We start from the raw sequence: 57,671 nt of genomic DNA, 5'->3' as shown, positions 1-57,671 counted from the left end.
GAACCAGTCGTTGATGCCGATGGGCTCGTATGCAACGAAGCGGGAGTCTCCGCCCTCCCAGGTAAACTCCGCCGAGCCTCCCAACCCGCGGGAAAGGTCGTCCTTCACGGTGTTGGACGCTTCGGAGCGCGCGTACTCGCCATCGAGCAGGCTCGTGTTCGAATCGGCGTTTACGCCGCTCGACTTGAACAGAACGGTGCCGCTCGAATCGATGATGTCGATATGGCCGTGTCCCTCGAACAGGCTCGCGTCGATCGCATTCGAAAACGCTTCGACCGACATCGTGCCGATAAGCGCGCCGATGGGCGCACCTCCATCGTGCTTGATATCGTAGACGGGCACGGCGAATACGACGCCTTCGCCGAGCGCCCAGGCGTCGGAAGCGGGCCCCGTCACGCAGTCTTCGCCTCGGAGCGCACTTTGCACGTAGCTTCGGTCCGCGTAATCCTGCTCCGGGAGCGCGCCGAGCTCGCTGTCGTAGCCGAAGCCCCTGCCGTCGGTGGTCACGATTCCCACGCGCATGAACGCACCGGAATCGACCATTTCGCGAAACTGTTCCAGCAGCATGTCGGTATCGTTGATGTTGTCTGCCACGACGAACGCCGACGCGCCGTGCAATACGCTGAACTTATCTTCGATGACGGCGTTGACGTTTGCGCTTTCGACCGCAGCTATCTCTTTCATGAAGAGGCCGAGGGAGGATTTGAGTTCGTGCGAGATGACATTCAGGCATCCGACGAGAACGATTGCGATGATCACGAGGCCGACCGCGAAGGCGGCGATCGTTGTAGCCGCGCTCTTGCGCGGCATCGCCGTGTCGGCTGTATTCCGTGCGGTCATGATCTGCGGAACCTCCGAATGGGTATTCGCGTTGCGTAAATCGAACGTTTGGATTGTAACAGACCTGCGCGAATATATGCGGAAACTGCTCCTCAATGGAGATTTTGGTCAGGGAGGAAAATTGATATGCGGGGGCTGTGAGAGTACTGATACTAAAAATATGCCATTTGCCAGCGGCGTTGCGATTTCGTCATAAGGAAATTTCAGTAAGATATTCTTAAACTATCCGATTCGTAACCTTTTTCCTCTTGCCTAAAAGCATTTGCCAAGCTACCATATATCCACGTCCGAGGGGATGAAGAACACAACATATTGTGGAAAAAACGCTCATTGTTTGTGGAAATCTCTCGGAAAATTGGAAAGCTCGTGGAAAACTTCTTGACAAGGCCGAAGGCGCACCTCGATCGGCCTGGGTGGTATGCCACTTTCAAGCACCACGTCGTGCGGTTTGGCGACGCGGATTTTTTTGTGCCGCATAACGGAACCAGAGATCAGACAAGGGAGCGACATGGTTACAACAATCATCAAACGCGACGGCCGCACCGCAGAGTTCAGACCCGAGAAGATTGCCGAGGCGATCGAGCGGGCGTTCGAAGCGTGCGGGGCCATGCAGGACCGTACGGTGGCCGAGGAGATCGCTGCGAAGGTTGTTGATAAGATCGAGAGCGGCGCCATCGAGGGTTCTCCCACCGTCGAAGGCGTGCAGGACCTCGTCGAGGAATCGCTCATCGAGGCCGGTTTCGTGCAGACTGCGAAATCCTACATTCTCTACCGTGCCGAGCGCAATCGCGTGCGCGACGTGAACAGCCGTCTGATCAAAACCCTCAAAGACATCACGTTCTCGAAGGCCTCCGATTCCGATATGAAGCGCGAGAACGCCAACATCGACGCCGATACCGCCATGGGCACCATGCTCAAGTACGGTTCGGAATCGGCCAAGCAGTTCTACGAGATGTGCGTCATCGACCCTAAGTTCGCCCGCGCCCATCGCGAGGGCGATATCCACATCCACGACATGGACTTCTACACGCTTACCACGACGTGCTGCCAGATCGAGCTCAAGAAGCTCTTCAAGGGCGGCTTCTCCACCGGCCACGGCGTGCTGCGCGAGCCCAACGATATCGCGAGCTACGCGGCGCTTGCCTGCATAGCCATCCAATCGAACCAGAACGATCAGCACGGCGGCCAGTCCGTCTGCGATTTCGACTACGGTTTGGCCGTCGGCGTCGGGAAAACCTATCGTCGCCTCTACAAGAAGCACCTGGCCGAGGCACTCGACCTGCTCTCCGACATCGAAGACGTGAAGGCGTATACCGAAGAGATGCTCGGCCGCGTCGAAGGCGAAACGAAAACCGTCGCAACGCTGGTCATGAACGCCACGTTCTCCTCCGCCGTGCGCGCCGAGCTTGTGGGTGCCGGCGTTTCCGAGGCGGTAGCCGATAAAGCCATGGCGTACGCCGAGAAAAACGCGTTCGCCGACGCCGACCGCACGACGTTCCAGGCGATGGAAGCGCTCGTGCACAACCTCAACACCATGCATTCGCGTGCGGGCGCCCAGACCCCGTTCTCGTCGGTGAACTACGGCATGGACACGTCGGCGGAGGGTCGCATGGTCATCAAGAACATGCTGCTCGCCACTGAGCAGGGCTTGGGATCGGGCGAAACCCCCATCTTCCCCGTGCAGATCTTCCGTGTGAAAGAAGGCGTGAACTACAATCCGGGCGATCCGAACTACGATTTGTTCAAGCTTGCCATGCGCTGCTCCGCGAAGCGGCTGTTCCCCAACTTCAGCTTCCTCGACGCGCCGTTCAACGCGCCGTATTACAAGGGAACCCCCGAAACCGAAATCGCCTACATGGGCTGCCGTACCCGCGTCATGGGCAACGTGCACGATCCCGAGCGCGAGGTTACGCCGGGCCGCGGCAACCTGAGCTTCACTTCGGTCAACCTGCCGAGGCTCGCCATCCGCTCCAAGGGCGATATCGATCTGTTCTTCGACCTTTTGGACGCCAAGCTCGCCCTTGCGGTCGGACAGCTCGATGAGCGTTTCCAGATCCAGGCGCGCAAGAGGGTCTACAACGCGCCGTTTCTCATGGGCCAGGGCGTGTGGATCGATTCGGAGAAGCTCAAACCCACTGACGAACTGCGCGAAGTTCTCAAGCACGGTACGCTTTCGGTGGGCTTCATCGGCCTTGCCGAAACGCTCAAGGCGCTGACGGGCAAGCACCATGGCGAATCACCCGAAGCGCAGCGCCTCGGGCTCGAAATCGTCGGGCACATGCGCTCCTACCTAGACGTCATCTCCCGCGAACGTCAGATGAACTACACGCTCATCGCCACGCCCGCCGAAGGGCTTTCGGGCCGTTTCGTGCGGATGGACCGTGCGCGCTACGGTGTGATCGAGGGCGTGACGGATCGCGATTATTACACCAACGGGTTCCATGTGCCGGTGTACTGCGAGATCAACGCGTTCGATAAGATCTCGATCGAGGCGCCCTACCATGCGCTCACCAACGCGGGCCATATCAGCTACGTCGAGCTCGACGGCGATCCGACCGAGAACCTCGAGGCGTTCGAGGCGGTCATACGCCATATGAAGGATAGCGGTATCGGCTATGGCTCGGTCAACCATCCCGTCGACCGCGATCCGGTGTGCGGCTACAACGGTATCATCGGCGATCGTTGCCCGAAGTGCGGGCGCACCGAAGAGGAGCACGGCGTACCCTTCGAGCGCATCCGCCGCATCACGGGATACCTGGTGGGAACGCTCGACCGGTTCAACGACGCCAAGCGCGCCGAGGAATCCGACCGCGTGAAGCACCAGGTCGATAAAATGTAAAGGCCTTTCCGACAGCTTGACGCCGCAAGGCCCCCGTATCCGATGCCGTCTCGCGCTTGCTCCTGCGTACAAAGTACGTTCGGCTGTGCGGAAGACGCTTTGGAGGCGAGGGCCTTTTAACTGACCCACCTGCCAATCCGCGAGCCTGCAAGGGAGCCCTCGATGTCCGAACCGACCACCATTCGCCTGTACGGTACCGCTGCCGATTCCATCGTCGACGGACCGGGGCTGCGCTATGCGGTGTTCGTGCAGGGGTGCACCCATGAATGTCCCGGATGCCACAATCCCGAGAGCCAGCCCGCGTGCGGGGGCACGGTGCGCGCCATCGACGATATCGTCGACGAGATCGAGGCGAACGGGCTCGTGGGCGGCGTGACCCTTTCGGGAGGCGAGCCGTTCGAGCAATGCGCGGCATGCTTGGTGCTCGCCCGCAAGCTTAAGGCGCAGGGCTTGGGCTTGTGGATATATTCGGGCTACCTCTACGAGGACCTGCTTGCAGGAAGGCCCGATCCGCTCGCTCCCGAGCTTTTGGCCTGCTGCGACGTGCTCGTCGACGGGCCGTTCGTGCAGGCGCTCAACTCCTATGACCTCGCGTGGAAGGGGTCGTCGAACCAGCGGGTCATCGACCTTGCGGCAAGCCGTGAGGCGGGCGCGGTTGTATTGTGGCAAACGAGTGACAGTTTTCCCGAAGTTCCCGCTTCTTGGTAGCATAGGAGTATGGAAGAGGATTTCGACAAATTGGAATCGTTCGTGCGCAGTGAATGGTTCATCACGGCCGCATCGGTTGTGGTGATCCTCGGCATTACGGCGCTCGTTTCCTGGTTCGTCACCAAATTCCTGCGGAAGCTGTTGCAGCAGGATAATTCGCTTCTGCCCTCGAGTTCCATTTTCATCAACATCGCGCGTGCGGCGGTTTGGATCCTCGGGTTCTGCGTCATGCTCGCCACCTGCTTCAACGTAAACGTGAGTGCCGCCATCGCCGCCCTCGGCGTCGGCGGCATCGCCATATCGCTCGGTTTCCAGGATACGATCTCGAACCTTATCGGCGGCTTGCAGGTCAGCCTCATGAAGATAATCTCTCCGGGCGATAACATCGAGGTCAACAACGAGACCGGCGTGGTGAAAGACGTCACCTGGCGCCATACGACCATCGTGAACCCCCAGAACGAGACGGTGATCATTCCCAATTCGATCATCGGCAAGAACGCGCTCACGAAGCTACCCCCGACCACGCTCGTTACGATCAGGTTCGTCGTGCGCGGCGATGGGGGAGACCTCGATACCGTGGCGGCCGCCATCGAGGCGGCGTGCTCGAAGGCGGCGGGCTCCATCACAAAGGTAACCCAAAAGCCCAAGGCGATATTCATCGAGATCACCGAGTTCGGTTATTCTGGGAAGGTCACGTTCAAGGTTTCGAGCGCATCGAAGGCGGGGGAGGCGAGCGATGCGGCCGTGCGGGCCATCGCACCCATCACGCGCCCCGACGGCGATCGCGGCAGTAACTAGTCCTACGACGAAGGAGGCAGCCCATGCAGGAGCACCGCATCGAAACGGTCGGACCGCTTCATCGCGCAGACGGATCGCTCGCCGAGCCGGGGTACGCAACATCCCTGCTGCTCAACTACAACCGCTTCAAGGTGCGTGCGCCCAAGCACCGCATCAAGGAATGGGACTACTATCTCGTGAACGACGACGAGTACGCCGTCGCATTGACGGTAGGCGATCTCGGTTACATGGGCCTCATCTCGGCCTCGGTCATCGACTTGGTGGAGTGCTGGTACAAGACCTCAAGCGTCATCACACCGCTGCCGATGGGTCGTTTCGCCCTGCCCGAACGCTCGACGGAAGGCGTTACCGAGTTCAAGAACAACCGCGTTCACCTGCGGTTCGAAGTGAAGGACGGCACCCGCACGCTCCGCGCTCGGTTCGACCGGTTCGATGGGGACGAGCCGCTCCACATCGATGCGGTGCTCGATGAGGAGCCGCGCGATTCGATGGTCATCGCCACCCCGTGGGCCGAGGATCCGAAGGCGTTCTACTATAACCAGAAGATCGTCGGCATGCGCGCCCAGGGCAGCTTCAGGAAAGGCCTTACCGTGCACGGATTTCGACCCGACGATTCGTTCGGTCTGCTCGATTGGGGCCGCGGCGTGTGGACGCGCGACAACACGTGGTTCTGGGCGGTCGCCCAGGGCTGGCAGGACGGCAAGGGAAACCGCACGGCCGGATCGCATCGGTTCGGTCTGAACCTCGGCTACGGGTTCGGCGATACGTCGGCTGCTTCGGAGAACATGGCGTTCGTCGACGGCGTAGCCCATAAGCTCGGGCGCGTCGACTTCGGGATAACCGATCGCGCGGGTGCAGCGGAGAAGAACGTCGAGCGAAGGTTCGACCTTATGGCCCCTTGGCACATGACCGATGACGAGGGGAGGCTCGATCTCGTGTTCACCCCGTCGGTCGACCGGAAGGACTACATCAACCTGGCGCTCGTGATCACCGATCAGCACCAGGTATTCGGCACGCTGTCGGGCAAAGTGGTGCTCGATGACGGCAGCGAGTTCGTCGTCGAGGGCCTGCACGGCTCCGCCGAGGTCGTGAGAAACAAGTACTGAGGGCGGCCCGCCGAAGCCGCCGCTTGCGTTCGACGGCTTCGGCTGATACGGAAAGGGTGCCGGCATTTGCGCGGCACCCTTTTTCGTTTGTGCGAAATTGTTGAACTACGTGCGAGGCATCTGCCGCGGCGTTCTTACAGACCTTCGGCTGCGAATCGCGCCTCGAGCGCTTCTTGGTGAATGCCGTATTGCAGTGCCATTCCCTTGTCCACAATGCCCTGTTTTACCAAATCAAACAGGCTCTGATCCATCGTGCGCATGCCCTCGGCGCCGCCTGCGGCGATCACGCTGTCGATTTGATGGGTCTTCTCTTCGCGAATGAGATTCCTGATGGCGGTGTTCGTGATCATGATCTCGAACGCGGGAACTTCGGTGCCGTCGAGCGTGGGAACGAGTTGCTGGCTCACAATAGCTTGCAGCACCATGGAAAGCTGGATGCGAATTTGACGCTGCTGGGTTGGGGGGAACGCATCGACTATACGGTCGACCGTACCCGCGGCGCCGGTGGTATGCAGGGTGGAGAACAAAAGCTGTGCCATTTCTGCGGCGGTCACGGCGGTGCCGATGGTCTCGTAGTCGCGCATTTCGCCGAGCAGGATGATGTCGGGCGACTCGCGCATGGCCGAGCGCAGCGCCTCGCCGTACGTGGCGATGTCGGTGGGCACTTCGCGCTGGGTTACGATGCAGCTGCCGTGTTTATGGATGTACTCGATGGGGTCTTCCATCGTAATGATGTGGCCCGACCGCTCGCGATTGAGGCGGTCGATGATGCAGGCGAGCGTGGTGGATTTGCCTGCGCCTGCGGGTCCGGTAACGAGTACGAGCCCCTTCTGGAACTTGGCGAGGCGCAGCACCTCTTCGGGGATATGATACTCGGACGGGTCGGGCAAGCCGAAGGGGATCACGCGAATGACCGCGCCGAACGAACCTCGTTGGCGAAACGCGTTCGCGCGGAAGCGTCCGATACCTGGAAGGGCGAACGAAAAATCGTCGTCGTGGTTGCTGTTGTTGACGAAGTGGTCCATACTGCGGCCGGACGCTTCGTATATGCCGCGCACGAACGCTTCGGTTTCGGCGGGAGTGAAAGGATCGATGTCGAGGCGCACTTGGCGTCCGCTCGTCTCGTATGTCAACGGAAGGCCCGCAATGACAAACACGTCGGAAGCCTTGGCATCCACCATCTCCTGCAAGAGCGTTTTCAAGTCCATCGGTTCTCCTAACCTGTTATGCGGACGGCGACCATAGGGTTTCACCGTCGCCTTCTTCGTTCCATTGGGTCGTGGCTTTCCATTGCGTGATAGCGTAGGTGTAACCGTCGCGCAGCGTGATCTCTATCTCGAGACAGCGCCCGCTTTTTGCGGTAAACGTTGCGCGTACAACGCCGTTTTCCATGCTGGCTTCCGCTGACGTATCGTCATTCGATATGCTGGCCGCAAGCTCCGGAAGAGCGCCTTCGATTGCCGAGGGCAATAGCGCTCCGCTCGTTTTTTCGAGGCGCGCTTCAGCGAGGATTCCGTCGATATCGGCGACGAAACGCTGCGCCGCGACCTCGTTTTTATACGTGTCGTCAGTGAAGTCCGCTTGACGCTCGGTTGCCGCAAATGTTGCCTGTGCGGTTGAAACCGAGAGCACGGCCATGGTTGCTAAGCACAGCACGATGACCAAGGTAAGCAGGCTTACCGGCCCTATCCTCACCGAACCTCGCCCGTTGCTCATCGGATTGCCTCGCTTACGTACTTTGCTGTTTGAAGGCCGTACAGCTCGTCTTCGCCCATCGAAACCACGATATCCGCGCGGTACAACGTCCCGCCGCCGGTCTCTTCAGCGGTGACGGTGCAGGTGACCTGAAAGCCGTCTTCGGTTTCCGTCTCGTCCGTCACGCCCGTCGGCTCGACTGCAAATCGTTCGGCGCTGTTCGAGGCGAGCACGATGGCGTGTGCGAGATTCTCGTTTTCTGCNACCGCCGCCGGTCTCTTCAGCGGTGACGGTGCAGGTGACCTGAAAGCCGTCTTCGGTTTCCGTCTCGTCCGTCACGCCCGTCGGCTCGACTGCAAATCGTTCGGCGCTGTTCGAGGCGAGCACGATGGCGTGTGCGAGATTCTCGTTTTCTGCGCCTTTCGACGACGCGTTCGCGAAAAGCTGCATGAACAGCGCGACAGACCCCACCAGGAATGCGAGCAGAACGATCGCTTCGATGATGAAGGCGGTGCCGTGCCACGACGAGCGAGGTTTCTGATTGGCGGCGCGCAGGCGCCGAGCGGCGGGATCCACGTCACGCACCTCCCTTGATGCTGCGTAGCGCGATGTCGATGCTTCCTTGGTCGGTTGTAACGGTGAGAAGGCCGTTTTCGTAGGTGAAATCGAACCGGTCTGAAGCCACGATTCTCGTAGCCTTCCTTGGCGTATACGCCGCATCGGCAAGAGCGTATTCCTCGACGATGGAGCCCTCGTACCGGTAGATCCTTGTCTCATACGTGCCGCTTTCGAGGCGCTCTACCAGCACGAGAGACCGCCCCTCGGGGCCCGATCCGACCGCCACGGCATCGACCGCATCGTTTGCGCGTACGTTGTTCGCGATCAGATTGAGGCCGAGACGCGTTTCGTTCGTTTCGGATCTAACGCCGTAAAGCGATTTGTATACGTCCGTGCCGACCAAAACAGCCAGCAAGAGCGTAACGACGAAAAGGGCGAGCAGGAGCGCCGTGAAGACGCGGCCGAACGCACGCGTCTTCGGCCGCATGCCCGTCGTGAAGGCTCCTGCGTCGAATGCGTCCATAACGGAGTCGACACGATCGGTCATCGCGGCACCACCGTTACGCTCGGGGCTATGTTCGCCGCATAGGCTTCGTATGTGACGATGTAGTCTTCATGGTTGATTGTGAGTCCGTATTCGGCTTCGAGGTGCTTGAGCGAGATAGGGTAGGATCCCTCGATGGCGCAGCATTGCATCGACGCGTCGAGTATTGCAGTACGAATGGAGGCTGCTCCTTGCTCGCGAAGGTTTTGGCTTATCGCCGTATACGCGAACCAGCAGAGAACGATAAGCGCAGCCGCTATGATCGCTGCGATGAGCCGGCGTCTGCGTGACCGTTCGAGACTCTGCTTTGTTTGCTCGTGATGCATTGGCTCTCCGCCTTCTACCCGATCGAGCCCATGATGCCGATAAGCGGAAGCATGACGGAGATGAGCGTTGCCCCGACGGCAATTGTGAGAAACGCGGCAAGTGCCGGCTCGATGGAATCGACTACGCTGTCGATCCGTACGATGGCATCATCGAAGAACGTTGTCGAGAGGCGGTTAAGGACATGGTCGATGCCGCCGGAACGCGAGCCGATCGAAAGCATACGAGCATAGAGGGGCTCGAATACGTTGCTGTCGCGAATTGCCTGCGGCAGGCTTTTCGCCGTCGACGGGTCGATCATGGATTGGTAGGCGGATTCGAGTTTCACCTTGAGGGCTTGGTGGTCAACCATGGTAAGCGTGTCTTTGAGCGCGGTGTCGGTATCGATGCCGGAGGCGATGTAGGTGGAGAGGGCCGAGGTGAAACGGCTCAACGCGAGTTGGTACATTGCCGACTTAGTGAACGGCAGCCGTTCGAACGCCCGCAGAACCGAAATTCGCCCCGAAGCCGACCGACATAGGAAGAAACCGGCAAGCGCGATGACGGCGCAGACGAGCGTGACGATGAGCGCAGCCCATCCGATGATGATCGAGACGTTCACGGCGGCGAACGATCCGGAGGTCAGGTTGCCCGAGAGGCTTTCGAACGCGTTGATGAACACGGGCAGAATAGTGATGACGGTGAATGCGAGTACGACGCTCATGACGCACAGCAACGCGGCGGGATACCCCACATTGGAGCGGATTTTATCGAAAAGACGCGCTTCTTCGTCGTAGTACACCGCAAGGCTCCTGAGCGCGTTTTCCAGTCGCCCCGATTGCTCGCCTGCTGCAACCATGTCTACGGCGTAGCTCGGAAACGCCTGCGAATCGTCCATGGATGCGGCAAGCGGTTTTCCGGCGATAAGGCCTGCGTACACTTTGTCGCAGATGCTTTTGAACTCCGTATCGTCGAGGTTTTCTCCCAGCATGTGGACTGCCTCGTCGGTCTGGATGCCGGCTGAGAGCATGATGGCTACGCTTTCGCAATACACGCTGAGCGCGCTGCTTTTGAGCGGGGGTCTTGCCATGGTGCTGCTCCTCACTTCTGGCTTCTGGTGCCAACTCACGGCATGCGAGAGCCGGTCTGTTCTAATAGGTATACCGTTCGGTGTAAGCAGTTCCATCTCCCACGTACTCTTGGGAGGCGCCTGCTGCGGCGAACGTTAAGTCGATTATAGTCCAAGTTTGCGACTCAACGTTTACTTCGACGCTAATCCAACTGCCGTCAAGATATACTACATTCCACGCGTGGTAAATACCATCGGGGGATACATATCCTGTGATTATTTTGCATGGAATGCCCAAACTGCGCAGCATCGCAGCTCCAAGCGATGCGTAGTCAAAGCAGATGCCCGAACCTTCGGCAAGCGTTTCGTCGGGGTCGGGAACGTATCCTGTGGCATCGGCAAGTGCTGCGGCCTTATCGGTATCGTAGCGGATGTTTTCGGTTATCCATTCGTAGACGGCTTTAAGCACATCGCCTTGGTTCTCGGCATTGGCTGCGAGCTGTTGGGCTTTCGCAACGCATTGGCTGTCTGCGTCGTAGTCGCAAAACACGTTTGGTCTGATAAACGGTTCGAACTCCGAGTCGAGGGTCACATCGGCGGCAGCCGATGTGATTTCTACGTAGTTGCTGCCGCTCGTGTTTTGCATGATGCCGAACGTGTACGGGCCATCTCCCATGTTCAAGGGGAAAATGAGAGGGGTCCCGTCGTTCGGGAGATCGTAGTTGTAGGTCATGTCCCCCTTGGCGACCTGGAACTTAAGCCTGCTTTCATTCGTTGCCGAAGCGGCGACGAACCCCTCGGATACCGAGGAGACATCAATCATGCCCCCGTTTTCGGATAGGGCTGTGCCTTCGTCGAAAGAGGCTTCAGCGACGGCGGGCATCTTGTAGGCGGGACCGCTCGTTCCAGACCCGCCTCCTGCACCGATTGGACCGTTGGCGCCGTCGCAGCTTGCGAGCAGTAAGCACGCGAGAGCCGCTGAAAGCAGCGTTGGGATATGCAGACGGCGTTTCACCGGGGTTCGTTTCCGTTCTGTGCAGGCGTCGATCGGTGGTGCAGACGCTTTGAAGATACCTCTCTGTGGCATTATAGTCATTCATTCGTTGGTTGAAGCAACGACTGAACAAGACGTACATTATCCGACTAAATCCATAACAATTAAGCTCTGACCAGAGGTTACGGATTTATGTTTATAAATAGCACTAAATTAATAATATATAAGTTAAAAAGTGGTAAAATAAACAAGGGTTTGCTCTCGTGCGAAAACACGAGAAACAGCCTACCACATCAGAGTATTTTTACAGCATGCGAGACAACGTACAAGCGAATCGAAACAACGTGACGCACCCGTTTTCGAACGAGTAAACCAAGTGCATCGATAGCTGAGGATTCGGTGGTACGTATGGATATGCTGGAAAAATTATATGATATGAAGAATTCGCTCGAGGGCAAGATTCTCGCTGTCTTCATGTCGGTCGTGTTGGTGTTTACATTCACCAATTTCTCGGCTTATGCTGCGGATGGATCGGCTGAAGGCGCTGCTGCCGATTCTGCCCAAACGGAGCAAGCCGATACCCGGGAGCCGAGTGGCGAAGATGCTGCCGTATCAGAGGAGCAGCAGAATACGACGAGCGAACAACCTGAAGCGTCGGGCGATTTTTCCGCGGTTGCGAATCAAAGTGAGCCTGAAACGGGCGAAGACGAGTCGGCTGCCGACTCCGATGTTGCTACTGTCAAGCTCGATCTCCAAAATGCATACCTTGTATTTCTCGATCAAACGATAGCGGCCCCCGCCAAAACATTCGATGTTCCCGCCCACAAAGAACTCGATTTGCAAGTTTACGCCGACGAGAGCCACGAAATCGCATCCGTAAAGGCCGTTGTTGACGGCAAGGAAACGATTGTTGAGGAAAACGGGGGGGGGCGTTATGTTCTTGATGCCGCTCTGGTAACGAGTGCGCTCACTATCGCTGTCGAAACCACCGAAGCGAGTTCCGAGGGCAACGCTGCCGGCAACGCTGCCGATCCCATCACGTCGGACACCGTGATAATCGCAGGCAACGAAGGACAGGTGCAAGGCGGGCAGTCCGAAGCCACCGAGTCGGCTGAACCCGTCGAAGTGACAGCCGATGTAAACAGCCCTGTTTTCGAGGGATACGCGTACGTTGACGACGTCGTCGTCAAAGTGACCGCAGGCGAAGGCGTTCTGCCCGAAGGCACCACGGTCCAGGCATCGAAAGTCGAGCGTACCGAAGTAATCGAAGCTGTGTCCGAGACCGTCGAGAATCAGGGCAAGGTGCTCCAAGATGCCGTGGCCATCGACGTCACGTTGCTCAGCAAAGACGGCAGCGTCATCCAGCCCGAGGCTCCTGTGAACGTGTGCTTCTTCGATGCGAACCTCGAAGGCGACGAGGTGAGCGTGTACCGCGTATCCGATGACGCCTCGCAGGTTGAGGCGATCGGCGCACGTCAAGCGGACCGTGAGGTTCAAAGCTTCGATGTGGACCATTTTACCATCTACGTGGCAAGCGGCGCGAGCTATAAAGCGACGGGAATAGACCTCGACAGCTACAGCTTCGAGGTGGGGCAGACCGTTAAGGCAAAAGGGAATTGGAATGCTTCCTGGAAGGCCTTCTCCTGGAAGAGCTCGGATGAGCGTGTTGCCAAGGTCTCTTCAGTGAGCGGCCATCCCGACTGGGCAAACATAGTGGCCGTTGGCGAGGGGGTTGCGGAAATCACCTACAGCTACAAGTACCAGTCATCCGCCGGTTGGAAGGTCCGGACCGAGACGGCTGAAATCACTGTCGTGCCTGCCTCGGAAAAGCATACCGTTACCTGGTATGTGAACGGCAAGGTTTCGAAGCAGACGACCGTGAGCGACGGGGCGCGGCCTTCCTACGAAGGAACCCCTTCGCGCGGCATTGACTCCAAATACGTCACCTTCGCCGGATGGGCGAGCGCCCCTAACTCCAAATCGTACGCGAGCGCAGACGAACTTCCCGCTGTGACCGAAGACACGTCCTACTACGCATCGTTTACTGCCAAGGCGTATTTCTATTTCGTGCTTGAGGGCAAATCGAATACGAGCCTTATTGCTAAAGACTATATGTATGCCGGGGCGGGAACCATACTCGTGCCCGACGATTTCAAAAGCGGTAACCGTTGGTACGATGGAAGTAATTTCAGCATCTACGACTACATTGTCTCTACGCCGAGCGATGCTGCCATAAGGCAAGGTATTGAAAAAGTGTACGGCGCAGATTATCAGCCCGAGTGGGAGTACAGCGTGGATTGGACGACTCTCAACATTGCGAAGCAATCCGTCGGGTACAACTATAATGTTATAGATTCCGGTGCATCCTTCCATACCGATGGTGCCATCCAGATAGACAGGGAAACGACAGCCGGTGTTACCTATAACGTCAGATACCCTGATGGCAAGGTGGTGACAAATTCGACGACGCACAACAAGAACGCCGAGTTCGGGCTCAACAGCACCGTTAAGCTGGGCGAAACCTCCTTTGTGACCGACGGCTACGAATATGATTCGCATCGGATCCATGAAGGTGCGAGCTACAAGTTCGATGGTTGGTATACCGATCAAAGCTATACGACCAAGGCTCCCGACACTGTTACGCTCAAGAGCCCGACGACCTACTACGCTCGCTATTTAGCCAATACGAAAACGTTGACGTACGACGTGAACGGAGGCGTTTTTGCCGACGGCACAACGGATTCGAAGTCGAGCGTGCAGCAGGTTGGCAGCCGGGTTACCTTCATCGGGGAACCGACGAAAGAAGGTAAGGTGTTCGCCGGGTGGTTGGATGAGGCCGATGGGACCCTCTATCCGGCAGGTACGTCGGGCATGACCATGCCCGATCGCAACGTAACCCTCGTCGCACAATGGACTGTATATAAGGCTGCAATTACCGTATGGTTCCATGACACCAGCGAAAACAGCAAGGCGTACGTCGTGACAGACGAAGGCGCATTGTCTCAGGAGAGGGATCTCGACAAGCATGCTCTGAGCATCGACTCTGGCAATGTGCGGTGGTACTCCGCTTCGGATATCGAGCGATTCGCTGAAGAAGCGTATGAGCTGACCCCCGAAGTCGATCGGTACGAAGGGTACTCGGTTACGGTTCTGCGCGACGGCAAGTGGATGGAGATAGAGGACCTCGATGCCTACGTCATCCAGGATAACGATGACATCAGGTACCATGTCGCGGCAGAGGCAGCTCATGAAGTCACGTATACCTCTGGCGACCACGGTAGCGGCGAGCCCTTTTCGGGTGGACAATTCTACCTTGGCGACGAAGTGACGGTAAAGAGCTTTGAGGATACGGGCTTTGATGCCGATGCGGGTTATGTGTTCGATCATTGGAAGCTCGTTTCCGACGACGAGTCCTACGGTTCCGACGATTTATACACTATGGGCGGCAGCAGCGTCGAATTCGAGGCTGTGTATAGTGCCGATGCGACGCAGACCTATACGGTAAGTTACGTCTCGGACGGCAACGGTACCGTGAGTGTGCCTGCCAACGAAAGCATCCAAGTGCTGGGTACCGAGGGCGTTACCGGCTCGACCGCTACGGCCGAGCCTGGTTACAAATTCGAGGGATGGTACGTTGACGGTGTCGGGATCGACGGTGCTGAAGTTGTTTTGACTGCCGAAACAGCTGCTGAAAATATCGAGAAGAACTCTGACGGAACCTATGCGGACACGACCTTTACCGCTCGGTTCGTTCCTGACTTTGACCTGAAGGCGATTGGATTCGGGGTTGTTTACGACGGCGACGTACATCGCGTGCGGATAGACGGAACCGTTTTGGCGACCGATACCGTAGAGTACTGGATCGATGATTCGAAACTCGAATCCAATGCTTTCGTAAACGTTTCCGATTCGGCTATGGTCACGGTCAAAGTCACTCGTGGCGATGAAACCTGGACGAGCGATCCGGTGAGTGCTCTCATCGACCCCGCGCCGCTCTCCGTCACGACCGTCGGCAAGACCAGGGCCTACGACGGCACGCCGCTCACCGAGGCGGGCAACTCCGTGGAGGGCCTCGTCGCCGGGGAGACGCTCGGCGTGACGAACACCGGCTCCATCACCGAGGTGGGCTCGACGCCCAACACCTACGAGCTCGAGTGGGCCGGCGGCGAAAACGGCTACACCGCCGAGGAGTCCAACTACGCCCTCGGCCAGCCGACGCTGGGCACGCTCGCGGTGAAACCCGCTGAAGCTGTTATTAATGTGGCGAGCGCCTCCAAGTACTACGGTGATGACGATCCGACGTTTGTCGGCACGGTATCCGGCCTCGTTGGCGAGGATTCGCTCGGAAACATCGCATACAGCCGCATCAACAGCGAAGAGTCGGTCGGGTCCTACGAAAACGTGTTGACGGCGGCGGTCGAAGAAGCCAATCCGAATTACGTCTATGATGTTGTGAACGGCGATTTCGCCATCGAGCCTGCTGAGGGCAATATCGTCCGTATCAATGCAGACGGCCTGACGAAAACGTACGATGGTCAACCTGTCTCCATTGCAGCCGAAGCGGAGATGCCCGGTTCAACGCTCCTGTATTCCACCGATAAGACGAGCTGGTCAACGAATAATCCATCGTTCACCGATGCGGGGATCTACACCGTATACGCCATGGCCACCCATGGTAGCTATCAGGATACCGCTATTGTGAGTGCCGCTATCGTCGTCAACCCCGCACCGCTTGAGGTTGCCGCCGATGATTTCAGCAAGGTCGTCGGAACCGATGATCCAGCGTTCACCTACGGCTTTACCGGCGAGGTGAATGGCGAGGTTCCCGGATTTACGGGTGGGCTTGCACGCGTTGCGGGCGAGGATGTTGGGACGTATCCCATCAACCAGGGTACCCTTGCTCTCGCTGACAACGGTGCGTTTAAGTCGGCCAATTATGCGTTGCGGTTCGTTGGGGGTGTCTTGGATGTTACTGCGGCGACTCCTATTCCGCTGCCGACGCCTACACCGACCGACACGCCGACGCCTGCCGCTACGCCGACGCCGGGCGTTTTGCCTGCCGGCGATCCGGTTGCGCCGGTAGCCGACACCTTGCAGGGGATCGTCGAAGCGGTGATCGGCGAAAACGAAACCCCGTTGGCGCAGCCGTCGGAAGAGCGCATTGACGATGAGAAAACTCCGCTCAGCACGTTCGACTACGTGCATTGTTGGGTTCACTACTACTTGATCCTCGGCATCCTTCTTACCCTGCTCTACGGCGCAGGAGTGCTCGTTCGTCGTATTCGCTTTGCGCATAAGTTGAAAGCATACGAGGATGAACTGCTCGGTGTTGCGGACGAAGAGGCCGCGTTGTCCGGTGCCGCCCCGGCGACCGCGGGTGCAAAGGGGGCGTAGCCGTGAAGAGAAGCAACTGGATTATTCTGGCAGTACTTGTTGCGGCATGCGGGTTTTTCCTGTGGCTGTGGTACTACCTGGGCTTTAATCTTGTCGACAACCCGCTCGACTTGCTGTTGGCCGTTGTTTGGTGGGTTGCGGTTATCGGGATCGTGCTTGGCATTCGAGCTGCCGAGAAAAGACGGCAGAAACGCATTCGCACTATGTACGTGGCCGACAGCATGCTGTTCAACAGCGAAGCGGGATTGCTGAACTTTGTGGGAAGCGATCAGCTCGTTGCGGTTATGAACCGGGTTTTGCGCGACCTTGACTACGATTTCACCACGCAGGAGCTTCCGGAGCGCGAGGAGTTCAAGCCCGGGCTTCTCGTTAAGACCGAAAAGTACGGCAACGATAACTGGACGGGTGAAGTGGTTGTTATCGAGTCTCAGGAGCAGCAGCCCTTCGAGAGCAAAGAGGAGCTGGCCTCTCTTTTAGATGACTGCTTGGGCTGCTGTACCCGATAAGCCGTCAGCATGACGCACGTTTGCTGAGAATCGAAGGGCCCGGATGCATATCCGGGCCCTTCTCGGTTCGATCGGTTTAGCTGCTCAGTCGTCGATGCCGATCATGACGTTCGACGCCTTGATGACGGCGTACACTTCTTTACCCACTTCAAGTCCGAGATCTTTGAGCGATCCCATCGAGATGGTCGAGGTGATCTGCTCCCCTCCGGGAAGCTCGATGATCACGATGGCGTTCACCGCACCCGGGTGAAGCGCGATGATGGTGCCCTTGAGCTGGTTTCGTGCCGATAACTTCATGTTTGATTCCCCTTTCAAACGCCTTGCTCCTTCCATTGTAGCGCTCGGTTGCAGTTTCTCAAGAAACTCGTCGATTGTTTATTCCCGACGCGTGCCGGCACACGTGAAATCGCTGGTTTTTAAACGTATCGGTCAAACTTTACTCAGATTTGACGTACGCCGAACAGGTATTTGATCGGCACGCGAGACTATGGTTGCACTGCATTGGTTGCATTACGTTTAACAAAATTCAAACGCTTCGACGGTTTGATCGGTTTGAAAGGAAAGAAATGAAGAAGAAGGTTATCGGTGTTCTGATGTGCGCCCTGCTCGCTGTCGGTGTACTGGGCTTTGCAGGCTGCGCGAGCGGCAACGGCGGCTCGGGAAGCGGCACCGGCGCAGGAAGCGATGCTTCGTCCGGCGCAACGTCGCCTTCGGGTCAGATTTCGGTCTACTCCCGCGAAGACGGATCGGGTACCCGCGGTGCGTTCATCGAGCTGTTCGGTATCGAGGAGAAGGATGCGAGCGGCGAGAAGGTGGATATGACCACCATGTCGGCCTCCATCACCAACTCCACTTCGGTCATGATGACTTCGGTGTCGGGTGACGAGAACGGCATCGGCTACATTTCACTCGGGTCGATGAACGACACGGTGAAGGCTCTCAAGATCGACGGTGCCGAGGCGACTGCCGAAAACGTGAAGAGCGGCGACTATAAGATCGCCCGGCCCTTCAACATCGCCACCGGCGATAACGTTTCCGAGGTTACGCAGGACTTCATCGCTTACATCATGAGCGCCGACGGTCAGAAAGTCATCGAGGACAACGGCTACATCGCGGTCGACGACGCTGCCGCCGCCTACACCGCATCGAACAAGAGCGGCAAGATCGTTATCGCCGGCTCCTCTTCGATCTCGCCGGTTATGGAGAAACTCGCCGAGGCGTACAAGGGGCTCAATCCCGAGGTGACCATCGAGGTGCAGACGTCCGATTCGACGACCGGCATGAACATGGCATCCGAGGGTACCTGCGACATCGGCATGGCTTCGCGCGAACTCAAGGATTCCGAAACCTCCGGCGGCCTTGTGCCGACGGTTATCGCTCAGGACGGCATCGCGGTCATTGTGAACAAGAACGCTTCGATCGACGAGCTCTCGAGCGAACAGGTGAAGGCCATCTACACCGGTGAAGCCGTTACGTGGGAAGACGCCCTCGCCTAGCGCGAGGCACCTTCCGGCCTCAAGGTCAGCGGAGTATAAAGACATGGCAAACCTATCCATAAAAGAAGGCGTAGCGAAGGCGTTCTTCATGGTGGCCGCAGGGGTTTCGATCCTTGCGGTTGCCCTCATATGCGTCTTCCTCTTCGCAAACGGCGTGCCCGCCATCGCGCAGATCGGGCTGCCCGACTTCCTGTTCGGTACGACCTGGCGTCCCGGAAACGACGTCTACGGGATCCTTCCCATGATCGTTGGCAGCGTCTACGTGACGGCGGGCGCGATGATCGTCGGCGTTCCGACAGGCATCCTCTGCGCGATCTTCCTCTCCCGATTCGCGAGCGGTCGCGTCGCCCGGGTGCTCAAGCCGGGCGTCGAGCTCCTTGCGGGCATTCCCTCGGTTGTCTACGGTTTCTTCGGCCTCGTGATCATCGTACCGTTCATCCGCGCGACTGCGCCCGTCGGCAACGGGCTTTCGCTTCTCGCGGCTGCGATCATCCTGGGGATCATGATCCTTCCCACCATCATCACGGTTGCGCAAAGCTCGCTTGACGCCGTTCCCCGAAAATACTACGAGGGAGCGCTCGCTCTCGGCGCCGACCATGAGCGAGCGACGTTTCGCGTGCTCGTTCCCGCAGCCGCCTCGGGTATCGTCGCGGCGGTCGTGCTCGGCGTCGGCCGCGCGATCGGCGAGACGATGGCGGTCATCATGATCGCCGGAAACCAGCCGGTCATTCCCGAGAGCATATTTTCGGGCGTGCGCACCATGACGGCGAACATCGTGCTCGAGATGGGCTACGCCGCCGACCTCCACCGCGGTGCGCTCATTGCAACCGGCGTCGTGCTGTTCGTGTTCATCCTGCTCATCACTATGTTGCTCAACGTTATCAAGAGAAGAGGCGAGGTCAAATGACGCCGAAGATGGACCTTGCCTCCCAAACGGCCGCAGATGCGCCCGTCAATGCCTCGTCTGCGGCGCTCGGCGTGTCGGATCGCATTGATGCGATGTTCGCGGAGCGCAAGGTGGCCCATGCGCGCAATCGCGTAATCGTATCGCTTCTGCTGCGCCTGCTCGTGTACCTGGGCGCTCTCCTGACAGCGGGCGTACTCGCGTTCATCGTCGGCTACATCCTCGTGATGGGCGTACCCTACCTGACGCCGAGCCTGTTCGAGTGGGAATACACCTCCGAGAACGTCTCGCTCATGCCCGCGCTCGTAAACACGCTCATCATGGCGGGGCTCTCCCTTGCCATGGCGGTTCCGCTCGGCGTGGGATCGGCGATTTACCTGGTGGAGTATGCACCTCGCGGTAGCAGGTTCGTCGGCATCGTACGCACGACGACCGAGACGCTGCAGGGCATCCCCTCGATCATCTACGGCTTGTTCGGCATGCTGTTCTTCGTGACGGCGCTGCACTGGAACCTGTCGCTTCTCGCCGGTGCATGCACGCTTGCCATCATGATCCTTCCCGTGATCATGCGCACGAGCGAAGAAGCCCTGCTCGCCGTACCCGACGCGTATCGCGAGGGCGGCTTCGGGCTCGGCGCAGGGCGTTTGCGCACGGTGTTTCGCTGCGTGCTGCCCTCGGCGGTGCCGGGTATCCTCGGGGGCGTCATCCTCGGGCTCGGTCGCGTAGTGGGCGAAGTGGCGGCGCTTCTGTTCACGGCTGGTTCGATCGCCCAGATTCCCGGTTTCGCTACCGAAGGCCTGGCCGCGGTATTCGATTCCACGAGGACGCTCGCCGTCCACATGTACGTACTTGCAAGCGAGGGCCTGCATATCAATGAAACGTATGCGACTGCGGTGGTGCTGCTTGTTTTGGTGGTACTGCTCAACATGCTCGCGACGTTTGCGGCCCGCAAGATGAAAAAAGGAAACAGAGATGACTGAAGCTTTGGTTGAGAAGAAAGCATCCGCTCAGGAAGTGCGCGTCGATGGTGCGATCGCCTATCGGCCCCATGTTGAAGTCCGCCATGTGAACGTCGGCGACAGCCCCGTCGCCGACGCTCCGGCAAAGATGGGCGTGCACGGCCTCGATCTGTACTACAAGGATTTCCATGCCCTCAAGAACATCGAGCTCGATTTCCCGCAAAACCAGGTAACGGCGCTTATCGGGCCGTCCGGCTGCGGCAAATCGACGCTGCTCAAGAGCCTCAACCGCATGAACGACCTCGTGGAGGGGTGCCGCATCGAGGGCGAAATCACGCTCGACGGCAAAAACGCCTACCGCGACGTCGACATCAATTCGCTGCGCCGTCGCGTGGGAATGGTGTTCCAGCAGCCGAACCCCTTCCCGATGTCGGTGTACGACAACATCGCATTCGGCCCGCGCACTCATGGCATCAAGCGCCGCGAGGATCTCGACCAGATCGTGGAGCAATCGCTGCGCGATGCAGCCATCTGGGACGAACTCAAAGACCGCTTGAAGAAAAACGCCTTGGGACTTTCCGGCGGCCAGCAGCAACGCCTGTGCATCGCCCGCGCGCTGGCGGTGCGCCCCGAGGTGCTGCTCATGGACGAGGCGACAAGCGCGCTCGACCCCATCTCGACGGGTAAGATCGAACAGCTCGTCGGCGAGCTCAAAAGCAAGTACACCGTGATCATGGTTACGCACAATATGCTCCAGGCGCTGCGCGTGTCCGATAAAACGGCGTTTTTCCTTCTCGGTGAGATGGTAGAGGCGGGGTCGACCGACGATATCTTCACGAGTCCGCACGATAAGCGCACCGAGGATTACGTATCGGGCCGTTTCGGGTAGAATAGCACTCATGATCTACTACGTTGAAGACGACACCAATATACGCGATCTGACGATCTACGCGCTCAAGCAGGCCGGGTTCGAGGCGGTCGGGTTCTCGTGCGCCTCGGAGTTCTTCTCCGCATGCGCCGAGCGAGTGCCGCGCCTTGTGCTGCTCGACATCATGCTTCCCGAAACCGACGGCATCGAGATACTCAAAATGCTGCGCGAGGATCCTGCGATCAAGCACGTGCCCGTCATGATGCTCACGGCGAAAGGCACCGAGTACGATACCGTCTGCGGCCTCGACGCCGGTGCGGATGACTACCTGGCTAAACCTTTCGGCATGATGGAGCTCGTATCGCGCGTTAACGCGCTTTTGCGCCGTGCGGGCGAGCCGTCGAGCAACACCCAGGACGCGATTTCGTGCGGCAAACTCGAGCTGTCGGCGTCAGCCCACACCGTCGAGGCGGACGGGGTGCCCGTCGAGCTGACGCTCAAGGAGTTCGATCTTTTGCGCGCGCTTATGCAGAACAACGGCCAGGTGCTTTCGCGCAGCCAGCTGCTCGAAGACGTGTGGGGTATGACGTATGCGGGGGGCACCCGCACCGTCGACGTGCATGTGCAGACGCTGCGGCAGAAACTCGCGGCGGCATCGCCCGGTATCGAGTCCTGCATCCAAACGGTGCGCGGAGTCGGCTACTGCGTGAAAACGCCCTCGTAAGGCCGAAGCGATGAGCCCGACCCATTTCAGCGTCAAGAGCCTTTCAGGAAAGATATTCAACACCGTTCTCGTCTTCACGATCGCCGTCATCCTGGCGTTCTCGGCGATCATCACGGTGCTGTTCTATTTCAGCTACGAGCAGGAGGCCGAAGCCGCCCTGACCGAACAGGCTCAAGACGCCGCAGCCTATCTCAATGAAACGCCGAGCGACGAGAACGTCCCGTCGCTGTTGGCCCAATTCGCGGGGACGGTGCGCTACACGCTGATCGCTGCGGATGGGAGGGTTCTGTTCGACAGCGCATCCGCCGACGCCTCTGCGGCCGAGAACCATGGGAGCCGCCCCGAGGTGCGCGAAGCGCTTGATGACGGGCATGGCAGCGTGGTGCGCTACTCGGAAACCCTCAAAACCGACACCCTCTATTCCGCCGTCAAGCTCGATGACGGCAGCGTGATCCGCCTGGCTGAAACGCGGCACTCCCTGGTGGCTTTCGCCACCACGATGCTCGGCCCCCTCGCCGTCGCCCTCGCGGTGGTCGTACTGCTCGTCTTCGTTTTGTCGCGGCTGCTCACGCGCCGTATCATGAAGCCCATCGACGCGCTCAACTTCGCCGAGCCGCTCGAAAACGAAATCTACGAGGAGATGGATCCGCTCCTCGAGCGCATCGACGAGCAGCAGCGGATGCTCAAGCAGCAGACCCGCGAGATCGCCCGTGCCGAAACGATGCGCCGCGATTTCTCGTCGAACGTGAGCCATGAGATGAAAACACCGCTCCAGGTGATTTCAGGATACGCCGAGCTCATGAAGAACGGTCTGGTCGATCCGGCCGACAGCAGGAAGTTCTCCGGCCTCATCTACGAGGAGGCCCAGGCGATGCGATCGCTCATCAACGACGTGCTCATCCTCTCGAGGCTCGACGAGGCGGCGGTGGGGGATCGCGATCAGGCAATCGATCTGTACGCCATGGCCCAGTCGGTGGCGAACCGTCTTGTTCCGTTCTCTGATTCGGAAGGGGTGCGCGTGCTGGTCGAGGGCGAATCGACCTGCATTGCGGGAACCGATACGCTTGCCGAGGAGATGCTGTACAACCTCGTGGAGAACGGGATCCGCTACAACCACGAAGGCGGCAGCGTGAGAGTGATCGTCGGCAACGACGGCGCAGGCCCGGTCGTGCGCGTGACCGATACGGGCGTGGGCATTCCCGAGGAGATGCACGACAAGGTGTTCGAGCGCTTCTTCCGCGTGGACAAGAGCCGCTCGAAGGAGACGGGCGGCACGGGGCTCGGCCTTGCCATCGTCAAACACGCCGTCATGTACCACGGCGGATCGATCGAGGTCAAAAGTACGCTCGGCGAGGGGACGACGTTCATCCTGCGATTCCCTGCAATGGACGAAAGGGCGAATTAACGGATTCGTCTGCCGGTTTGCGGAAGAGGCCGCGGGCTCGGTTTCTGCACGAAGGCATGCGCGGGTCGGGCTTGAGGCGGACCCGCGCGTCAGATGCCGGATAAAAGAGAGGAGACGGGAACGCCGAGCGCCTCGGCAAGGGAGAGCAGCTTGCCGATGGTGGGGTTGGCGATGCCCTTTTCGACCTCGCAGAGGTAGCCCTCGTTCATGTTGGCCATGTCCGCAAGGCGATGCTGCGTCAAGTTCTGACGCTTCCGCTCGTTGGCGATGTTCTTCCCGATCGCTTCTATTTCCGCCTTGAATTCCATACCGCGAGGCTATGCGATGGCCGTTAAGGCTTCTTTGGATATAACCGAAGAATTCGGATATAATAGAATAAATCTTCAGGATACCCGGGCGCATGCGATGCGGGAGGGAGGCGGCGATGGCGGAAACCGACGTTCTGTTCACGCCCGATCTGGCGTCGGTGGTCGTCGATCTGCAGCGCCGCAGCGCCGCGTGCTTCGACAGGGAATGCGGGGTGTCGTATTTGCCCTGCTGTCTGCTCGCGTTGTTGGGCGCCAGCAAAGACCCGATGACGATCTCTGATTTCCCCCGGTCGATGGTAGCAAGCGAGAACACGGTGGTCGCGGCGGCGATCAAGCTCGAGCGCGCTGGGTTGATCGAAAAGGAGCATTGCGATAGCGATCGGCGTGTTGCCGTACTGCGGGGAATTCCTGAAGGAAACGCCCTGGCGAAACGCGCCTTCGAAAGCGCCTATCGGCATCTGCGCGCCACCGTGTGGCAATGGTGCTCCGACGACGACGCCGCCCGAATCGTGGGTGCGTTCCAGGAGGCGGCGGAAACGTTGGGGTTGACCGGGCGTAAGGAAAGACGCGCGGTTCATCGATGCCTGACCCCCTCCTTCTTCATGGCCGTTGCGGCGATCATCAGGCAGTGGGTGCAAGCATGCGCTGCGGCGGGGGTCGCGTTCACCGAGTACCGGTATCTCGCCCTGTTGCAAAGCTGCGGGCAGCCGCTTTCGTGCTCGGCTGCAGCCGATGCGCTGATGGTCGATCGGAGCACGGTTTCCGCTGTGGCAAAATCGCTGATCGATAAGGGGTTGGGGTTGTGTGGAAGGGGGTCTGACAGGCGACGGCGCATGATCTCGATCACCGAATCCGGCAAGGCGACTGCTGAATTCGCGACATCGATGCTCGAGGATCGGACTGCGGCTCTTTACGCGGGGGCAGACCCCTCTTCCACAGCCGCCATCAACGCCCTGCATGCACGCATGTACGCCGAACTGGCCGCATGGGTGCGCAGCGATCGCGAGCCGGGTATTAAAGCGATCGAGAACGCGCATGCTCCCGCCTGAGTCGCCCAATAATGTAAGAACTTAATTATACATGAAGGTTGACGAGGGGCACGGGACTCTTGCGCAGGCGGGAGCATGCGCGTCGCGCCGCAGGGAAAGCGAAAGGCGCCCGATTAACGGACGCCTTCGATAGCCCCACCCCTGGTCTAGGATGAACCCACCTCAAAAGGTGGGTGCTCGCAGCCGGCTTCCTGGCTTTCGCATCAACGGATACGAATCTCCATTCCACCTGCTATCTTGAGCTCCCAAAAAGTTAGCATCGGTCCATCGCAATGTGTGACCGAGGAGCAGAGCGTACCCTGAGTATATGAGTCCTTTCCGAGGAATGAAAGTCTTGACATTCAACCGTTATCTTGCATTGCGGTTCTTATGGGCATCGTCCAACGATGCGAACAAAAGTTTGTGCTTCCCGGTTACTCACGGTACAATGATCGAATGGATAATCTGTTCACCGAAATCGAAAACGACGCTAGGCGGTCGGTCGCCCCGCTTGCCGTGCGCATGCGTCCGCGCTCGCTCGACGAGCTCGTGGGACAAGAGCAGGCGGTCGGACCGGGCAGCTGGCTGCGAACGGCGATCGAGCAGGATACTTTGAGTTCGGTCATTCTGTTCGGGCCGGCGGGAACGGGTAAGACCTCGCTCGCGCACGTGATCGCCGAAACGACGAAGGCGACTTTCGTGGAGGTATCGGCGGTCGGCGGCACGGTGTCCGATCTGCGGCGTGAAATCGATGCGGCCGAAAAGCGCCTCACGATGAGCAACTTGCGAACCATCCTGTTCGTCGACGAGATACATCGGTTCAACCGCAACCAGCAAGATGCATTGCTCCACGCGGTCGAAGACCGTATACTCGTGCTCGTGGGCGCCACCACCGAAAACCCCTTCTTCGAGGTCAACTCGGCGCTTATTTCCCGTTCGCGCGTTGTGGAGCTTCAGGGGCTTTCCGACGACGACATCCGTGAACTGCTTTCCCGGGCCGTCGCCGACGAGCGGGGCTTGGCGGCGCAGTACCGGCTCGACAAGACGGCCGAAGATGCCATCGTGCTGCTTGCGGGCGGCGACGGGAGAACGGCCCTTACCACCCTCGAGCTTGCGGCGGGCATGGTGGGGGCGGGCACGGGGAAGAAGCCCGCGGTGATCGAGGAGGAGGCCGTCCGTGCTACGACGCCCCATCGGTCGCTTCCCTACGACAAGAACAAGGATATGCACTACGACATCATATCCGCGTTCATCAAATCGATGCGCGGCAGCGATCCCGATGCTGCACTGTACTGGCTCGCCCGCATGATCGACGGGGGAGAGGATCCGAAGTTCATAGCGCGGCGCATCTTCATCCTCGCTGCGGAAGATATCGGCAACGCCGATCCGCAAGCGCTGCTCATCGCTGAAGCCGCATTCAAATCGGCCGAGGTGATCGGCTATCCCGAATGCCAGCTTATCTTGGCCCAGGCGGCAACCTACATGGCTCTTGCGCCCAAATCGAACGCGGCATGCGGCATCTTCGATGCGCTTTCCGAGGTGCGCAACGGGCCGCTGCGCAGTGTACCCGACTACCTGCGCGACCGGCATCGACCCGGCTCCGACGAATACGGCGAGTACAAGTACCCGCATAACTACCCGGGCGGTTGGGTCGACCAGCAGTATCTGCCCGACGGGCTCGAGCGGGGTTCGTTCTACAAACCGGGGGAGCGCGGTTGGGAGGCCTATCGCGTCGACGCGACGGCAAGAGATCGCAAGCCCCGCGCGTAACCTCGTGCGGCGTTGATGCGGACGCGCTGCGCCGTTGAATCTTCCATGCGTCCTTCACGCAGGTAACGTGACAGAAACGCACTATGAACGCACCGTGGAAAGCCTTCGCGCGGATATAGAATCTGATACCAACGTGGTATAGTTATGGACTCGAAAAGCGAGGAGGAGTTCAATGGATTTCGCTGAAATAGTACAAATCGCGCTTCCGGTCGTATACGTCTTGGTGGGTGCCGCCCTCGTGTGGCTTGTCGTCGAACTCGTTATGACGATCAGGAAAACACGTAAAACCGTCGATGACGTGCAGCGCCAGATCGAGCCCACGCTCGCCAACGTCGAAGAGATAACCGAATCGCTTAAACCCGTCGTGGCCAAGGTCGATCCGCTCGTCGAGCGCGTTTCGCTCACGGTCGACGCTGCGAATCTCGAGATCATGCGCGTCGATCAGATCCTTGAGGATGTCAACGATATCACCGGTTCGCTTTCTTCCGCCGTCGAGGCGGTCGACACCGCAGCCAACGCGCCGCTCGAGCTGGTAAACAGCGTTTCGAGCAAGGTGCGCAGCGTGTTCAAGACCCGCAAGGCTTCGAGCGAATCGGTAACGCTTGGACAGGATAGGAAGACCGCAGCTTCCGAGCAGAGGCGCGGAGCGCATGAAGACCGTTCCGTCGTCGAAGCGGCTCAGGATACCGTCAAGGCTGCCGGTGCCGTTGCTCAGGATGCCGCAAAGGTCGCTAGCGCCGTCGCGGGCGATGTGGCCCAGGCCGTGAGCGATGGGGCAGACGAAGCGCATGCGCGCACGCAGGAACGCAAGGCCGAGCGCGAATCCGCCGCAGCCGAGCGCCAGGAGGCGTCTGCGAGGGCGAATGCGGCCGCATCCCAGATGGCCGATGCGGTTCATGCCGTGGTCGAAGCCGATGCGGCCGCTACGAAGGAGAAGTACTTCACCTACGGCGGCGACGCATCGCCCGCCTCTGAAGCCAAAACCGAAGCGAAATAGCGCCCATGGACAAGGCCGGCGTTGCGCCCGTAGACGAGGCGCAAGAGAAAGAGATCGAACGGGAACGCAGCCAGAAAACGCGCAAGCGGTTCTATCAGGTATGGACGGTGGTCGGCGCCATTCTGCTTACGGCGGTGTTCGCCTACGCGATGAACGTCCTGTCGGTTCCCGTCGGCATCGTCGTGTGGACCTGCATCATCGTGTTCTGCCTGCGTACCCCGGTGAACCGGCTCGAGAAACTCGGCCTCAACCGCGCTGCGGGCACCACCATCGCCTACGTGCTCATGTTCGCGGTGCTCATCGGCATGGGAGCGCTCATGTTCTCGCCGGTGTTCGGCGTGGGCGATCAGTTCATGAACCTCGTGCAATCGATCCCCACTTACGTGCAGCAGATAACCGATTGGTACAACAGCGTCTATCCGCAGTACGAGCATCTGTTCCAGAATGATTTCGTGAGCAGCTGGATCGACGACCTTTCGAAATCGGTCGGTGCATGGGCGAGCGAAACCGCCAAGGTGAGCGCCGAGGGCATCGTTTTGGTCGGGGGAACGATCGCGAACAGTTTCATGGTCGTCGGCTTCTCGATGGTCGTGGCGTTCTGGATCCTCATGGAGCTGCCCGCTCTCGGGCGGGAATGCCGTCGCCTCATCGGCGAGAAGCGCAAGGAAGACGCGATGATGCTTCACGTCACCTTCACCCGCGTGATGGGCGGCTACATCAAAGCAACCCTGGTGCAGTGCTTCCTCATCGGATTGGCCTGCGGCATCGCTTTCGCCATCATCGGCGTGCCCAACTACGCCGCGCTCGGCGGCATCACGGGCCTGCTCAACATCATCCCCGTCGTCGGCCCCTGGCTCGGCGGCGCCCTTGCGGCCATCGCCTGCGTGTTCGTGAGCCCGCTGGTTGCGCTCGTGGCCGTTGTGGTGACCATCGCCATCCAGCAGTTCGTCTACACGTTCGTGTCGCCGAAGCTCATGTCGAATTCGGTCGACGTGCATCCCGCCCTCGTCATCATCGCCCTGCTTGCCGGTTCGGCTATCGGCAGCGCCATGAGCGGATTTATGGGAGGCCTTGTGGGAATGCTCGCATCGATTCCCGCTGTGGCTGTTGCCAAGTCGGTTTTCGTGTACTATTTCGAAAAGCGAACCGGACGGCGTATCGTGTCGGAGGACGGGGTGTTCTTCAAGGGAACGCCGACCGGCACCGAAGGCATGCTCGTCGATCCGCTCGCCGATATGGCTCCTTCGATGCGCGACGGGGGGAACGGCAAACGGAAGAGCCGTCGCCGTTCGCACGGGGAAAAGGGGTCGGCAGATGCCGTCGGCTCGGCGGACGACGTCAAACGGGAACCGGGAAGCGAAGACGGGTCGTCTTCGGCGAAGCCATCCGAGGGCTCTGCCGAAACCGATGCGTCTGCAATGAACGATAACGACTGATATCGAGAAAGAGTACGAACGACAATGGAATACCTAAGCACTGCTGACATCCGCGAAAAATACCTGCGTTTTTTCGAGGCCAAGGGCTGCAAGCGCATGCCCTCGTCCTCGCTCATACCCGACGATCCGTCGCTGTTGCTGACGAGTGCAGGCATGGTGCAGTTCAAGCCGTACTTCCTTCAGCAGAAGCATCTCGAGGCCCCCTACGTCGGAACGACTACGGCGCAGAAGTGCGTGCGTACCAACGACATCGATATCATCGGCACGACGGGCCGTCACCTGAGCTTCTTCGAAATGCTCGGCAATTTCAGCTTCGGCGATTACTTCAAAGAGGAGATGTGCGCTTGGGCGCTCGAGTTCTCGACCGAGGTGCTGGGGCTCCCGGTCGAGCGCCTCTATTTCACCGTGTACGTGGACGACGACGAGACCATTGAGATCTGGAAATCGCTCGGCATTCCCGAGGAGCGCATCTCGCGCCTCGGCGAAGAGGACAACTTCTGGCGCGCCGGCCCCACCGGCCCCTGCGGTCCCTGCTCCGAACTCTACTACGATCAGGGCCCCGAGTTCGGCTGCGGCAGCCCCGACTGCGCGCCAGGGTGCGATTGCGATCGGTACCTCGAGTACTGGAACCTCGTGTTTACCCAGTTCGACGGGCAGGAAGACGGTACGCTCGTTCCGCTTCCCAAGAAGAACATCGATACCGGCATGGGGCTTGAGCGCATCGCGGCCATCATGCAGGGGGTTCAGTCGAACTACGAGATCGACCTCATGCGCGACCTTCTGGCGGTGGGCGAGCGGTTGACGGGCAAAACTTACGGCGACGATCCGGCGGACGATCTGAGCTTGCGCATCATCGCTGACCACAGCCGCTCGGTTACGTTCATGATTTCCGACGGCATCCTGCCCGCGAACGAGGGCCGCGGCTACGTGCTCAGGCGACTTTTGCGCCGCGCGGTTATGAAGGGGCATCTGCTCGGCATCGAAGGTGCGTTCTTGAACGAGTACATCGACAAGGTCGTCGAGCTCATGGGCGACGTCTATCCCGAGATCGTCGAGAACCGCGAGCTGACGCGCCGCGTCGTCCTTTCGGAGGAGGAGCGCTTCGGCTCGACGCTTCGCCAGGGTCAGGCCTACCTCGATGAAGCGCTGGCCGAGCTTTCCGGAACCGAGCTTTCCGGCGAGACGGCGTTTACGCTGCACGATACGTACGGATTCCCGATCGAAGTGACCGAGGAGATCACCGGCGCCCGCGGCATCTCGGTCGATCTCGAGGGATTCGAGCGCTCTATGGCCGAGCAGAAGGCCCGTGCCCGCGCCAACGCGAAAGACGCCGATAAGGCGTGGTCGACGTACGGCGGCGTGATGAGCGAAATCCTTGAAGAGGTCGGCCCGACCGAGTTTCTCGGTTACATGAAAGACTCCGCCGAAGTGACCGTGCTCGCGCTCGCCCAGAACGGCGAGCGCGTGAGCGAGCTTGCCGCAGGCGAGACGGGCGAGATCATCTGCGATAAGACGCCGTTTTACGCCGAAAAGGGCGGCCAGGTCGGCGACCAGGGCACGATGGACGCGCCGGACGTGCTTGTGCTCGTCAGCGATACCCATGAGCCCGAGAAGGGGCTCATCGCCCATTCGGTCACCATCGAAGAAGGTGCCGTGCATGCGGGAGACGTGTTGCATGCGGCTATCGACGTGCCGCGCCGCGAGCGCATCCGCCGCAACCATACGGCAACGCATATCCTGCATTGGGCGCTGCGCCAAGTGCTCGGCGAGCATGTGAAGCAGGCGGGCAGCTACGTTGCGCCGAACCGTCTTCGCTTCGACTTCACGCATTTCGAGGGCATGAGCGCCGAACAGATCGCCGAAGTCGAGCGGCTCTCCAACGAGAAGATCATGGAGAACCACGCCGTACGCGCTTACGAGACGTCGATTACCTCGGCTCGCGAAGCCGGCGTCATCGCGCTGTTCGGCGAGAAGTACGGCGAGTTCGTGCGCGTGCTCGATATCGAGGGAGTCTCTCAAGAGCTCTGCGGCGGCACCCACGTGTCGGCGACGAGCGAAATCGGGTTCGTGAAGATCACGAGCGAATCGAGCGTCGGCGCAAACCTGCGCCGCATCGAGGCGATTACGAGCTTCGATGCCCTGGCGTACATGAACAAGGTCGAGGCGGAGCTCGAAGAGGCTGCTGCCGCGCTCAGGGTCCCGCTGTTCGATGTGAGCGAACGCACGGCGGCCAACATCAAGACGATGAAGGAGCTTGCCGATAAGCGCAAGCACAACAAGCAGGCGGCAGCCGATGGCGAGGTGCTCTCGATGCTCGAAAACGTGCTCGACGCCGGCTATCCGCTCATCGTTGCCAACATGGGCTCCATCGATGCAGGCGGCCTGCGAAACGCGTGGGACATCGTACGGGCTCGCATGGACGCTCCCGGTGCGGTTGTGCTTGCGGGCGACAACGACGGTACGCCGATCCTCCTTGCGGCCGGCACGCCCGAAGCGGTCGACGCCGGGTTCGACGCCGGAGCCGTCATCAAAGCCATCTCGCCTTCCATCAAAGGCGGCGGTGGCGGCAAGGCGGCCATGGCGCAGGCGGGCGGCAAGGATGCTTCGGGCCTCGAGGCGGCGCTTGAAGCGGCGCGCGCCATGCTCGTCAAGGCGTAAGCCGGATCGGGACAAAGCGATGAGAGTCATGGCGCTCGATATCGGGCAGGTGCGTGTCGGCGTGGCCATAAGCGATCCCGACGAGCAGGTTGCAACGCCGATCGCGGTGCTTCCCGCAAGCGAGGTCGTCGCCAACGCTACGCCGTTTCGCCGCCTGCTCGAGGATTGGGATCCCGAGCTGTTCGTGTGCGGGCTGCCCTACACGATGGGTCGGCAGGAGGGTCCGCAGGCTAAGGGCATCAAGCAGACGGCCGAAAAGATCACCGATGCAACGGGCATCCCGCACGTGTTCGTCGACGAGCGATTGAGCTCGAAAGAAGCCAAACGGAGTTTGCGTGAAAAGGGATTGAGCGAACGGGAAATGCGCGGAAAAGTGGATATGATAGCTGCGAGCTTATTCCTCCAAGCATGGCTTGACGCTCGCCGTGCTTAAGGCGCGCCGCTTCCGGTGTTGGCCCAATAGAAAGGTTTCCGATGACCCCTCGTAAACAGGTCACGTACTCGAACCGACCGAACCATGCCGCCCGTGCGGCCCATCGGGCGGGAGAACGTCAGTTCAAGACCTACGACACGAGCCATATTCGCCCGAAGAAGAGCAAGGCACCCATCGTGTTCGCCATCATTCTCGCCGTTATCGTGATCGGCGGCTTGGGATGGGGCGGCTACACGCTGTTTACCAGCTGCTCCGCCAACGCTCCGACAGCGGTTGAGACGCTTGCCGAGGGAGAGAGCGTGACCGTGATCATTCCCGAGGGATCCGGTGCGAAAGCCATTTCCGAGCTGCTGCTCGACAACCGCGTGATCGGCGATTCGACCGAGTTCGTGAACCGCGTGACCGAAACCGGACAGGAATCGGCGCTCAAGCCCGGCACCTACACGTTTGCCGGCCCGGTAACGCTCGACGGCGTCATCGACACGCTCGTGGCGGGTCCGAGCGCCGAATCGTTCACCGTGCCCGAGGGCTTTACGGTGTCCCAGACCGCCGAGCGCGTGGCCGAGGCGTATCCGGGGACGATCACGGCCGAGGAGTTCCTTGCCTGCGTAAATGACGCATCGGCGTATGCGGTCGATTATCCGTTCGTCGACGGCGCGTACAACAATTCGCTCGAGGGATTCCTGTTCCCCAAAACCTACCCGCTCGTCGACGGCGCGACGGCCGATTCGGTTGTGCGTCAGATGCTCGACCAGTACAAAGCAGAAATCGCGGGTATCGACTTCTGCTATGCCGAGCAGCATAATCTGAGCCAGTACCAGGTGCTCGTCATCGCCTCGCTCATCGAGCGCGAAGCTTCGCTTGACGACGAGCGTCCGCTCGTTTCCTCGGTCATCTACAACAGGCTCGCGGCCGACATGCTGCTCCAGATCGATGCGACGATCGCTTACGCAGCCGGTACGACCGAGATCACGCAGGAGGATCTCGACACCGACGGGCCGTTCAATACGTACCTGAACCGAGGTCTGCCGCCCGGGCCGATCTGCTCGCCCGGACTCGCATCGCTTACGGCTGCCGCTGCGCCTGCCGACACGACGTATCTGTACTACGTGGTAACGGGCAGCGGCGATGGGTCGCACAACTTCAGCGAGACCTACGAAGAGCATCAGAACAACGTCGCGCAGTCGTAAGCGCACCGTTGTCCAGTCGAGGCGCTCATGTCTTTCGTCGAGCCTGAAAGGTACTTTTCGCGGATATCGATGATCGATATCCAAAAGGACATCGTGGATGCGGGTTTTTCGCACGTGCTGCTCGACATCGACAACACGATCCTCACGCGCGATACGCACGAGGTTCCCCGCGATGTGTCGTTTTGGCTCTCTAAGGCCAGGGGCGCAGGTCTGACGTTCTGCCTCGTGTCGAACAACTGGCATGAGAGCGTCTACGAGTTGGCGGGGCGGCTCGATCTGCCCATCGTTGCCAAAGCGGTCAAACCGTTGCCGCCGGCGTTCCTCTTGGCGCTCAAGAAGATCGGCGCGAAGCGCAAGGATACGGTGGTTATCGGCGATCAGCTTGTAACCGACGTACTCGGCGCCCATTTCCTCGGCATGACGGCCTACATGCTGCAACCGCTCGTCGAGCAGGATCTCAAGCATACGCTGCTGCTTCGCAACGTGGAGCGGGCGTTCATGGGCGATCGGGAGCCCGAAGGCGCATCGTGCGAAATATCCGAGACGACCCAAACTAAAACGGCTAACTGAAAAGGCGAAGCAAGGCGGGAAAGGACCGATATGCGCGAGAAGCTCTACCTCTTGGGACATCCGATCGGGCATTCGAAATCTCCGATCATGTACAACGCGCTGTACGAGAAGCTCGGTCTTTCATGGGAGTACGCGCCGATGGACTGCGCGACGGCCGATGAGGCGCGCGCGTTTCTCGATGCCCGCGATTTCATGAGCATCAACATCACCACGCCGTACAAGCCCCTTGCCTACGATGCCGCAACGGTGCGAGCCGCCACGGCGAAGCTGGCACGCGGCGCGAACGTGCTCGTCAAGCGGGGAGATGCGCTCATCGCCTACAACGTTGACGGCGAAGGCTGCATCGATTATCTCGAACGCACGGGGTTTTGCTTCGCAGGCGCTCAGGCGGTGGTGTGCGGTACCGGTCCGACGGCGCTTTCGATCCTGCACGCTTGCGCGATCGCGGGGGCGAAGCGGGTGGTGCTCGTGGGCCGCGATAAAGACCGCACCCGGGAAGTCCTCGAATCGTACGTCGAAGAGTACGGCACGCTTGCCTATGCGGCGATCAATCCCCCCGCTGCGCGCAACGGGCGCCTGGGTTTTCGACAGGCTTACGATCAGGTGGATTTCGCCTACGGCAGCTACGCCTCGTCTACGCAGGCTTTCTCGGCGGCCGATCTCGTGATCAACGCGACGCCGCTCGGTATGCAGCCGGGCGATCCTTCGCCGTTCGACACCGCGGTGCTCCACGAGGGGCAAACCGTGTTCGATGCGGTGTACGGCCATGGGGTCACGGCCCTTGTGGCGAAAGCGACGGCGGCCGGGTGCGCGGTGTTTGACGGGCGGGGTATGCTCGTGGCCCAAGCGGTGGCAACGGCGGTCATGCTCTTGGAGATCGCGGGGGCAGACGTGGGCTTCTCGCGTGAAGAGATGTTCGACATCATGGCCGAGGCGGCTGGATTCGACCTGTAGCGGTATAATCGTCAACAAAAGAAGCATCGGTCTGCACTCGGTGAGCCGTGCGATCGGGATTGCATGAAATACCAGGAGAAGCTATGCACTACATAACAGCGGGAGAGAGTCACGGTCCGGCTCTGACGGCCATAGTCGACGGCGTGCCTGCGGGATTGAATATTTCGCTTCGCCAGATCGACAGCGATCTTGCCCGCCGCCAATCGGGTTACGGGCGCGGCGGCCGGCAGGCGATCGAGAAGGATCATGCCGAGATTCTTTCCGGCGTGCGGTTCGGGCGAACGAACGGGGCGCCCATAGCGCTGCAGATCAGAAACAAGGATTGGGAGAACTGGACCGGGCGCATGGCCCCGTTCGGGGATGTGCCAGAAGATCTGGTGCGCGAGGTGACACCGCGTCCGGGACACGCCGATCTGGTGGGTGCACTCAAAACCAATACCGACGATTGCCGCAACATTCTCGAGCGGGCAAGCGCCCGAGAAACGGCGGCGCGCGTCGCCGCGGCCGGCATCGCCCGCGAGCTGCTTGCCGATCTGGGCGTGGAGATATTCTCGTACGTGACGCGCATCGGCTCGGCGGAGTTCGCCGAAGAGGATCCCCTGACCGCCGCGCCCGACTACAAGCCGCTCGACATCGAGATGAGCGATGTGCGCTGCCCCGACGACGATGCGACCGAGGCGATGAAAGCCGCCATCGATGCAGCCCGTGAGGCGGGGGAGAGCTTGGGCGGTACGTTTCGCGTCGTGGTTTTGGGCCTCTTGCCCGGCATCGGCGGATACGCGACTCCGACCGAGCGGCTGACCTCGCGCATCGGCGCCGCGCTGTTCTCCNATGTGGTGCTCGCTCAAGACGAGCTGCTCGACAGCTTGGGCCTTCCCGCGCTTTCGTGGTCGGCAGAGCCCGAAAGCGTGCTCGACGCCATGAAGGGCGATAAGAAGGTACGCGGCCGCCGCCTCCGCTTCGTGCTTCCCCGCGAAGTGGGCTTGTGGGAGGTGGTCGAGATCGATGACGAAACGGTGCTCGAACATCTGGGGGCCTGGGCGCGGTCGAAGGAGGCGTAAGGCATGGCGATGAGAAAAGTGCTGCTGCTCAACGGGCCGAACCTCAATATGCTCGGCGTGCGCGAGCCCGCGGTGTACGGGCGCGATACGCTCGAATCGATCGAGGCCGAAGTTGTTGCCTACGGCGCCGGGCGCGGCGTGGAGGTGGACTGCTTCCAATCCAACCACGAGGGTGCGCTCATCGACAAGATCCACGAGGCGCATACCTGCTACGACGGCATCGTCTACAATCCCGGGGCGCATACGCACTACTCGTATGCCCTGCGCGACGCGATCGGCTCGATCGACACTCCGGTCGTCGAGGTGCACCTTTCCGATATCGAAGCGCGCGAGGAGTTCAGGCGCATCTCGGTGATTGCGCCGGTATGTATCGCACAGATCAAAGGCAAGGGCAAGCTCGGATACAAGGAGGCGATCGATGTCCTGCTCGAACACGAGGATCGATAGGCTTCGCGCCTGCACGGCCGATCTTGGGGCCGATGCGTTCTACGTTCGCGACCAATCGAATCTGAGGTGGCTGACCGCGTTTTTCGGCGTGTTCGACGACGAGGACGCCCATGCCATGCTCGTCGCGCCCGAGAGGGCGGTACTGCACACCGATTCGCGCTACGACGAGGCTTTCGGGCGTGCCGCCGAAGGTACCGAGATCGAAATCGACGGTACGCGGCAAACGCATGCGGCGTTCGCCCGCCGCGTGTTTGCGGGCGGCGGAAGCGGAGTGATCGAAAACGATGCGTCGCTTGCGATCGAGACCTCGATTGCCCTTTCCGAATATCGGGCGCTTGGAAAGGCATTTGCCGAAGACCGGGTGCGCCTGATTGAAACGAGCGGCGTGATCGTTGGTTTGCGCGAGGTCAAGGATGCCGATGAAGTGGCTCGCATGAAAGCCGCGCAGGCTATCACCGATGCGGCGTTCGCGCATATCGCGGCGTTCGCGAAGCCGGGCATGACCGAGCGCGAAGTGCAGATCGAACTCGAAGATTTCATGCTGCGTCACGGCGCGGAGGGCCTTGCGTTCTCGTCGATCGTGGCAACAGGCGCCAACGGTGCATCGCCCCATGCGATTCCCGGCGAAACGAGGCTCGAGGCGGGGCAGTGCGTCGTGCTCGACTTCGGCGCGCGGGCGCACGGGTACTGCTCGGATATGACGCGTATGCTGTTTCTCGGCGAACCCGATGAGCGCATTCGGAGCGCCTACGAGACGATCCGTGCGGCGAACGAGCGGGTCGAGGCTTCTTTGCGGCCGGGCGTGACCGGAGCCGAAATGCATCAGCTCGCCGAAGACGTGCTCGCCCAAGGCGGGTTCGGCAAGAAGATGGGCCACGGGCTCGGTCACGGTGTGGGCATCGACATCCACGAGGATCCGGTCTTAGCACCCCGAAACAACAAGCCGCTCGTTTCGGGCAACGTGGTCACGGTGGAGCCCGGCATCTACCTTGCGGGCGATTTCGGCATGCGTTTGGAGGATTTCGGCGTGATCACGCATGACGGATTCGAGGTTTTCACGCAATCCACCCATGAGATGGTTATAATATAGCGGCTTTAGGTTATGAATGGGATGCAGGGCATATGATCCTCGTGTCCTGATCTGAAAGGATTTGATAGATGGCAATTTCAACCGCCGATTTCAAGAACGGCATCTGCATCGAGTACAACGGAAAGCTCTGCACGATCGTCGAATTCCAGCATGTGAAGCCTGGCAAGGGCGGCGCGTTCGTCCGCACGAAGCTGCGCGACATCAAGACTGGCCGCGTGGTGGAGTACACGTTCAACGCCGGCACGAAATTCGAGCTCGTGCGCCTCGACAACAAGAAGATGCAGTACCTGTACAACGACGGGTCCGATTATTACTTCATGGACAACGATACGTTCGAGCAGATCTCGATTCCCGAGGACGTCATCGGCGAGAACGCCCAGTGGCTCAAGGAGAACGACGAGGCGTCGATCCTCTATGCAGGCGACGAGCTCATCAGCATCGAGCCCCAGATGTTCGTGGAGCTCGAGGTTACGGCAACCGAACCCGGCTTCAAGGGCGATACCGCCACGAACACCACCAAGCCCGCTACGCTTGAAACGGGTGCTACGATCCAGGTTCCCACGTTCGTCGAAATCGGCGATGTGCTGCAGATCGATACGCGCGACGGCCGCTTCATCAAGCGCGTGTAGAAGTGGCACTGAAATCATTGGTTTCGAAACGGGGCGGTCTTCGGATCGCCCCGCTGCTGTTCGACGGAGCCTGCTCTGCGAGCGGCTACGGGTTCCGACGGTTGGCTGCTTGCCCGAGAGCGGCCGCCGCCTGCGCCTTCCACCCCTCGAATATGTTACTTGTCCACGAAATCAGGCCACGCCTCGTGGTTTTGGCCTGCGTTCTTATATAATGCTCTAATGCCTGAATGGCGCGATGCCGTATGGTTCGGGAAAACCACCGCATAATGAGGCTTTATGGGTGCCGTTCGGGTCCGTTCTTTGACTATTACTAAGAGGGAGGTGTGAGTTCATGCCAAGACTTCAGATTATGGATACCACCATCCGTGACGGCCAGCAGAGCCTGTGGGCTACCCGTATGCAGATCGGCGATATGCTTCCGATCCTGCCGAAGATGGACCGCGTCGGATATTGGGCCATCGAGGCGTGGGGCGGCGCGACATTCGATACGTGCCTGCGCTTTTTGGACGAGAACCCGTGGGAGCGTTTGCGTTCGATCAAGGCCAAGACGCCGAATACGCCGCTCTCCATGCTTTCCCGCGGCCAGAACTTGGTAGGATACAAACATTATTCGCGCGAGATATGCAATCGGTTCATCAAGGCCGCCCATCGCAACGGCGTCGAGGTGTTCCGCGTATTCGACGCTTTGAACGACATCCGCAACGTCGTCGACAACGCCGAGGCCATCAAGGAAAGCGGTGCCCATTTCGAGGGTGCGATCTCGTACACGATGTCGCCCGTCCACACGCTCGACAGTTTTCTCGAGTACGGCCAGGCCATGAAGGATCTCGGTGCCGATTCCATCGCCATCAAGGACATGGCGGGCATGCTCACCCCGTATCGTACCGAGCGTATGGTCAAGGCGTTCAACGCCGAAATCGGCTTGCCGGTGCATATCCACTGCCATTATGTCGGCGGTATGGCTCCTGCGAACATCATCAAGGCCGCCGAAGCCGGTGCCGCCATTGCCGATACGGCCCATGCGCCGCTCGCGTTCGGCAACAGCCATCCGGCCGTCGAGATGATCGTGGCCGCCCTGCAGGAAAGTCGCTACGATACCGGGCTCGACCTCGACCTCCTGTTCGAGATCGCCGAGTACTGGGAAGAGGTGCGCAAGCGCGGCCATTACAAGCGCGGCGTTTCCTCACTCATCCACATGCAGGTGTATTCCCATCAGGTTCCGGGCGGCATGATGTCGAACCTGGTCTCGCAGCTTGAGATCCAGAACGCCGGCAACCGCCTGCCCGAGGTTATGAAGGAGATCCCGAAGGTGCGTGCCGAGGTGGGCTATCCGCCGCTCGTGACGCCGCTTTCGCAAATCGTCGGCACGCAAGCCGTGTTCAACGTTCTCACCGGCAAACGCTGGAGCGTCGTATCCAAGGAGATGAAGGATTACATCTGCGGATACTACGGCAAGGCGCCGGGTCCCATGGATAAGGAGATCGTTAAGAAGGTCGTCGGCGATTCCGAAATGCTGCCGCCCGATGTGGCGCCCGGATCCTTGGTGACCACCACCTACGACGAGGTTGCCGAAGAGATCGGCGATCTCGCCAAGACAGAGGAAGACGTGCTCATGTACGCGCTGTTCCCGAACGAGGCGCGTACCTACCTGAGCAAGCACCGTACATCCGAAAAAGTCGATTTCCTGCTGGAGCAGGAGTCGAGCGGTACCAAGGAGGACGATTACGTGGATATCAATCAGATTCGCGAGCTGGTTCGCGTTGCCGAGGAAAGCGGCGTCGGCGAGATCGTCGTCGAAGAAGAGGGCACGCGTATCGCGGTCCGTATGCCAGGTGCCGCTTCGGCCGAGTTCGCTGCTCCTGCGGCAGCGGCACCCGTCGCCGCAGTGGCGCCCGCCGAGACGGATGCCGGTCAGGCGTCTGCCGCGGCCGCCGATGCGACCGATCGGCCCGCATCGTGGAAACCGGTTATCGCTCCCATGGTCGGTACGTTCTACGCTTCCCCCTCGCCGGGCGAGCCTCCGTTCGTCGAAGTCGGCGATGAGGTTGCCGCCAACCAGACGCTCTGCATCGTCGAGGCCATGAAGCTCATGAACGAGATCGGCGCCGAAGAGATGGGCACGGTTCGCGAGGTGTGCCTCGAGGATGCGACTCCCGTCGAGTTCGGAACCGTCATGTTCTACGTCGAGCCGCTGGGAACCCCCGCACCTGCGCCGGAGACTGCCTAATGTTTAGCAAGATATTGATCGCTAACCGCGGCGAAGTGGCGCTGCGGGTTATGCGTGCGTGCAAGGAGCTCGGTGTAAAAACCGTTGCCGTCTATTCCACCGAGGATGCCGATACCTATCCGGTGCAGTATGCCGACGAGGCCGTCTGCATCGGCCCGGCTCCCGCAAACCAGAGCTATCTCGTGATGTCGAGCATCATTGCCGCGGCAAAGAACTCGGGTGCCGAAGCCATTCATCCCGGGTACGGGTTTTTGGCCGAGAACGCCGCGTTCGCCCGCGCATGCGCCGAAAACGGCCTCGTGTTCATCGGACCCGCACCTGAGTGCATCGAGCGCATGGGCGATAAGAGCGAAGCGCGCGAAACCATGAAGATGTGCGGCGTGCCTACGGTGCCCGGCTCTGACGGCTGCATCGATACCGTCGAGGAGGCGCAGGACTTCGCGCGTCGCGTCGGCTACCCCGTGCTTATCAAGGCGACGGCTGGCGGCGGCGGCAAGGGCATGCGCGAGGTGCATCATCCGAACGATCTCGAGGCGCAGTACAAGGCCGCCCGCAACGAAGCGGGCGCGGCGTTCGGAAACGACGGCGTCTATCTTGAAAAGCTCGTACTCCGTCCGCGCCATGTCGAGATCCAGGTGCTCGCTGACGACTTCGGCAACCGCGTCGCATTGTGCGAGCGCGATTGCTCCATCCAGCGCCGCCATCAAAAGCTGCTCGAAGAGGCTCCGAGCCCGGCGCTTACCGACGAGATCCGCCGTTCCATGGGCGTTGCGGCCCTGAAGGCGGTCCGCGCGGTCAACTATCGAAACGCCGGCACCATCGAGTTCCTGCTCGATCAGGACGGACGCTTCTACTTCATGGAGATGAACACGCGCGTGCAGGTCGAGCATCCGGTCACCGAGCAGATCACCGGCACCGACATCATCAAGGAGCAGCTGCGCATCGCTGCGGGCGAACCGATGAGCTGCGCCGATCGTGCGCCGTTCACGCCGATGGGCCACGCGATCGAGTTCCGCATCAACGCGGAAGATCCCGATTACGATTTCCGCCCGTGCCCCGGTACCATCACGGTATTCGATATGCCTTCGGGCCCTGGTGTTCGTGTGGAGAGTTACGTTCGTGCCGGTACGAAGATTTCTCCGTATTATGATTCGTTGGTAGCTAAGCTCGTGGTGTACGGGCAGGATCGCGAAGAGGCGATCGCGCGCGGCAAGCGGGCTCTTGACGAGTTTGTAATCGAGGGAATCAAGACGACCATTCCCTTCCACAAGAAGGTGCTGGAGAACGCAGCGTTCGTGGGGGGCGATTTCTCGACTGATTTCCTGGAAACGCAGATGGGAGATGCTAGCAATGGCTGATCTGAACGTTGACGGCATGGCGCTTGCGCCCGGTGTCGTGGAAACCATAATCTCGATTGCGGCCAAAGAAGTGCAGGGCGTTGCGTCGGTTGGACCTTCCGGTGTGGGCGGCCTTCGTTCCGTGTTCGCATCGAAGCCTTCGACGCAGGGCATCGAAGTGGACGTCGATGACAACGATGCGCTTCACGTGTCGGTGCGTATCGATGTGTATTACGGCCATGTTCTGCCCGAGGTCGCCGACGCGGTCCGCACGGCGATCTCCGATGCCGTTGCAAGCCAGATTGGCATTCCGGTCGGTAGCGTCGATGTGTACATCGACGGCATCCAGTTTGCCGAATAAGCAAAATATAAAGGTAGTGATGCATGTCCGCTAAGAGACACGAGAGGACCCTTGCGCGCCGTGCGGCGTTGCAGGTCCTCTACCAAGGAGAGATCCTCGACGAATCGGCGGCGGCAATCGTCGCCGATGATCGTTATCTGGCCGACGACGGTCCGCTTCCCGCGTACGCCTGCGATTTGCTCCGGGCCGTAGAGGAGCACAAGGACGATATCGACGGGCATCTGAAGGCGACGTCGGAGAACTGGACGCTCGAACGCATGCCGGTTGTCGACCGCTCGATCCTCCGGTTGGCAACCTGTGAGATGATGTACGTAGACGACGTGCCGCTTTCGGTTTCGATCAACGAAGCGGTTGAGCTCGCAAAAGACTTCGGGGGAGAAGACGATTCGCCCCGCTTCGTCAACGGCGTGCTCGGGCGCATTGCGACGTCGTTGGAAGAGGAATGCGATGGCAAGTGAGACGAACATCACGTTTGAAAGCGTGAAGGAGCGCCTCGACGAGATCGTCGATGCCGTTAACGACGAGAGCATTTCGCTCGATGACGCACTCGACCTGTACGAGGAGGCCGTCAAGCTCGGCATGCAAGCCAGCACCCTGCTCGAGGAGGGCATTGCGGCGATGGACGGCGAGGTCGAAGGCGAAAGCGCCGATGGCGTGGCCGACGATGCGGCCCTCGATGCTGTACAGGATACCGCCGATGGGGGTAGTGCCTCGGCGGCTGCGGATGAGCAGGCGGGCGACGCCGTCTCCCAACTTTAGCAGGTGACACCCATGGACGACCGTATTCTCGATATTATCAGCTCGCCAAGCGACCTCAAGCTCCTTACCGATGAGGAGCTCGCCCTTCTGGCGAACGAAATCCGCGAAGAGATCATCACCGTTACATCTGAAACCGGCGGCCATGTGGCCTCGAGCCTCGGTGCCGTCGAGATCATCCTCGCTGCACATTCCCTGCTCGATTGCCCGACCGATAAGCTCATCTTCGACGTGGGCCATCAGGCCTACGCGCATAAGCTCGTGACCGGCCGCCAAGGCATGTTCGATACGCTGCGCTGCTACGGCGGCGTGTCGGGTTTCCCGAAGCCCACCGAGAGCGAGTACGACGTGCATCCTTCGGGTCATGCCTCCGACTCGCTGTCGACGGCGCTTGGCCTCGCCCTTGCACGCGATCTGCGGGGTACCCATGAGCGCATCGTTGCCGTGATCGGCGATGCGGCTCTGTCGGGCGGTATGGCGTTCGAGGCGCTCAACCACATCGGCCAGGCGCAATCGCCCATGGTCATCATCCTGAACGACAACGAGATGTCCATCTCGCGCAACGTCGGCGCCCTCATGAAGCACCTCGGCTACATGCGCGCGTCGAGCCAGTATCGCCAGACGCGCGATTCGGTGCAGGAGAAGCTCGAAAGCAGCGGTTGGCTCGGCAACGCCATGGCGAACTTCGGTCGCAACATGAAGGAGTCGATGAAGCAGTTCGTGATTCCTCGCTCCATGATCTTCGAGCAGCTCGGTATTCTGTGCACGGCCCCCATCGACGGACACGACATCCCGCTTCTCAGGGAAACGCTCGCCAACGTGATCGATACCGATGTGCCGGTGCTGGTGCACGTGGTAACCAAGAAGGGCATAGGGTACGGCCCGGCAGAGCGCTCTCCCGAAGTGTTCCACGGCGTATCGCCGTTCGATATCGCAACCGGCGAGGTTAAGAAGAAGCCGAGCAAAGCTCCTTCGTACACGTCGGTTTTCTCGAAAGCCCTCGTTGCGGAAGCTGCAAACGATGACGATATCGTGGCCATCACGGCGGCGATGAAGGATGGGACGGGGCTGGCCGAATTCGCCGAGCTCTACCCCGACCGATTCGTCGATGCGGGCATTGCCGAGGAGCATGCCGTCGGCCTCGCCTCCGGCTTGGCTGTCGGCGGGAAGAAGCCCGTGGTGGCCATCTATTCGACGTTTTTGCAGCGCGCGTTCGATCAGATGATCATCAACAACGCCCTGCCCGAGCTGAACGTCGTATTCGCGATCGATCGTGCGGGTATCGTCGGAGAAGACGGCCCCACCCATCACGGCATGTTCGATATCGCGTACACGCGCATGATTCCCCACATGAAGGTGCTCGCGCCCTCAAACGAGGCCGAGCTGACCCGATCGCTGCGCACGGCGCTTGCGATGGGCGGACCGTTTGCGATCAGGTATCCTCGCGGCGAGGCCGAGGGCGTCGAGATTCCCTCGGAACCCGAGCCGTTCGAGCTGGGCAAGAGCAGGCTTGTGCGCGAGGGATCCGATGCGGCCATCCTCGCGTTCGGGCGCATGGTGGGCAGAGCCGAAGAGGCGGCGCGAATCCTCGCCGCCGAGGGCATCGAGGTGCGTGTCGTCGATATGCGCTGGGTGAAGCCCCTCGACGTAGATGCCATCCGCAAGGCGGCGAAACTGCCGCTTGTCGTCACGATTGAGGGCGGTGTGATCTCCGGGGGAGCAGGCGAGGGCGTTCTGGGCGAACTTGCACGGATGCGCGCGAACGTTCCCGCAGTAACGCTTGGAATCGACGATGCGTTCGTCAGCCAGGGGAAAACCGATCTTCTGCTGCGCGATCTGGGCCTCGATGGCGAAGGCATCGCGAAGTCGGTGAAGAAGGCGCTCGGGCGCTAGGAGTCCGAATGCCGAAACCCCGCCGTAGGCGGGTATCGAAGCCCGACTCATTGCTGGGGCGAAAGGCTAGTCCATCGAGGATCTCCATGCTCTTATCTTGGGGGTCCTCTTGGTTTCGAAGCACCGAAGATGCGGCTTCCGATAAAAAGACGGCCGCACGAGCGGCCGTCCCGATGCCTCGATCTATTCGTTCACGATATTCTCGGCGGCAACGTAGCCCCATGTCATTGCCGATCCGTGGCTATTGCCGTTGATGAATACCGGGTAGTCGACCGCATAGCGCCCGCCTGAGACGTTGCCGACGGCGTACAAGCCTGCGATGGGATCATCGTTTTGATCGAGCACCTGCAGTTCGCCGTTGATCTCCAAACCGCCCGGCATGGCCAAGAGCGAGGGGCCGAACTTGAGAGCGTAGAAAGGGGGCTCCTTGATCTCGGTAAGCAGCTCGGCGCGCTTATGGAACCGCGTATCCTCCTTTTGGGCGAAGAGCTTGTTGTACTCCTCGACTTCGGCGAGAAACGCTGCCTCGTCGACGCCCATGGCCCGCGCAAGCTCTTCAAGCGTATCCGCTTTGACGGCGTTGCCGCTTTCGAGTGCGCCTTCGATGACCTTGGTGGCCGATTCGGGGTTCCACTCTTCGGTGGTGCGGGACATGTCGTCCCAGAACTGACCGCCGCCGAGGGGGATGGATGCGGCAACGTCGGTGGGCCAATTTGCGTCGAAGACGCTCCACGCATATTCGCCGCCGGGCTGTTCGAGGATGCGGATCGATTTCGCTTGGATCCAAGTATCCTCGTTCATGAAACGTTTTCCCTCGGCGTTGACGTACATGAATCCGAAGCAAAGGCCGCAGAAGCGGATGAGGTGGATCATGGTGGGAACGGGGTATTCCTGCATGCGTCCGCCGGCCCACATACCCATCTTATGGCCGTCACCGGTGTTCGCCCCCGCAGGCGTGTAAGCGTTGACGACGGGTTTGAGGCCAAGATGGTCTCCGTACGCTTCGATCATCTCGACATCGCCCGAGATATCTCCCGTGGCTAAGACGACCGCCTTCTTCGCGACGAACTTCTTGTAGCCGTCTGCGGCTTTGGCGATGACGCCCGTAACGGATTCGCCTTCCTTGACAAGCTGCTCGGCTGGCGTGTCGAAGTAGAACGCAGCGCCGTTCTCTTCGGCCTTCTTCCACATGAAATAGACCGGTGCGCTGATCTTGTTTTCATTATCGGCAAAATCGCCCCTGATGACATGGGTGCCGATATGCTCGTAGTACTGCGGTCCCGCGTAATGCGTGTAGATCGGGATGATGTTGAGGTCGTCGCCCGACAGGTCGTCGAGCCAATCCATTACTTCGCTCGAGCGGTCGATGAACAGCCATGCGAGTTCCTCTTTGGTCCTATCGCCTGAAAAACGAAGCCAATCTGCGACGATCTGGTCTTTAGGGTCGTTCGTCATGCCCGCTTTCGTCATGGCCTTCGATTGGTAGGCGGCGTAGTGGCCGCCGCGACTGCTCGGGAATGCCATCTTCTCGACGACCGCGACCGTTGCACCGAGCTCGCTTGCCCGGCACGCTGCGGTTACTCCCGAGATGCCTGCCCCGACGATGACGATATCGGCTTCGACGGTTTCGGCTATATCGTTTTCGGCGACCGCTGCGGGCGGCGTATCCCAGGACCAGCCGCCATTTTCGGCGGATCCTGCCGCTTCGTTCGAGCTTGACGGCTGGGGTTCGGCATTGCCTTTCTCGTTGGCGGGCGCGCATCCCGCTACAGCGCCGATAGCGGCTAGGGCCCCCGTCGCTGCAGCACCGGTGAGAAAGCCCCGTCGAGTCAGTTCATGAGACATACGATCTCCTCCTTGATTCTCTCTTTCGAACGCATCCCTCGTGCGTCCTCGATGCCACCCTACGAAAACGATCTTGGTTCGGCTACGTACGGATTGGCCTATTCGGCCCGAAAACGCCAATATGGTACGAATGGTGCCATATGCTTTCGGCCCGCACGGAACCCGTTTTTGCTATGCTTGTGCATCGGAAGGGAACTCGTTGTGCCGAATGGAGTGCATGCGATGGGAAAGCAATCAAGAGAAGCATCTGAATCCGGCGGACGCATATCGTTTCGGTTGTTCGGGTTCAGCTTTTGGCAGGCATGGTGGGTTCTCGCCATGTGCTCCGACATCATTCTTCCCGGAAGATCGATGTCGGCTACGCTCTTCAATCCGTTTTTCTGCATTACGATTCTAACGACGGCGAGCTATCTGCTCGTTGTCGTGCTCAGCCGCCGTTTCGGCCCGTTCAGCAGTCGAAAAGTCTTCTATGTGCTTGCAGGCGGGCTTGCTACGGTCGGCTCGCTGGGACTGAGCTCGTTTACGCTCGTTTCCTATCCCGGCGACTTCTTCCCCCTCTTTATCGCATGTGCGGCAGTGTTTTCGGCTGGCAATGCGCTGCTGCTCATCATGTGGGGCGAGCTTTGGTCGACGTTGGCAACGGGTCGGGTCGGTCGTTACCTCTATGCTTCGTATGCGTTCGCCTTCGTTCTCTACTTTGCCGTTATCGCCTTACCCCACGCCGTTGCAAGTTTTACGACTTGTCTGTTCCCCATCGTATCCACGGTTATCCTGAGGTTGTCGCAGCGGGAACCGAAAAGAAGCCCTTCCCAAGTTGATTTCGAGGTGGAGTCGTTTTCTCCCCTCAGGATCGCGGTGGCGGTCGTGTCTCTCGGGGCGGTACACGGTTTCGTGCAGCGTTACCTCAACGTATCGGGGACGGTTCCCGATACGACTATTCAGAGCTCGCTGGTCATTGCGGGCGCGGCGATTCTGCTTTTGGTTGTCTACATGGTTGTTGTACAGCCTGCAGCAGAGCCCTTCGCCCTTTACAAGCCCATTCTCCCCTCGTTCGCCATAGGTTTGATCTTGCTGGCGATCTTGCCGTCCGAGTATGCGTTTGTGGGGAACGGTTTGATGCTGCTGGCGATATACAGTGTCGACATGCTCGTCATGCTCGTGTCGACCGATATCGCGTTCAGAACGCGAAAGCCGGTGGCTCTCTGCTTCGGTCTCGCCTTGTTCGGCATGAGGCTCGGCACGACGATCGCATCCGCTTCGGTGTATGCGCTGACTATCTCGTCGACGCTCACTGCCGATACGAGTTTCATCGCTTATTCGGTGTGCGCGATGATCGTCGTAGCGGTAGGAAGCCTTGTGTTCACCCAGGTCGATCTCATGAAGCTGTACCGCCCTCAGCCTATGGAGCATACGGGGGAGGGCGTAGCTGCAAACTGCAAGCGAATTTCCGAGGCCTGCGGACTGACGCCCCGAGAGAGCGAGGTGCTGGGGCTTTTGGCGGCGGGAAGAAGCGGGCCGTATATTAGCGGGGAACTATGCATCGCCGAGAGCACAGTGAAGCACCATATCAGCAGCATCTATCGAAAGATCGGCGTGTACGATCGGCAGAGCTTGATGGACGTCGTCTTGCAGGGTATCGCCGGAAAAGGTGCGCTGTAGGGCGATGGGATGGCTCAGGCGGTTGCCGTAGCAGATGGAGCATGGAAGCGCGCCTCTTCGGGCGTTCGGCGCCGGAGCTTGATCGGGTCGGCTATCCGACGTTGTGGATCGTCTCTTCGGTTATCTCGAGGATCTGCCAAGGTCCGACCAGGTCGGTCGCTGTGAACGTTGCTTTCATTGTTCCGGTATCGCCTTGGCCCATGACGAGGAAGAACGATCCGTCGCGATATGAAATGCCGTCCACGTTCGAGAGGTACTGGATCTCGGGAGGCAGACTTTCATAAGGAAGTTCGATGCTGTTCCACGTATCGCCGGTATCGGCGGTGGCGTACAACAAGGGGTAAGACCCGTCGAGCCCCGAGCTCAAGGCGACGACTCCCTGCCGCTCGTCGACCATGGCCATATCTTCGAGCGTACTGCTTGTCATGGTGAGAGGAAGCCCCTTCGCGCTCCACGTTTGTCCGCCGTCGAAAGTGAAGTAGCACATCTTGTGCTCGCCAGCGCCCATCGACCAATCGGTTCCCAGAGCCGCATAGCCGAATTGCGGCGAAACGAACCCTATCGCGCGTTTGGTGACTGCCCGCCCGTATTCCGCCGCCGTGGCGAGGGGAACCGTGCTCCAGGTTTCCCCCTCGTCGAACGTAAGCTTCAGGGTGGGTGCGCCGCCGTAAAAGTACGCGATGGGCAGACTGTCGTCGGGTGAGATGAACGCGCTTGCCGGGGGCAGATAGAGGCCGCTGCGATAGAAATCGAGGGTTTCGGCCAGCTCGGTTTCCGTGAGGTCCGACTCGATCCAGCGCTGTCCGTGGGTTTTTGTGAACTTGAGCGTTCCGCCCGAGATGGCGTAGTCGCACTGCATGATGGCCACGGGATCGCCCTCGGCTGTTTCGGCTTCAAGGGGGTCGAAGACATAGAGGTACTGCTGGCCTTCGACGGTACTCCATCCGTTATAGAGGCGAAACACGACGTTGGTGTTCCCGTCGCTCGTTCCGCCTTCGCCCGCGTTGTACCGAGCGGTATCGAGGATCGGAAACGAATCTTTGCCCCTTCCGTCGAAGATGGGCGTGTTTTCGTCGATGAGAGTATGGGGTCGGTACTGCAGAACAAAACGCTCCAAACCGCTTGCGCTCATCTGATCGGCAAGCGGAATCCTCTTCAGCTGTTCGCTGAGATAGTCCAGGGTGCTGTTGGGGTTCGGGGCGTTGACGAGGCTCGAGCCGTTTTGCGCGGGAGGATCGTAGGTCAGAGATCTGTCGGCGTACGAGTAGACCGCTACGCCCGAATAGTCTCCGTTTTCGAAGGTGTCGAGCGAAAGGGCGAAGGTTTTAACGGCGCCGTGCTCGTCGAGTTCCGCTTCGAAAAATGCGACCGTGTATTCTTCCGCCATGCCCTTTGATCGCTCGATCAGGTCTTTGAATCCATCCAGCCCCTGCTCGTCGAGACGATAGTATCCGATCAGACACAGATTTTCTCCAGGTACGATGGTCGCAGGGCTGTAGACTGCGAAGCGCAGCGCAAGGAAGGCGGCAACGAGCAGAACCGCAAGCGCACCGAGCACGAAGGTGACGATTCTGCCCGTGTGCGGGGCGGTGGTTTGGGAAGAGTGTGAGGGTGATCGTTTCAAGGGGCCTCGGTATACGGTCATGTGCGGGCGGAACGAATGCGATTCCGGCTGCGGTTGCTAGGCTTTTTCGGTACCGACGCCCTTCTCCATGATGTAATCGTCCATGATGAACCCCTCGCCGATATCGGTTTCGGCAGCCTCGATCGTCTCGAACCCCTTGGCCTCGTAGGCGCGGATCGCAATGTCGTTGTGCTTGTTCACCGTGAGGTACATGGCATCGAGGTTGCGCATGTTGCATAGCCTCTCGTAGAAGCGGATGACGCGCGATGCGTAGCCTTTGCCCCGCTCGTTTGCGTACAGATAGATTTTCGAGATGAAGAATCGGTTGGTTTCCCGCTCCACTTTGCCGCCCGTGTAACCGACGAAGCGGTCTTCGCCCGACTCGTCGTCGACGAGGAACCAATACTCGTATTCGCCGTTGCGAATGTCGCGGATAAGCGCCATGAAGCTCTGGAACTGCTCGACCATGTAGTCGGTCTGGTCCTCGCCGATAAGTGCCGGCCAGTATTCGTGCCAGATCTCGTCGGCCATAGCCGCAAGCTGCTTGATCTGATCTTCTGTTCCGACGGGTTCGAATCTCATGGGCATCTCCCTTTGGTGCGCGTTCCGTTTTGTCGTGTTTCCGTATTGTAACGCCCGGGCTTCGCGTTTGTTAAAAGACTTTCTCGAAACCGTTAACAGTTTCACATGCGCCGCCTGCCGTGCTTTTGGCGTGGGACTATCGGATCATCAACCATGTGCATCGAATACGAAGGAGGTAGGTTTATGTACGATTCAGGATCGACGGGCTTTATGATCGTGTGCGCGATGCTCGTCTTGTTGATGACGCCGGGCTTGGCATTCTTCTACGGCGGGTTGAGCCGTCGTAAGAATGTGGTGAACACGATGATCATGGTGTTTGCGGTTATGGGCATTGTGGGAATCACGTGGACGCTGTGCGGGTGGTCGTTCGCGTACGGTGGGGACGGCTCGATTCCGTTCTTCGGAGGCTTCGACCAGATCGGTTTGCAAGGGCTCGTGTCCAACATGACGAGCGGGGCTTCCGAAGCGCTGAGTCACGATGCGTACCCTGCGATTGCGGATGTGGTATTTCAGCTGGCTTTCTGTATGATCACGACCGCCATCATCACCGGTGCGGTTGCCGGGCGCATGAAGTTCGGTGCGGTGTGCGCGTTCGTTGCTGTCTGGACGATCGTCGTCTACCCGCCGTTAGCCCATATGGTATGGGGCGGCGACGGCAGTCTGATCGGCGATGCGATCGGTGCATTGGACTTCGCAGGCGGCGATGTCGTGCATATCAGCTCGGGTTTGACGGGCCTTGTCCTGTGCCTTCTTTTGGGCAGCCGCAAGGGCTTTGGCATGATGAGCTACCGTCCGCACAACGTTCCGTTTGTGGCATTGGGGGCAACGCTTCTTTGGTTCGGCTGGTTCGGATTCAACGCCGGGTCCGAATTCGCTGCCGATGGCGTTGCCGCTTTGGCTTTGGTCAACACCGTGGTTGCGTCGGGTGCTGCGCTGGTGTCCTGGATGATCGTCGAGCGCCTTAAGGTGGGCAAGCCCACGCTCGTCGGTGCTGCCACCGGCCTGATTGCCGGTTTGGTGGTCATAACCCCGGCTGCCGGTTTCGTGGAGCCGTGGGCCGCTATCGTCATGGGCCTCGTCGTTTCGCCCGTCTGCTATTTTGCCATCTCGTTCTGCAAGAAGAAGATCGGTTACGACGATGCGCTCGATGCGTTCGGTTGCCATTGCGTCGGCGGCATCGTGGGCGGCGTCTTGACCGGTCTGTTCTGCGTACCGGAGCTGTCTTGGACCGATTACGGCGGGTTGCTCTATACGGGAGACCCCTCGCTGCTCGGCTCGCAGGTGCTCGGTATCCTTGTAACCATCGCGTTCGTGGGGGTTGCCGATCTCGTTCTTGGGTTCGTCATCAAAGCGCTGTTCAGGGGAAGCCTGCGCGTGAGCGAGGAAAAAGAAGCCGCTGGCCTCGATGTCGCAGAGCATGGCGAAAGCGCATATCCGGCATACATCGGCCTCGATTAACGAAGGGAGAGAGAATATGAAGAAGATTTCTGCGATCATCCGTCCCGAAAAACTCGAACCTCTGAAAGACGCGCTCTTTGCCGCAAAGGTTTCGGGAATGACCATCTCGCAGGTGCACGGATGCGGAAACCAGCACGGATGGAAGGAGTACTACCGCGGTACGGAGGTGATGCTCAACATGGTTCCGAAAGTGAAGTTCGAGATCGTCGTTGACGAAAGCCGCGTGGACGCCGTCGTCGACCTGATCTGCGAGACGGCAAAGACCGGCGAGGTGGGCGACGGTAAGATATTCATCTTCCCCGTCGAAGAGGTCGTCCGGATACGTACGGGCGAGAGAGGCATCGACGCGATATAGCGCGCTTGCCGCAACGGGGCAAACGCTTGCCGAAAAAGCGAACGATCGGTCCTGCCGAGCAGGGTTTTCGGCGGGGCTGATCGCTTTTTTCTGCCGCGATTCGGCCCCTGCCGTTTTTTAGCTGGGATCGGCTCGCCATGGTTGCTCTTCCGGCGGCATTTTCGGGTTCGCGTGCAAGGTGGTGCGAGCCCCATGATTTTGCTGCAGTTTCGTTGATTGCGCTTTTGCGCGCCATGCGGCATCATAGATGAAAGATGCCGCATGCGCATCGTCGCTTGCGGACCGATTGCGCTACACTCGAAGGAGGCGTATATGGCAAACCTCGGTGACGGATTCAAAGACATTTTCCTGGCCGGAGTCGGCGCCATGGCGATCACGGGCGAGAAGGCGAAGGACCTTATCGACCAGCTGATCGAAAAGGGCGAAATTACGGTCGACCAGGGAAAGCAGATCAACAGCGAGCTCAAGCACAAGGCGGAGGACGTTGCGGCAACGCTACGCTACGACGCGCTTGAAGCGCGCATGGCCGCTATGACCCCCGAAGAACGTACCGAATTTGCAGCTCGTGCAGCCGATCTTGCCGCCAAGGCAAACGCGGCCGCGGCTGCGAAAGAGGCTGCCGTCGGAGACGCTTCGGCGGTGTCGACTGCCGAAACCGTTTCCGCAGAAGATGCGGAAACGCAGGAAGCGTCCCAGGAGAACGGCGACGATTCGACGCCGACAGCGTAACTGATCGTATCGCTTCGGGATCATGGCAGACAACACGGTTCTTCGCTATTTTTTCAGTTCCGGTGCGGGCATCGACCCCGAGAACCGTTTCCACCTGAACCGGAAAACGAGGGCGAAAAGGCTTCGCGAGATATCGAGCATTCTTCGGAAGCATAAGTTTTTGCGCGGTTTTTCGCCCGAGGAGTTTCGGGCTATGCTCGAAGATCTGGGACCGAGCTTCGTCAAGATCGGGCAGACGCTCTCGACGCGTTCGGAAATTCTCCCGAAGGCGTTTTGCGACGAGCTCGAAAAGCTTCAGACGGCATGCGAACCCTTGCCGTTCGACGAGATGCTCGCGGCGCTCGATGCGCAGTTCGGGAGCCTTCGCGAGCAGATTTTCGTGACGATCGACCCCACGCCTTTGGGCAGTGCGTCGTTGGCCCAGGTTCACCGTGCGGTGCTGGAATCGGGTGAAATCGTTGCGGTGAAGATCCAGCGCCCCGGCGTCAAGGAGACGATGGCGCTCGATATCGATATCATGCGCATGCTCGCTCGTCAGGCTGCTCGCTTCATGAAAGACGAGCAGATGCTCGACCTGCGCGATGTTGTCGAAGAGTTGTGGGCGACGTTTCTCGAGGAGACCGATTTTCGACGGGAAGCGGAAAATCTCGCCGAGTTCGCGCGTCTCAACGAAGACGTTGCGTTCATCGATTGCCCGAAGGTGCATCCCGAACTATGCAGCGAATACGTGCTCGTCATGGAGTACATCGACGGCATTCCCATCTACGATACCGAGGGCTTGATGGAGAAGGGCTATCACCTCGAAGAAATCGGCAGCAAGATGCTCGACAACTATGCGACGCAGATTCTCGATCATGGGTTCTTTCACGCCGACCCCCATCCGGGCAACGTGCTCATCAGGGCAGGGAAGGTCGTCTACATCGACCTCGGCAATATGGGAAAGCTCTCTGCGCGGGATCGAGCCGGGTTCGGCGACATCATCGAAGCGGTCGGCAAGCTCGATTCGTCCGAACTCAAAGAGGCGCTCATGCGCTTTGCCGTTTCCAAAGACAATGCGGTTATCGACCATACGCGGTTTCTTGCGGACCTCGATCTGCTGCTTGCCGATTACGGCTCGTGCGATGTGTCGGAAATCGACATCGGTGCTTTTCTCAACGATATCCTCGCGCTCACGCGCCAATGCAAGGTAACGCTGCCTTCGTCGATTACGAGCGTTTCGCGCGGGATCGTGACGATCGAGGGCACGGTCGGCCCGTTCATTCCCAACCTCAACATCGTCGCCATCATCAACGATCATATCCGCCACAGCAAAAGCGATCGGGACGAGCTGATCCGTGCGCTCGAGGATCTCACCCGGTCGCTTCGTTCTTCGGCCACCGGATCGCTCGATGCGCTTACGTACTCGGGCGACGCCCTGAAGATGCTCACGCGCGGCCAGCTTAAGATGAACATGGAGGTGTTGGGGTCGGAGGCGCCGCTCGCGCGCATCTCCAAAATCGTCAACCGCTTGACGATAGCGCTCATCATTGCGGGCTTGTTCATCGGTTCGAGCATGCTTTCCCTTTCGACCATGGAACCGCGTTTGCTCGGGGTGCCCGTTCTGGCCTTTTTCGGCTACCTGGGCGCAGCGGTTCTTTCTCTGTGGATCGTATTCGACATAGCGCGCAGGAAATAAAATCGGCTGGATACATGTGTACGTGCGGTGCACGCCGTCCCGTGCGCTTGCACCGGGCGTGTTCACGTGGTATCTTAACGATATAGAATCCTAATAGGATGTATGTCTGATTTGACTCCGCCTGATCGAATGTCCGATGGAGCGGCTCGGTATCGGTCGAGCGGGTTTGAGAGAAAGAAGCGGCCATGGCTTTGGCGACCAACCAGACCGGCGAGCGCAGGCCGGCTACGCGCAATACAATCCAACGGGCCCTTGTCTTGGAGGCGGTGCAATCTCTGCACGAACACCCCACGTCGGCCGATGTCTACGAAGAAGTACGGGCAAAGCATCCGAACATCTCGCGTGCGACGGTGTATCGCAATCTCGGGGTACTTGCCGACAAAGGCGAGGTGCTGCGGGTCGAGGTGGCGGGCGGGGCCGATCGCTACGATTTCTTCAACGAGCCCCATTACCATGCGCGCTGCAGGCAGTGCGGTCGGATCTTCGATATCGACATGCCGTATAGGTTCGATTTGACCGACGAGGTGGTCGATGCTCACGGGTTCAAGATCGAGGGGCACCAGATCATGTTCGATGGCACCTGCCCCTCATGCCAGAAGGATTCTCGGTAGCTCGCATATCCCTGATTTTCGATAGCGGGGGTTTCACTCGACTTCAGCCGACGGGTTTCGCGCTGCCTGCGCATCGGTTTCACGGGGCGGCTTTCGATAAAATATGCCGCATATCGTTATATATATGTTATACACTTATACTATCGATAAAAGGACTCCTCTCGGCGCGGTATCGCTGGGGGGGGGTTCTCTGCGAGGTTTTAATGCCGGATCCGTACAAGATTTTCGATGCCCTAGCCGAACTGGTCTACATAAGCGACATCGAATCGCACGATCTTCTTTACATGAACGAACCGATGCGGAAGCTTGTCGGTCCCGAGTGGCGCAGCATGAAGTGCTACGAGGCGTTGCACGACAAAACGGAGCCGTGCGGCTTCTGCAACAACGATTCCCTCGACGCCGACGCATTCGTCGCCTGGGATCACTTCAACGAGAAGTTCAAAAAATACTATCTTCTCAAAGACAAGCTCGTCGATTGGGAGGGGCGCTCGGCTCGTTTCGAGGTCGCATTCGACGTATCGGAGCAGCGCGAACGATCGTCGGTCCTAGAGGTTCAGCTCGGCCTCGAGCGGCTTCTTGTACAGTGCGCGATGAAGCTGCAGAGCATCGATGGCTTCGCGGGCGATATGACCTTGGTTCTCGAGATGATCGGCCGGTACCTCGAGGCTGATCGTGTGTACATCTTCCAGGTCTCGCCCGACGGCAGATTGTTCAGAAACACGCACGAATGGTGCGCCGAGGGGGTTGTTCCGCAGATCGATGGGCTGCAGGATGTGGGAATGGATTTCGTCGGACAGTGGCTCCCTTTGCTTTTAGGGCGGCGAACCGTGATCGTGAAGGATGTAGAGGAGCTGCGCGAAACGGCACCGGCCGAGTACGAAATGCTTTCGACTCGAGGGATCGCGAGCGTCGTGGACGCACCGCTGCTCGTCGGCGACAAGCTGATCGGGTCGATCGGCGTCGACAATCCGGCTGCGGTCCACCTCGACCATTGCGAGTCGTTCTTTACGAGCCTTTCGTATTTCCTTTCGATCGAGTTGGAACGCTATCGGACTAAGGAGCGGTTCAAGACGCTGAGCTACACCGATTCCATGACGGAGCTCTCGAATCGCAATCGGTTCATCGAGGATGTCGGAAAGCTGGATGGCGAAGGAGCCCGAAGCGGATTCGGCGTAGCGTACGTCGATCTGAACGGGCTCAAGGATATCAACGATCACGAAGGCCACGCGCAGGGCGATCGGGTGCTCAAGCTGGCGGGCGATATTCTCAAAGAAGCGTTTTCCGATGCGCTCGTGTACCGTATGGGCGGTGACGAGTTTCTCGCGGTAGCGCTCGATAAGGGCGAGTCCGAATTCGCCGAGCAGGTTGCCGAAGCGCGTCGCAAGCTCGCCGACCAGGCGTGCTCCATGGCCATGGGCGTGCACTACGCGCGCACTCCATGCTTGGTGGACGATGCCGTGCGTTGGGCCGATAGCGCGATGTACGCCGATAAACGCGTGTATTACGAGTCCCATCCCGCTTCTGCACGGTATCGCGAGGTCTAGGCGCTAGACCGTCTTCGGCTCTTCTTCGACGGGAAGCAGCGCGCCGGCATCGAGTTGCGCTTCGGAGGCTGCGCGGGTAACCGGCCTCGAATACAGGTATCCCTGTATAACCAGGTGCGAGCCGTAGGATCTCAGCATGGTTTCCTGCCGGATGGTTTCCACGCCTTCGACGATTACGCTCACATCGAGGCGGTTCGACATTTCGATGATGCCCTCGAAGATGATCTTGCTTCGTTGGCCGCTTTCGCTGTTCACCAGGAGGCTGCGGTCTATCTTGAGCACGTCGATGGGGAGATGCTGCAACGCTCCGAGCGAAGAGTACCCGCTTCCGAAATCGTCGATGGTGATACGGAATCCGAGATCCTTCAGCGCACGGCACATGGATTCGGCGCGGGCGAGATCCTCCATGACGATGCTCTCAGTCAGTTCGAGTTCGAGCAGATCGATGGGCACGTCGTATTCGCCGACGATACGCTTGAGCGTCGAGGGGAACCGATCGTCGAGCAGGTGAAGCCTCGAGAAGTTGCAGGCGATCGGCACGATCGGGAGGCCGGCGTCGATGCGCTCTTTGATGTATGCGCAGGCTTGCCTGAACACGCAGAGATCGACCTCGACTACGAACCCGTTGCGTTCGAACAAGTCGATGAACTCGACTGGATTGCGGATGCCGCGGTCGGGCACGACCCAGCGCACCAGCGCCTCGAGGCTGACGATCTCTCCCGTCCCGATGGCGA

The 57,671-nt window shown here is 59.7% G+C and carries 52 protein-coding genes (2 of these 52 cut by a window edge); 38 read left to right on the top strand and 14 right to left on the bottom strand.

What is annotated here, in order from left to right; genetic code table 11:
- Nucleotides 1-840: the 5' portion of a putative bifunctional diguanylate cyclase/phosphodiesterase gene (locus tag C1722_RS13455; protein ID WP_102379889.1), read on the bottom strand. The gene continues 1,476 nt to the left of window position 1, outside the view; the window shows 840 of its 2,316 coding nt (coding positions 1-840); it begins with the start codon at nt 838-840; its stop codon lies off the left edge, out of view.
- A 508-nt stretch (nt 841-1,348) separates the two neighbouring features.
- Here C1722_RS13455 and C1722_RS13450 point away from each other — a divergent pair.
- The 4 genes from C1722_RS13450 (at nt 1,349) to C1722_RS13435 (ending at nt 6,291) form a co-directional block, all read left to right on the top strand.
- Nucleotides 1,349-3,679, top strand: coding sequence for an anaerobic ribonucleoside triphosphate reductase (locus tag C1722_RS13450; RefSeq protein ID WP_102379888.1), 2,331 nt, complete (start codon nt 1,349-1,351; stop codon nt 3,677-3,679).
- Nucleotides 3,680-3,841: 162 nt separating this feature from the next.
- The gene (gene nrdG / locus C1722_RS13445) at nt 3,842-4,387 is read left to right on the top strand and encodes an anaerobic ribonucleoside-triphosphate reductase activating protein (protein ID WP_102379887.1); all 546 of its coding nucleotides are present in this window, start codon (nt 3,842-3,844) and stop codon (nt 4,385-4,387) included.
- A 9-nt stretch (nt 4,388-4,396) separates the two neighbouring features.
- The gene (locus C1722_RS13440) at nt 4,397-5,185 is read left to right on the top strand and encodes a mechanosensitive ion channel family protein (protein WP_102379886.1); all 789 of its coding nucleotides are present in this window, start codon (nt 4,397-4,399) and stop codon (nt 5,183-5,185) included.
- A gap of 23 nt (nt 5,186-5,208) precedes the next feature.
- The gene (locus C1722_RS13435) at nt 5,209-6,291 is read left to right on the top strand and encodes a DUF2804 domain-containing protein (RefSeq protein WP_102379885.1); all 1,083 of its coding nucleotides are present in this window, start codon (nt 5,209-5,211) and stop codon (nt 6,289-6,291) included.
- A 134-nt stretch (nt 6,292-6,425) separates the two neighbouring features.
- Here C1722_RS13435 and C1722_RS13430 read toward each other — a convergent pair whose 3' ends face one another.
- The 7 genes from C1722_RS13430 to C1722_RS13395 all read right to left on the bottom strand — a co-directional run bounded on the left by C1722_RS13430 (nt 6,426) and on the right by C1722_RS13395 (nt 11,475).
- Complete coding sequence (locus tag C1722_RS13430) at nt 6,426-7,499, bottom strand: type IV pilus twitching motility protein PilT (protein ID WP_102379884.1); 1,074 nt, start codon at nt 7,497-7,499, stop codon at nt 6,426-6,428.
- 16 nt (nt 7,500-7,515) lie between these two features.
- Nucleotides 7,516-8,007: a S4A5 electrogenic sodium bicarbonate cotransporter 4 gene (locus C1722_RS13425; RefSeq protein WP_102379883.1), complete on the bottom strand. Its 492-nt coding sequence runs from the start codon at nt 8,005-8,007 to the stop codon at nt 7,516-7,518.
- On the bottom strand, nt 8,004-8,171 hold the full coding sequence (locus C1722_RS17025; RefSeq protein WP_180995258.1) for a hypothetical protein: 168 nt from the start codon (nt 8,169-8,171) through the stop codon (nt 8,004-8,006). The genes C1722_RS13425 and C1722_RS17025 overlap by 4 nt, the downstream gene beginning before the upstream one ends.
- 392 nt (nt 8,172-8,563) lie before the next feature.
- Nucleotides 8,564-9,091, bottom strand: a complete 528-nt coding sequence (locus tag C1722_RS13410; RefSeq protein WP_180995257.1) for a DUF4860 domain-containing protein — start codon at nt 9,089-9,091, stop codon at nt 8,564-8,566.
- The gene (locus C1722_RS13405) at nt 9,088-9,414 is read right to left on the bottom strand and encodes a hypothetical protein (protein ID WP_102379880.1); all 327 of its coding nucleotides are present in this window, start codon (nt 9,412-9,414) and stop codon (nt 9,088-9,090) included. Before C1722_RS13405 ends, C1722_RS13410 begins: the two co-directional genes overlap by 4 nt.
- A gap of 14 nt (nt 9,415-9,428) precedes the next feature.
- Nucleotides 9,429-10,481: a type II secretion system F family protein gene (locus C1722_RS13400; RefSeq protein WP_102379879.1), complete on the bottom strand. Its 1,053-nt coding sequence runs from the start codon at nt 10,479-10,481 to the stop codon at nt 9,429-9,431.
- Nucleotides 10,482-10,542: 61 nt separating this feature from the next.
- Complete coding sequence (locus C1722_RS13395; RefSeq protein WP_180995256.1) at nt 10,543-11,475, bottom strand: transglutaminase-like domain-containing protein; 933 nt, start codon at nt 11,473-11,475, stop codon at nt 10,543-10,545.
- Between the two features lie 414 nt (nt 11,476-11,889).
- On the opposite strand from C1722_RS13395, the gene C1722_RS17615 reads away from it, so the two are divergent.
- Nucleotides 11,890-16,848, top strand: a complete 4,959-nt coding sequence (locus tag C1722_RS17615) for an MBG domain-containing protein (RefSeq protein ID WP_180995255.1) — start codon at nt 11,890-11,892, stop codon at nt 16,846-16,848.
- Nucleotides 16,849-16,850: 2 nt separating this feature from the next.
- Nucleotides 16,851-17,354, top strand: a complete 504-nt coding sequence (locus C1722_RS13385) for a hypothetical protein (RefSeq protein WP_102379876.1) — start codon at nt 16,851-16,853, stop codon at nt 17,352-17,354.
- 84 nt (nt 17,355-17,438) lie between these two features.
- On the opposite strand, the gene C1722_RS13380 is transcribed toward C1722_RS13385, so the two are convergent.
- On the bottom strand, nt 17,439-17,651 hold the full coding sequence (locus C1722_RS13380) for a TOBE domain-containing protein (protein ID WP_102379875.1): 213 nt from the start codon (nt 17,649-17,651) through the stop codon (nt 17,439-17,441).
- A gap of 269 nt (nt 17,652-17,920) precedes the next feature.
- On the opposite strand from C1722_RS13380, the gene C1722_RS13375 reads away from it, so the two are divergent.
- Genes C1722_RS13375 through C1722_RS13350 form a run of 6 tightly spaced genes read left to right on the top strand, consistent with a single transcriptional unit; the run spans nt 17,921 to nt 23,710 of the window.
- A complete protein-coding gene (locus tag C1722_RS13375; RefSeq protein ID WP_102379874.1) occupies nt 17,921-18,850 on the top strand; it encodes a substrate-binding domain-containing protein in 930 nt (309 codons plus the stop codon).
- 43 nt (nt 18,851-18,893) lie between these two features.
- Nucleotides 18,894-19,757, top strand: a complete 864-nt coding sequence (pstC, locus tag C1722_RS13370; protein ID WP_102379873.1) for a phosphate ABC transporter permease subunit PstC — start codon at nt 18,894-18,896, stop codon at nt 19,755-19,757.
- Complete coding sequence (gene pstA / locus C1722_RS13365; protein ID WP_102379872.1) at nt 19,754-20,734, top strand: phosphate ABC transporter permease PstA; 981 nt, start codon at nt 19,754-19,756, stop codon at nt 20,732-20,734. The genes pstC and pstA overlap by 4 nt, the downstream gene beginning before the upstream one ends.
- On the top strand, nt 20,727-21,602 hold the full coding sequence (gene pstB / locus C1722_RS13360) for a phosphate ABC transporter ATP-binding protein PstB (protein ID WP_102379871.1): 876 nt from the start codon (nt 20,727-20,729) through the stop codon (nt 21,600-21,602). Before pstA ends, pstB begins: the two co-directional genes overlap by 8 nt.
- A 10-nt stretch (nt 21,603-21,612) precedes the next feature.
- Entirely contained in the window at nt 21,613-22,305 is a 693-nt protein-coding gene (locus tag C1722_RS13355; protein ID WP_102379870.1) for a response regulator transcription factor, read from the top strand.
- 10 nt (nt 22,306-22,315) lie between these two features.
- Nucleotides 22,316-23,710: a sensor histidine kinase gene (locus C1722_RS13350; RefSeq protein ID WP_102379869.1), complete on the top strand. Its 1,395-nt coding sequence runs from the start codon at nt 22,316-22,318 to the stop codon at nt 23,708-23,710.
- 89 nt (nt 23,711-23,799) lie between these two features.
- Here C1722_RS13350 and C1722_RS13345 read toward each other — a convergent pair whose 3' ends face one another.
- Nucleotides 23,800-24,018, bottom strand: a complete 219-nt coding sequence (locus C1722_RS13345; protein ID WP_102379868.1) for a helix-turn-helix domain-containing protein — start codon at nt 24,016-24,018, stop codon at nt 23,800-23,802.
- Nucleotides 24,019-24,134: 116 nt separating this feature from the next.
- Between C1722_RS13345 and C1722_RS13340 the strand changes: the two genes are divergently transcribed.
- The 19 genes from C1722_RS13340 to dxs all read left to right on the top strand — a co-directional run bounded on the left by C1722_RS13340 (nt 24,135) and on the right by dxs (nt 44,855).
- Nucleotides 24,135-25,067, top strand: coding sequence for a hypothetical protein (locus C1722_RS13340; RefSeq protein WP_102379867.1), 933 nt, complete (start codon nt 24,135-24,137; stop codon nt 25,065-25,067).
- Between the two features lie 435 nt (nt 25,068-25,502).
- Nucleotides 25,503-26,816 (top strand): replication-associated recombination protein A, encoded by a 1,314-nt coding sequence (locus C1722_RS13335; protein WP_102379866.1) that lies wholly within the window; start codon nt 25,503-25,505, stop codon nt 26,814-26,816.
- Between the two features lie 172 nt (nt 26,817-26,988).
- Complete coding sequence (locus C1722_RS13330; RefSeq protein WP_102379865.1) at nt 26,989-27,813, top strand: DUF948 domain-containing protein; 825 nt, start codon at nt 26,989-26,991, stop codon at nt 27,811-27,813.
- A 5-nt stretch (nt 27,814-27,818) separates the two neighbouring features.
- Nucleotides 27,819-29,249, top strand: coding sequence for an AI-2E family transporter (locus tag C1722_RS13325; RefSeq protein ID WP_102379864.1), 1,431 nt, complete (start codon nt 27,819-27,821; stop codon nt 29,247-29,249).
- Between the two features lie 24 nt (nt 29,250-29,273).
- Complete coding sequence (gene alaS / locus C1722_RS13320; RefSeq protein WP_102379863.1) at nt 29,274-31,907, top strand: alanine--tRNA ligase; 2,634 nt, start codon at nt 29,274-29,276, stop codon at nt 31,905-31,907.
- Nucleotides 31,908-31,926: 19 nt separating this feature from the next.
- Nucleotides 31,927-32,340, top strand: a complete 414-nt coding sequence (ruvX, locus tag C1722_RS13315) for a Holliday junction resolvase RuvX (protein WP_102379862.1) — start codon at nt 31,927-31,929, stop codon at nt 32,338-32,340.
- Between the two features lie 41 nt (nt 32,341-32,381).
- A complete protein-coding gene (mltG, locus tag C1722_RS13310) occupies nt 32,382-33,530 on the top strand; it encodes an endolytic transglycosylase MltG (protein WP_102379861.1) in 1,149 nt (382 codons plus the stop codon).
- Between the two features lie 27 nt (nt 33,531-33,557).
- Nucleotides 33,558-34,100 (top strand): YqeG family HAD IIIA-type phosphatase, encoded by a 543-nt coding sequence (locus C1722_RS13305; protein ID WP_102379860.1) that lies wholly within the window; start codon nt 33,558-33,560, stop codon nt 34,098-34,100.
- Between the two features lie 30 nt (nt 34,101-34,130).
- Nucleotides 34,131-35,054, top strand: a complete 924-nt coding sequence (locus tag C1722_RS13300; protein ID WP_102379859.1) for a shikimate dehydrogenase family protein — start codon at nt 34,131-34,133, stop codon at nt 35,052-35,054.
- Between the two features lie 83 nt (nt 35,055-35,137).
- Entirely contained in the window at nt 35,138-36,115 is a 978-nt protein-coding gene (aroC, locus tag C1722_RS13295; RefSeq protein WP_102379858.1) for a chorismate synthase, read from the top strand.
- 3 nt (nt 36,116-36,118) lie between these two features.
- The gene (gene aroQ, locus C1722_RS13290) at nt 36,119-36,562 is read left to right on the top strand and encodes a type II 3-dehydroquinate dehydratase (protein ID WP_244386652.1); all 444 of its coding nucleotides are present in this window, start codon (nt 36,119-36,121) and stop codon (nt 36,560-36,562) included.
- The gene (locus C1722_RS13285; RefSeq protein ID WP_102379857.1) at nt 36,534-37,652 is read left to right on the top strand and encodes a M24 family metallopeptidase; all 1,119 of its coding nucleotides are present in this window, start codon (nt 36,534-36,536) and stop codon (nt 37,650-37,652) included. Before aroQ ends, C1722_RS13285 begins: the two co-directional genes overlap by 29 nt.
- A 68-nt stretch (nt 37,653-37,720) precedes the next feature.
- Nucleotides 37,721-38,281 (top strand): elongation factor P, encoded by a 561-nt coding sequence (efp, locus tag C1722_RS13280; RefSeq protein WP_102379856.1) that lies wholly within the window; start codon nt 37,721-37,723, stop codon nt 38,279-38,281.
- Nucleotides 38,282-38,612: 331 nt separating this feature from the next.
- A complete protein-coding gene (gene accB / locus C1722_RS13275; RefSeq protein ID WP_102379855.1) occupies nt 38,613-40,508 on the top strand; it encodes an acetyl-CoA carboxylase biotin carboxyl carrier protein in 1,896 nt (631 codons plus the stop codon).
- A complete protein-coding gene (accC, locus tag C1722_RS13270) occupies nt 40,508-41,866 on the top strand; it encodes an acetyl-CoA carboxylase biotin carboxylase subunit (RefSeq protein ID WP_102379854.1) in 1,359 nt (452 codons plus the stop codon). Before accB ends, accC begins: the two co-directional genes overlap by 1 nt.
- On the top strand, nt 41,859-42,206 hold the full coding sequence (locus tag C1722_RS13265; protein WP_102379853.1) for an Asp23/Gls24 family envelope stress response protein: 348 nt from the start codon (nt 41,859-41,861) through the stop codon (nt 42,204-42,206). Before accC ends, C1722_RS13265 begins: the two co-directional genes overlap by 8 nt.
- A 23-nt stretch (nt 42,207-42,229) precedes the next feature.
- Nucleotides 42,230-42,664: a transcription antitermination factor NusB gene (gene nusB, locus C1722_RS13260; RefSeq protein WP_102379852.1), complete on the top strand. Its 435-nt coding sequence runs from the start codon at nt 42,230-42,232 to the stop codon at nt 42,662-42,664.
- Nucleotides 42,654-42,965, top strand: a complete 312-nt coding sequence (gene xseB, locus C1722_RS13255) for an exodeoxyribonuclease VII small subunit (RefSeq protein WP_102379851.1) — start codon at nt 42,654-42,656, stop codon at nt 42,963-42,965. The genes nusB and xseB overlap by 11 nt, the downstream gene beginning before the upstream one ends.
- 12 nt (nt 42,966-42,977) lie before the next feature.
- Complete coding sequence (gene dxs / locus C1722_RS13250; protein WP_102379850.1) at nt 42,978-44,855, top strand: 1-deoxy-D-xylulose-5-phosphate synthase; 1,878 nt, start codon at nt 42,978-42,980, stop codon at nt 44,853-44,855.
- A 183-nt stretch (nt 44,856-45,038) separates the two neighbouring features.
- Here the strand turns inward: dxs and C1722_RS13245 are convergent, their stop codons facing one another.
- Nucleotides 45,039-46,700, bottom strand: a complete 1,662-nt coding sequence (locus C1722_RS13245) for an FAD-dependent oxidoreductase (protein ID WP_102379849.1) — start codon at nt 46,698-46,700, stop codon at nt 45,039-45,041.
- A 222-nt stretch (nt 46,701-46,922) separates the two neighbouring features.
- On the opposite strand from C1722_RS13245, the gene C1722_RS13240 reads away from it, so the two are divergent.
- The gene (locus tag C1722_RS13240; protein WP_180995254.1) at nt 46,923-48,359 is read left to right on the top strand and encodes a response regulator transcription factor; all 1,437 of its coding nucleotides are present in this window, start codon (nt 46,923-46,925) and stop codon (nt 48,357-48,359) included.
- Nucleotides 48,360-48,450: 91 nt separating this feature from the next.
- On the opposite strand, the gene C1722_RS13235 is transcribed toward C1722_RS13240, so the two are convergent.
- Nucleotides 48,451-49,983 carry a WD40/YVTN/BNR-like repeat-containing protein gene (locus tag C1722_RS13235; RefSeq protein ID WP_146040689.1) on the bottom strand — a complete coding sequence of 511 codons (1,533 nt, stop codon included), beginning with the start codon at nt 49,981-49,983 and terminating at the stop codon, nt 48,451-48,453.
- A gap of 57 nt (nt 49,984-50,040) precedes the next feature.
- Entirely contained in the window at nt 50,041-50,565 is a 525-nt protein-coding gene (locus C1722_RS13230; protein WP_341801924.1) for a GNAT family N-acetyltransferase, read from the bottom strand.
- 183 nt (nt 50,566-50,748) lie between these two features.
- On the opposite strand from C1722_RS13230, the gene C1722_RS13225 reads away from it, so the two are divergent.
- The 6 genes from C1722_RS13225 to C1722_RS13200 all read left to right on the top strand — a co-directional run bounded on the left by C1722_RS13225 (nt 50,749) and on the right by C1722_RS13200 (nt 56,937).
- Entirely contained in the window at nt 50,749-52,023 is a 1,275-nt protein-coding gene (locus C1722_RS13225) for an ammonium transporter (RefSeq protein WP_102379845.1), read from the top strand.
- Between the two features lie 16 nt (nt 52,024-52,039).
- Nucleotides 52,040-52,378, top strand: a complete 339-nt coding sequence (locus tag C1722_RS13220) for a P-II family nitrogen regulator (protein WP_102379844.1) — start codon at nt 52,040-52,042, stop codon at nt 52,376-52,378.
- A gap of 312 nt (nt 52,379-52,690) precedes the next feature.
- A complete protein-coding gene (locus tag C1722_RS13215) occupies nt 52,691-53,107 on the top strand; it encodes a phasin family protein (protein WP_244386632.1) in 417 nt (138 codons plus the stop codon).
- A 193-nt stretch (nt 53,108-53,300) separates the two neighbouring features.
- Entirely contained in the window at nt 53,301-54,782 is a 1,482-nt protein-coding gene (locus C1722_RS13210) for an ABC1 kinase family protein (protein ID WP_244902581.1), read from the top strand.
- Nucleotides 54,783-54,967: 185 nt separating this feature from the next.
- On the top strand, nt 54,968-55,393 hold the full coding sequence (locus C1722_RS13205) for a Fur family transcriptional regulator (RefSeq protein ID WP_102379842.1): 426 nt from the start codon (nt 54,968-54,970) through the stop codon (nt 55,391-55,393).
- 284 nt (nt 55,394-55,677) lie between these two features.
- The gene (locus C1722_RS13200) at nt 55,678-56,937 is read left to right on the top strand and encodes a GGDEF domain-containing protein (protein WP_219724317.1); all 1,260 of its coding nucleotides are present in this window, start codon (nt 55,678-55,680) and stop codon (nt 56,935-56,937) included.
- Nucleotides 56,938-56,940: 3 nt separating this feature from the next.
- On the opposite strand, the gene C1722_RS13195 is transcribed toward C1722_RS13200, so the two are convergent.
- Nucleotides 56,941-57,671 carry the final stretch of an EAL domain-containing protein gene (locus C1722_RS13195; protein ID WP_146040688.1) on the bottom strand. It continues 2,068 nt past the right edge of the window, so 731 of the gene's 2,799 nt are visible here — the last part of the coding sequence; its start codon lies off the right edge, out of view; its stop codon occupies nt 56,941-56,943.

The organism is Raoultibacter timonensis (assembly GCF_900240215.1).
Lineage (GTDB): Bacteria > Actinomycetota > Coriobacteriia > Coriobacteriales > Eggerthellaceae > Raoultibacter > Raoultibacter timonensis.
The sequence above is the reverse complement of the archived record's forward strand: the minus strand, read 5'-3'. Positions and strand labels throughout refer to the sequence as shown.

Coding starts and splice junctions, on each gene's coding strand:
- C1722_RS13440 (WP_102379886.1), top strand. CDS start 4,397: ATGGAAGAGGATTTCGACAAATTGGAATCGTTCGTGCGCAGTGAATGG.
- C1722_RS13325 (WP_102379864.1), top strand. CDS start 27,819: ATGGACAAGGCCGGCGTTGCGCCCGTAGACGAGGCGCAAGAGAAAGAG.
- alaS (WP_102379863.1), top strand. CDS start 29,274: ATGGAATACCTAAGCACTGCTGACATCCGCGAAAAATACCTGCGTTTT.
- C1722_RS13215 (WP_244386632.1), top strand. CDS start 52,691: ATGGCAAACCTCGGTGACGGATTCAAAGACATTTTCCTGGCCGGAGTC.
- C1722_RS17615 (WP_180995255.1), top strand. CDS start 11,890: ATGAAGAATTCGCTCGAGGGCAAGATTCTCGCTGTCTTCATGTCGGTC.
- C1722_RS13350 (WP_102379869.1), top strand. CDS start 22,316: ATGAGCCCGACCCATTTCAGCGTCAAGAGCCTTTCAGGAAAGATATTC.
- C1722_RS13285 (WP_102379857.1), top strand. CDS start 36,534: ATGTCCTGCTCGAACACGAGGATCGATAGGCTTCGCGCCTGCACGGCC.
- C1722_RS13345 (WP_102379868.1), bottom strand. CDS start 24,018: ATGGAATTCAAGGCGGAAATAGAAGCGATCGGGAAGAACATCGCCAAC.
- dxs (WP_102379850.1), top strand. CDS start 42,978: ATGGACGACCGTATTCTCGATATTATCAGCTCGCCAAGCGACCTCAAG.
- C1722_RS13240 (WP_180995254.1), top strand. CDS start 46,923: ATGGGAAAGCAATCAAGAGAAGCATCTGAATCCGGCGGACGCATATCG.
- C1722_RS13245 (WP_102379849.1), bottom strand. CDS start 46,700: ATGTCTCATGAACTGACTCGACGGGGCTTTCTCACCGGTGCTGCAGCG.
- C1722_RS13230 (WP_341801924.1), bottom strand. CDS start 50,565: ATGAGATTCGAACCCGTCGGAACAGAAGATCAGATCAAGCAGCTTGCG.
- pstC (WP_102379873.1), top strand. CDS start 18,894: ATGGCAAACCTATCCATAAAAGAAGGCGTAGCGAAGGCGTTCTTCATG.
- pstB (WP_102379871.1), top strand. CDS start 20,727: ATGACTGAAGCTTTGGTTGAGAAGAAAGCATCCGCTCAGGAAGTGCGC.
- efp (WP_102379856.1), top strand. CDS start 37,721: ATGGCAATTTCAACCGCCGATTTCAAGAACGGCATCTGCATCGAGTAC.
- C1722_RS13400 (WP_102379879.1), bottom strand. CDS start 10,481: ATGGCAAGACCCCCGCTCAAAAGCAGCGCGCTCAGCGTGTATTGCGAA.
- C1722_RS13450 (WP_102379888.1), top strand. CDS start 1,349: ATGGTTACAACAATCATCAAACGCGACGGCCGCACCGCAGAGTTCAGA.
- aroQ (WP_244386652.1), top strand. CDS start 36,119: ATGGCGATGAGAAAAGTGCTGCTGCTCAACGGGCCGAACCTCAATATG.
- C1722_RS13405 (WP_102379880.1), bottom strand. CDS start 9,414: ATGCATCACGAGCAAACAAAGCAGAGTCTCGAACGGTCACGCAGACGC.
- C1722_RS13205 (WP_102379842.1), top strand. CDS start 54,968: ATGGCTTTGGCGACCAACCAGACCGGCGAGCGCAGGCCGGCTACGCGC.
- C1722_RS13410 (WP_180995257.1), bottom strand. CDS start 9,091: ATGACCGATCGTGTCGACTCCGTTATGGACGCATTCGACGCAGGAGCC.
- accB (WP_102379855.1), top strand. CDS start 38,613: ATGCCAAGACTTCAGATTATGGATACCACCATCCGTGACGGCCAGCAG.
- C1722_RS13225 (WP_102379845.1), top strand. CDS start 50,749: ATGTACGATTCAGGATCGACGGGCTTTATGATCGTGTGCGCGATGCTC.
- C1722_RS13305 (WP_102379860.1), top strand. CDS start 33,558: ATGTCTTTCGTCGAGCCTGAAAGGTACTTTTCGCGGATATCGATGATC.
- pstA (WP_102379872.1), top strand. CDS start 19,754: ATGACGCCGAAGATGGACCTTGCCTCCCAAACGGCCGCAGATGCGCCC.
- C1722_RS13425 (WP_102379883.1), bottom strand. CDS start 8,007: ATGAGCAACGGGCGAGGTTCGGTGAGGATAGGGCCGGTAAGCCTGCTT.
- C1722_RS13330 (WP_102379865.1), top strand. CDS start 26,989: ATGGATTTCGCTGAAATAGTACAAATCGCGCTTCCGGTCGTATACGTC.
- C1722_RS13375 (WP_102379874.1), top strand. CDS start 17,921: ATGAAGAAGAAGGTTATCGGTGTTCTGATGTGCGCCCTGCTCGCTGTC.
- nusB (WP_102379852.1), top strand. CDS start 42,230: ATGTCCGCTAAGAGACACGAGAGGACCCTTGCGCGCCGTGCGGCGTTG.
- C1722_RS13380 (WP_102379875.1), bottom strand. CDS start 17,651: ATGAAGTTATCGGCACGAAACCAGCTCAAGGGCACCATCATCGCGCTT.
- C1722_RS13430 (WP_102379884.1), bottom strand. CDS start 7,499: ATGGACTTGAAAACGCTCTTGCAGGAGATGGTGGATGCCAAGGCTTCC.
- C1722_RS13340 (WP_102379867.1), top strand. CDS start 24,135: ATGGCGGAAACCGACGTTCTGTTCACGCCCGATCTGGCGTCGGTGGTC.
- C1722_RS13265 (WP_102379853.1), top strand. CDS start 41,859: ATGGCTGATCTGAACGTTGACGGCATGGCGCTTGCGCCCGGTGTCGTG.
- C1722_RS13210 (WP_244902581.1), top strand. CDS start 53,301: ATGCTCGAAGATCTGGGACCGAGCTTCGTCAAGATCGGGCAGACGCTC.
- nrdG (WP_102379887.1), top strand. CDS start 3,842: ATGTCCGAACCGACCACCATTCGCCTGTACGGTACCGCTGCCGATTCC.
- C1722_RS13300 (WP_102379859.1), top strand. CDS start 34,131: ATGCGCGAGAAGCTCTACCTCTTGGGACATCCGATCGGGCATTCGAAA.
- C1722_RS13200 (WP_219724317.1), top strand. CDS start 55,678: ATGAACGAACCGATGCGGAAGCTTGTCGGTCCCGAGTGGCGCAGCATG.
- mltG (WP_102379861.1), top strand. CDS start 32,382: ATGACCCCTCGTAAACAGGTCACGTACTCGAACCGACCGAACCATGCC.
- xseB (WP_102379851.1), top strand. CDS start 42,654: ATGGCAAGTGAGACGAACATCACGTTTGAAAGCGTGAAGGAGCGCCTC.
- C1722_RS13220 (WP_102379844.1), top strand. CDS start 52,040: ATGAAGAAGATTTCTGCGATCATCCGTCCCGAAAAACTCGAACCTCTG.
- ruvX (WP_102379862.1), top strand. CDS start 31,927: ATGAGAGTCATGGCGCTCGATATCGGGCAGGTGCGTGTCGGCGTGGCC.
- C1722_RS13435 (WP_102379885.1), top strand. CDS start 5,209: ATGCAGGAGCACCGCATCGAAACGGTCGGACCGCTTCATCGCGCAGAC.
- accC (WP_102379854.1), top strand. CDS start 40,508: ATGTTTAGCAAGATATTGATCGCTAACCGCGGCGAAGTGGCGCTGCGG.
- C1722_RS13335 (WP_102379866.1), top strand. CDS start 25,503: ATGGATAATCTGTTCACCGAAATCGAAAACGACGCTAGGCGGTCGGTC.
- C1722_RS13355 (WP_102379870.1), top strand. CDS start 21,613: ATGATCTACTACGTTGAAGACGACACCAATATACGCGATCTGACGATC.